This window comes from Allosphingosinicella sp. (genome assembly GCF_036570505.1).
Classification (GTDB): domain Bacteria; phylum Pseudomonadota; class Alphaproteobacteria; order Sphingomonadales; family Sphingomonadaceae; genus Allosphingosinicella.
Window position 1 is genome coordinate 1 of sequence record NZ_DATCYB010000062.1, and the last position, 56745, is coordinate 56745.

Below are 56745 nucleotides of genomic sequence, written 5' to 3' on the forward strand. Positions count from 1 at the left end.
GCCCAGTCGAGCTGCCGGCCGCCATGGTTGGAGAGGATGGCCCCGTCCGCGCCGGCCGTCCTGGCGCGCTCCACATCCTCCGGCGCGAGCAGACCCTTCACCAGCAGCTTGCGCGGCCAGCGATCGCGGATGCGGCCGAGATGGCCCCAGTCGAGCTCGACATCCATATGATCGCGGGTCCAGAAGGCGCCTTCGAAGAGGCTGCGCTTATCCGGAGGGAACCAGCGCTCCAGGTTCGCGAAGCGGGGAAGGCCGCGCGGCAGCAGGGTCGAAGTCCACCAACGGACGTGGAGGGCAGCATCCACGACCTCCCGAAGGGTTAGGATCGATGGTTTGATTCGCTCGCGAATGTCCCAGGATCGCTTGCCGAAGGTCTGGGCGTCTGTGGTGACGACCAGCGCGTCGCACCCGACGGCCTCGGCGCGGGCGATGAGGTCGTCGGTGATCTCGGGCGGGTCGATGACGTAGAGCTGAAACCAGTGACTGACGCCCGATGTAGCCGCGACCTCCTCGATGGAGTTGTTGGACATGGTGGACTGGACGAAGGGTATGCCCATCTTCGCCGCGCCCGCCGCGAGCAGGCGGTCGGCGTCCTTGCGGAACACCCCGTTCAGTCCTGTCGGCGCGACCAGCAGCGGCAGCGGGAGACGCTGGCCCAACAGGGAACGCGAGAGATCGCGCCGGCTGACATCGACCAGCGCGCGCGGCAGGAATCGCCAACGGTAGAAAGCCGAAAGATTGCCGGCGAGCGCGCCCTCGTCGCCTGCGCCCGCCTCAAGATATTCGAGCGCGAAGCGCGGCAGCCGGCGGTGGGCCATGGCGCGCAAATCCTCGATCGTCGCGGCGCGTTTAGGATTCCGGCCGCGATAGAGGTAGCGGCGGGGGCTGGTTCCAAGCTGGGCGACGGCGGTCGCTCGCTCGGCCGGGAAGTCCGGCCCTCCGCCCGGCATCATGATCATTTCGGGTTCGCGCGGATGCTGTCGCTCACCCGATCAGGAACCCTCGATGCCGGCATTGGTTCAGATGGGAAACGGTTAACCGAGCGAGCGGAGACAGCACATGGCCACCACCGCCGGCGACATTCTCGTCGAAAGCCTGATCGATTGGGGCGTGGAGGTGGTGTTCGGGCTCCCGGGCGACGGCATCAACGGCATCATCGAGGCCTTTCGCATCCGGCAGGACAAGATACGCTTCATCCAGACAAGGCACGAGGAAGTCGCCGCCTTCGCCGCCTGCGCCTATGCGAAGTGGACGGGGCGCCTCGGCGTCTGCATTGCGACCTCGGGGCCGGGCGGCATTCATCTGCTGAACGGCATTTACGACGCCAAGCTCGACGGCCAGCCGGTGCTGGCGATCACCGGGCTGCAGTTCCACGACCTCCTCCACACCCACACCCAGCAGGATGTTGAGCTCGACAAGCTGTTCATGGATTCCTGCGCCTACAGCGCGCGGATCATGGGGCCGACCCATGTCGAGAATGTCGTCGAGCTCGCCATCCGCACCGCGCTCGCCTATCGCCAGCCGACCCATGTCACCATGCCTGTCGACATCCAGTCGATGCCGGTCGACAAGGCGAAGCGCTCGAAGCGCAACATCGCCGATCACGTCTCCAGCTTGATGGCCAGGGGCGGGCAGCTTCCCGACCGGACGCAGCTGGAACGCGCCGCCGCCATCCTCAACCAGGCGGAAAAGCCCTTCATCCTCGTCGGCCAGGGCGCCCTCGGCGCCGGCCAGGAGCTGCTGGAGATGGCGGAGAAGCTAGGTGCGCCGATCGGCAAGGCGCTGCTGGGCAAGGGCGCAGTGCCTGACCTCAGCGACTATTCGACCGGCGGCGTGGGCTTGCTCGGCACGAGGCCGTCGCAGGACGCGCTGGAAGGTTGCGACACGCTGCTCATCGTCGGCTCGAGCTTCCCCTATATCGAATATTATCCGAAGCCCGGAGCGGCGCGAGCGGTTCAGATCGAGATCGATCCCAAGCGCATCGGCCTTCGCTATCCCGTCGAGGCGGGGCTGGTCGGCGACAGCCGTTCCGTGCTGCGCGAGCTTCTGCCTCTCGTCCGCCGCAACGAGAATCGCGATTTCCTGGCCGAGGCGCGACAGGGCGCCGGCGCCTGGCGCGACCTGATGGAGGAGCGCGGCACGCGGGCCGACCTGCCGATGAAGCCGCAGGTGGTAACGCACGAACTCAACAAGCTCCTCGACGACGACGCCATCATCGTCACCGACAGCGGCACGATCACCACCTGGGTCGCGCGCCACATCGACATGCGCGGGACCATGATGTTCAGCTGTTCGGGCAATCTCGCCACCATGGCCTGCGGCATCGGCTACGCGATCGCGGCCGCCATCGCCTATCCGGAGCGGCGGGTGGTGGCGGTGATCGGCGACGGTTCGACGTCGATGCTGATGGGGGATCTCGTCACGCTCCGTAAATACGGTCTCGACGTGAAGCTGATCGTCATCAAGAACGACAGCCTCGGTATGATCAAGTGGGAGCAGATGGTCTTCCTCGGCAATCCTGAGTTCGTCTGCGATTTGGAGCCCATTGATTTCACCAAGGTCGCCGAAGGTTGCGGCCTCCGCTCGCTCCGGATCGACGATCCGGCCCGATGCGCCGGTCAGCTCCGCGAGGCGCTCGCCACGCCCGGACCCTGCCTGATCGAGGCGGTCGTCGATCCACACGAGCCGCCGATGCCGCCGAAGATCGAGGCGAAGCAGGCGCTCCATCTCGCGGAATCTCTGGTGAAGGGCACGCCCAACGCCAGCAAGATCGCCCTCACCATCGCGTCCGACAAGGTGCGCGAGCTGGTGTGAGCGGCACGCAAGAGCGTGTAGAGATCAAGGCGCCGTCGGGCCGCGTCGCCGCCGAATTCACGCCTTACTCCGCCGAGGCCGCGCGGGCGCTTGAGGCGGATCTCAGGGCTTCGCTCGGCATGGCAGTGAATTTTGGTGCCCAGAGCCGAGCCCTCTTCGCCACCGACGCCTCCAACTACCGCCAAGTGCCGATCGGCGTCGTGACACCAAGGAGCCGCGACGAGGTGATTGAGACCGTCAGGCACTGCCGCAAGCATGATGCCCCAATCGTCGCGCGAGGCGGCGGCACGAGCCTCGCCGGGCAGGGCTGCAACGTAGCCGTCGTGATCGACTTCTCCCGCCATCTCGACCGGATCATGGCGCTCGACCCGGAGGAGCGGCTCGCTTGCGTGGAGCCGGGCTGCATCCTCGACACGCTGCGCGACGCGGCGGAGAAGCATCATCTGACCTTCGGCCCCGATCCTTCGACCCACAGCCGCAACACGCTCGGCGGCATGATCGGCAACAACAGCTGCGGTGTCCATTCGGTGATGGCGGGGCGCACCTCCGACAATGTCGAGCGGATGACGATCCTCACCTATGACGGCGAGATATGGGAGGCGGGGCCGACGCCGGGCGTCGAGCTCGAGCGCATCATCATCGAAAACGGGCGCCGCGGCGAAATCTACGGGCGCTTGCGCGGTCTGATAGACCGCTACGGCCCGCAGATCGAGGCCTGTTATCCAGATATCCCCCGGCTCGTCTCCGGCTTCGAGAATCTCGATGCGCTGCTTCCAGGGCGCGGCTTCAACATCGCACGGGCATTGGTTGGAACCGAGGGGACCTGCGCGCTTGTGCTCGACGCGACCTTGCGGCTGATGCCGAGCCCGCCTTGCCGGGCGCTGACGCTGCTCGGCTTCGATGACATCTTCCTCGCCGCCGATGCCGTGCCCGATGTGCTGGCGCTGGGTCCGATCGGCATCGAAGGCTTCGACGACCTCCTCTTCAAATATATCAGCGAAGGCCATGTCGCGAACGCGGGGCTGAAGCTCTTTCCCGAGGGCAAGGGCCGGCTGATCGTCGAGACTGGCGGCGATAGCCCGAGCGAGGCGCGGCGGCAGGCGGAGCGGATCGCGAACGCCATGGAAGGCCGGTGTCGCGCCAGCATCGTTTCCGATCCCGCCGACCAGCATCGGGTCTGGACGGCCCGTGAGGGCGGTCTCGGCGCCACGGCCATGGTGCCGGACAAGCCGGAAAGCTGGGAAGGGTGGGAGGACAGCGCCGTGCCGCGCGAGAAGCTCGGCGATTATCTGCGCGACCTCAAGGCGTTGATGCATCGCTACGGCTATGAATCCGCCGTCTACGGCCATTTCGGCGACGGTCTCGTCCACTGCCGGATCAATTTCGACCTCCGCACCGAAGCGGGGCTCGCCAATTGGCGCGATTTCATGGGGGAGGCCGCGCGGCTGGTCACCTCCTACGGCGGCTCGCTCTCCGGCGAGCATGGCGACGGCCAGGCGCGGGCCGAGCTTCTGGAGACGATGTACGGCCCCGAGCTCGTCCGCTGCTTCCGCGAGTTCAAGGCGATCTGGGACCCCACGAACCGCATGAACCCGGGCAAGGCGATCGATCCTTTCCCGCTCGACGCCAATCTCCGCCTCGGCCCCGGCTACAAGCCGCCGAAGCTCGACACCCATTTCGCCTATGCGGCTGATCACGGCTCCTTCGCCCACGCCACCATCCGCTGCGTCGGCGTCGGCGCTTGCCGCCGGCTCGACGCCGGCGACGAGGTCATGTGCCCCAGCTACATGGCGACGCGGGAGGAGAAGCACTCGACCCGCGGCCGCGCCCATCTGCTCCACGAAATGGTGCGCGGCGAGATCATCAAGGACGGCTGGGACAGCGCGGAAGTCGAGGACGCGCTGTCGCTCTGCCTGGCCTGCAAGGGCTGCCGCCGCGATTGCCCCGTCTCGGTCGACATGGCCACCTACAAGGCGGAATTCCGCTCGCACCATTACGAGCACCGCCGACGGCCGCGCTCGGCCTATTCGATGGGCTTCATCCACAAGGCGGCACGGCTCGCGGAGCACGCGCCCTGGCTCGCCAATTTCTTCACCCGTACGCCCGGCGTGTCGGCGCTGTCGAAATGGATTGGCGGCGTTCACCCGAACGCCGAAATGCCCGCCTTCGCCCGCCGCTCTTTCCGCCGCTGGTTCCAGGACCGAGCGGCGCCTTCCGCCGGCGGCGAGAGAGTCCTGCTCTGGCCCGACACCTTCAACAATCATTTCCGCCCAGACACCGCCATCGCCGCAACTCGCCTGCTGGAGAGCGCCGGCTACAGCGTCGCTATCCCCGACCGGCCGCTATGCTGCGGTCGACCGCTCTACGACTGGGGATTTCTCGATGAAGCCAAAGCCCTCTGGGAGGAGAGCTTCGCCGCGCTGAAGTCGGAGATAGAGCAAGGCACGCCGATCATCGGTCTGGAGCCTGCCTGCACCTCCGCCTTCAAGGACGAGTTGCCCGGCCTGTTTTCCAAGCGCCTCGAGGCGAAGCGGCTGTCGGAGCAGGTCGTCCATTTCACCGATTTCGTCGCGGGGCATTTCGAACGCTTCCCCGAGCCGCTCAAGGGCGGCCGCGCGCTCGTGCAGGCGCATTGCCACCATCATGCAGTGATCGGCTTCGAGCCGGAAATGGCGCTGCTCGAGCACCTGCACATAAAGGCCGAGCGCCCGCCCCAGGGCTGTTGCGGCATGGCCGGCGCGTTCGGCTTCGCCAAGGAGACGCATGATGTCGCCACCGCCATCGGTGAGCGAGTGCTGCTGCCCGCCGTGCGGGAAGCGCCGGAAGAAAGCCTGATCCTCGCCGACGGCTTCAGCTGCCGCGAGCAGATCGAGCGGACAGGCCGAAGGACGCGCCACATCGCGGAGCTTCTGGCCGAGCGAATGCTTGATGCCCCGGCTTGACCCGCCGCCGCCGCGCCTGATGGCTCGATGCTTATAATTGGATGAGATTGAGGCCGCTCTCGGGATCCTTGCGTCGGCAAAGATGCTCCGGGGAGTCGGTAAGGATGAGTTCCAGCGTCGGCCGGACATGCGCCTTGACGAGATGGCCCGCCACCGCGCTACCATCGCGCCGGCCGAGCACGATGTGAATGTGGATCGCCGGACTATTGTCCGGATTGACGCCGATATCGCCGGTGAGCGACGCGACCTCGACCTGATCGTCCACCGGGATTTCGCGATAATCCTTCTCGTCCCAGTCGAAATAGGCGAGGAGCGCGTCGCTGAAGGCACCAATTCCCGTAATCTGCGCTCCCCTGATCTTCTCCCGGCGACTGAGCTCCCGCAGACCGGACATCACCTCGTCTCCCGCCTCAAAGATAGCCGCGATCGTGCGCAATCCGCTGGTGTTGTGAATGATCTTGCTATGCATGCTCCCACTCCTGCTCCTCGGCATCGCATCGATAGGCGAGCGAGGTTCAACTCCGTGGACGTTCCTGCGTCAGGCGGGTTCCGAGCCGACGGCGCGCTGAGCAGAACGTTCATGGCGTTCTGCGCCGCTCTGACCGATCAGCCGCATTGCTCCTGGATGTGAGACCGACCCTCGCCGCTGTGATTGCGGATGGCGAACTCGGGGCGGATGTTTCGGCTGATTAGCGGTCGGCTAGCTTCTTGCTGAGGGCGGCGTTGGCTTCCTTCAATGGGTGCGCTACAGCACGGCCTCGCCATGGAGGTTCATCAGCGAATGCATGAGGCCTTCGTCGGCGCTCGAGCAGACGCCGAGGACTACGGCCTCGTCGCAACCCTCCGCCGCCAGATAGGCGTGGCCCATCGTCGAATCGATGTAGATCGATTCACCTTCCTCCAGCACGACCGGGTCGTAAAACTCGGTATGAACCTCAACCCTTCCCTGGAGCACGTAGATCAGCTCCTCGCCCTGGTGGCGGACGAGCTCGCCGAACTCCTCGGGCGTGCGCGCGCGGATCCGGGTGATGATCGGGATCATCCGCTTCCGGCGAAGCTCCGTGCACAGATAGTAATAATCGTAGTTCGGCGTGTTGACCCGAAACGCGTCCTCGATGCGGCCGATGCTGCGGCGTGCCGTGACCTGGGGCTCCTCGCTCGCACTCGTCTCGGCGAACAGATCCGACATACGAATGTTCAGCCGCTGGCTCAACTGCTGGAGCTTGTCGTACGTCAGCGTCAGCCGGTCATGCTCGACCTTTGACAGGGTCGAGACGGGAATCCCGCATTTCGCGCTCATCTCCTTGAGCGTCCATCCGAAACGCGCACGCAGGTCGCGCAGCACGGCGCCCAGTGTCGGCTGCTGGCCCTTCATCGCATAGACTCCTACCACAACTCGTTTGACAATTCTCTAATCAGGATCATTATGGCCCATTCAGGACGCGCAGCCACTGGAGATAGATAAAGGGGAGCGCGGCGGGACGCAATCGCGCGATGAAGACATCGGCGACGCAAGGAGGGATCATGCGGTCATTGAAGATTATCGCGGCGGCGCTGCTGGCGGCGCTGGCCGGTCCGGCGGCTCATACCCAGGGTCCGGCGCCCCAGGCGCCGGTGGCAACGCCCCTTTCGGCGAAGGCGGCTCCGCCTGCCGCTCCGGCGGCTCGGGCAGGCGGTGAGCCCTTGGAACGTGCGAACGTCGAGGCCTGGCTCGACGGCTTCATGTCCTATGCGCTCCCCCGTGGCGACGTAGCGGGCGCCGTCGTCTTGGTCGTCAAGGACGGCGAGACGCTATACCAGAAGGGCTATGGCTATGCCGACGTGGAGGCGCGCAAGCCCGTCGATCCCCAAGCCACGCTCTTCCGTCCCGGCTCGGTTTCGAAGCTCTTCACCTGGACGGCGGTGATGCAGCTCGTCGAGGAGGACAAGCTGGAGCTCGACCAGGACGTCAACGCCTATCTCGATTTCAAGATACCGCCGCGCGAGGGCGAGCCGATCACGCTTCGCGACATCATGACCCACACCGCCGGCTTCGAGGAAACGATTCGCGGCCTCATCACCGCCGAGCCGGAGGGCGTGCCGCCCCTGGGCGAGGTGATGAAGGCATGGGTCCCCGAGCGCATCTTCGCGGCGGGAACGACGCCCGCTTACTCCAATTACGCCACCGCGCTCGCCGGCTACATTGTCGAGCGGGCGTCCAGCATGTCGTTCGACGATTACGTCGATCGCAACATCTTCGAGCCGCTGGGCATGACCCGCTCCAGTTTTCGTCAGCCGCTTCCGGAGCGGCTGCGGCCGCTTATGTCGAAAGGCTATGCGCTCGGGTCGGGCGGCCCCAAGCCTTACGAGATGGTCGGGCCGGCGCCGGCGGGCAGCCTCGCATCGACGGGCGCCGACATGGCGAAGTTCATGATCGCCCATCTGAACCAGGGCGGCCCGCTCCTGGACCCGCAAACCGCGCGCATGATGCACGGCACGACGCTCGACATGATCCAGCCGCTCAACCGCATGGCGCTGGGCTTCTACGAGCAGGACATCAACGGCCATGATGTCATCGCCCATGGCGGCGACACGCAGTGGTTCCACAGCTATCTCTGGCTCTTCCCGGAGCAGGACGTCGGGCTCTACGTTTCGGTGAACAGCGCCGGTCGCGACGGCGCCGCGGGCGCGATCCGATCCGCGCTCTTCGATCAGTTCGCCGACCGCTATTTCCCGCCCGAGCAACCCGCCCAGGCCCAAAGGGTCGATGCGCAGACCGCGGCCGAGCATGCCCGGATGATGGTCGGCACCTACACCAACAGCCGGCGGGCGGATTCGAGCTTCTTCAAGGCACTCGGGCTGGTCGGACAGATGAAGATCGGCCTCAATGAGGACGGCGGCCTCGTCGTCGATTTCCTGCCTAGCCTCGGCGGAGCGCCGCGCGAATGGGTGGAGATCTCGCCTTTCGTCTGGCGTGATGCTCATAGTCATGAACTCATGGCGGCGGAGGTCGTCGACGGCGAGGTCGTCCGGCTGAGCTTCGGCTTCGTCTCGCCCTTCATGATGTTCGAGCCCGCGCCTTGGTATCTCTCCAGCGCCTGGCTCCTCCCCGCCTTGCTCCTGGGCCTCGGGGTCCTCGTGATCACCGCCTTGTCCTGGCCGATCGGCTGGGCCGCCCGGCGCCGCTACGGCGCGAAGCTGGCCTTCGCCGGCCATGATCTCAAGGCGTATCGGCTGGTCCGCGGCTTCTCAGCCCTGGTCGTCCTGGTGCTGATCGGCTGGGCGGTGGCGATCGGTGTCATGATGTCCGACATGAACCTGCTCTCCGGCTCGCTCGACTGGCTTGTCTGGCTGCTCCAGGTCGCGGGCTGGATAGCCTTCCTGGGCCTGTTCGGCATCGCCCTCTGGCATCTCTGGCTCGTCTGGAAGGGCAAGAGGGGCTGGTTCTCGAAGCTGTGGAGCATGTTGATCGTGCTCGCCGCCTTCGTGGCGCTCTGGGTCGCGGTCGGCTTCAACCTTCTCGATTTCGGCACCAGCTACTGAAGGTCGGGATCGTGACCGCTTCGCTGACGCTCCGCGTTCGACGGGAAAGCTTCGCCTACCTGAAGCCGTTTCGCATCTCCGGTCACGTGTTCACGGCGACGGAGCTGATGGTGGCGGAGCTTTCCGACGGCACGCATTGCGGTCGTGGCGAAGCGGCGGGCGTCTATTATCTGGGCGACGACGTGCCCGCGATGCTCGCGGCGGTCGAGCGGGTTCGTCCGGTCATCGAGGCGGGCGCGACGCGGAGCGACCTGCAATCGCTCCTGCCGCCCGGGGGCGCCCGCAACGCCATCGATTGCGCCTGGTGGGAGCTGGAAGCGAAGCAGTCACGCCGTCCTGTGTGGGAGATCGCCGGGGTGCCAGAGCCGCGCCCGCTCAGGACCACGCTGACGCTGGGCGCCGACGATCCGATCGCCATGGCGACCGCCGCGACGGCGCTGGGCGATGTCACCGCCATCAAGGTCAAGCTTACCGGCGAGGCCGCGCTGGATGCCATGCGCGTCGTCGCGGTGCGGGCGGCGCGGCCCGATTGCTGGCTGGGGGTGGACGCCAATCAGGGCTATGACCCCATCGACGTGCCGGCCCTGGCGAAGCTGCTGGCCACGCTCGACGTCGCGTTGCTCGAGCAGCCCGTCGCGCGCGGACGCGAGGCGGAGCTTGAGGGAATCGACCGCCCGCTGCCTTTCGCCGCCGACGAAAGCTGCGTGTCGCTCGCCGAGCTGGACTCGCTCGTCGGCCGGTTCGACACTGTCAATATCAAGCTCGACAAATGTGGCGGCTTGACGGAGGGACTGGCGATCGCCGCCCGTGCCCGCGAGCTTGGGCTGGGTATCATGGTCGGCAACATGATGGGCACCAGCCTGTCGATGGCGCCCTCCTTCATCCTCGGACAGCTCTGCGACATCGTCGATCTCGACGGTCCGACCTTTCTGGCGACGGACCGCACCCCTTCGGTCGAATATCGCGGCGGAGACATCTGGTGCCCGGATGCCGTCTGGGGCGCGAACGCCGTTTGCGAAACGACCTGTTGACAATTCTCTGATTGGGACCGTAGCATCCCAAACAGGACATAACGATAATCGAGGGGATGGCGGGTGAGCATATCGGCCCGATGGACGCGTCGCTCATTCGTGGCGGGCGCGGCAGGCGCTGCATTGGCTTTTCCAATAGTCAATCGCGGCTATTACCGTTTGGGCGCGGCGGCCCCGCGCGATTATTCCCGCCGGGCCATCGATCTGGTGCGCGAGGCGCTCGTCATCGACATGCTCGCGCCGTTGAAGATCGACATGCGCCCCGAATATTTTGCTCGTCCGCTCAGCGACGAGGATGCCGCGGATTTTCGCGCGAGCGGAATCACGGGCTTCCACAATGCGGTTGGCCTCGGCGGTCCGACCGCGCGGGCCGACGCCTTGGCTTTCCTGGCCGCATGGCAGGGCTTCGCCGGGCGCAATCCGCATGTCTTTTCACTGGTCGGCAGGGCCGAAGATCTCGACCGGGCGAAGAGCGAGGGCCGATGCGCGGTCATCATGGGTATCCAGAATTCCGAGCATTTCGAGAAGGTCGAGGATGTCGAGCTCTTCTACCAGCTCGGCCAGCGCTGCTCCCAGCTCACCTATAACGCCCAGAACCTGATCGGATCGGGCAGCACTGAGCGGGTGGACGGCGGCGTCACCGATTACGGGGCCGGGATCATCAAGGCGATGAACGACGTCGGCATGCTGATCGACGTGTCCCATTGCGGCGATCGGACGACGCTGGACGCGATCGAGCTGTCGCCGAGGCCGATCGCTATCACCCACAGCAACTGCCGCGCGCTCGTCGATCATCCACGGGTGAAGACCGACGAGGCGATCAAGGCGTTGGGCGCCAAGGGCGGTGTGATGGGCATAACGGGCGTTCGCATGTTCGTGCGCGGCAAGGAGCCGACGACCATCGCCCACATGGTCGACCATATCGATCATGTCGCGAGGCTGATCGGCATCGAGCATGTCGGCGTCGGATCGGACGCCGATCTCCAGGGCTATGACGACATGCCGCCCGACCAGTATGAGATGCTGAAGGCCGGGTACAAGGCGAGCTACGCCTTCCGCGACAAGATCGACACCGACGGCTTCGATCATCCGAAGAAGATCTACGACCTGGCGGAGGAACTGATCCGCCGCGGCTATTCCGACGCCAACATCCAGGCGGTGCTCGGAGGCAATTTCCGCAGGCTGCTCGGCGATACGTGGAAGCCGATCGCGCTGCCGGAGAAGTTTTCCATGGGGGGAGAAGTGAGATGAGGAAGTCCGGATTTTCGCTCCGCGCCATGCTGGCGTTGTCCGCCGCCGGGGCGGCGCTCGTGGTGCCGGGGGTCGCACATGCGCAGCAAGCGGAGGTGGAGGCGTCGGGCGACACGATAATCATCGTCACCGCCCAGAAGCGCGAGCAGAATCTGCAAGATGTCCCGGCATCGATCAGCGTCGTCGGGGGCGAAACCCTGATCGAATCCGGTGCGGCGCAGATCTCCGACCTCACCGGTTACGTGCCGGGCCTTCATATCAACAACCTCGGAACTCCGGGCCAGTCGCGGATCGCCCTGCGTGGCATTTCGCCGCTCGGTGCGAGCGCGAGCGTCGGCGTTTACATCGACGAGGCACCAGTAGGATCGAGCACGGCTTACACCGAAAGCGGGAGCTTCACCATCGACCTCCTGCCATATGACCTCGCCCGGATCGAGGTGCTGCGGGGCCCGCAGGGAACCCTCTACGGAGCGAGCACGATCGGCGGTCTCCTCAAATATGTGACGATCGCGCCGGATCTCGACGAATTTTCCGGCCGTGCCGGCGTCGAGGCCTTCACGATCAATCACGCTGGCGACATTGGCTATGCCGCACAAGGGCGGATCAATGTACCGCTGGTCGAAGACCGGCTCGCCATCACCGCAAGCCTGGCGCATCGCAGCACCTCAGGCTGGATCGACAATGTACAGACCGGCGCCAAGGACCAGAACGACTATCACCAGACCGGCGGCCGGGTGAGCCTGCTCTGGCAGCCGGTCGATCGACTGAATGTGCACCTCTCCGCAATCTACCAGGAGCTGAAAGCGGACAGCCTCAGTACGACAACTCAGGATTTGACCGGCACGCCGGTCGGAAACGGGCGCTCGAATTTCAACTTCGTTCCCGAGCGGTTCGAGTCCGAGTTCCAATATTATGCCGGCACCGTCGAATATGATCTCGACTTCGCCACTTTGTCGTCAACGACGACCTATACCGACGCCGAACGGTTCGAGACGGCGGATGCGAGCCGCATCTTCGGGACGTTGTTCCCGCTGCTGACGGGCGGCGCGATCGGGCCGGGCGTTTCGCCTTTCGACAACACGATCACGATGGAAAAGTGGACGGAGGAGGTCCGCCTGACATCGGCCGCGGGCGGCCGGTTCGAATGGCTGGCCGGCTTCTTCTACACGCACGAGGACGCGCTCAACGATCAGATCGTCTTCTCGTTCGATATGGACGGGAACGTGATCGCGCCGCTGAACCCGCTGGCGACGGTGCAATTGCCGTCGACCTATGAGGAATATGCCGGCTTCGGTAACGCGACCTGGCGGGTGACCGACCGATTCTGGGTCACCGGAGGCCTCCGTTGGGCTCATAACAACCAGACTTTCCGGCAGATCTCGGCGGGCGCGATCGTGCCGGCGGCCAACGATCCGGGCGAGTCGTCCGAAAGCGTCTGGACCTACAGCATCAGCCCGCAATACCACTTTACCGACGACACGATGGTCTACGCGCGAGTGGCGACCGGCTATCGGCCGGGCGGCCCGAACGTCATCCTGCCCGGCCTTCCTCCCACCTTCGACCCGGATACGGTTACAAATTACGAGCTCGGTCTGAAGACGCGCCTTTTCAATCCGGATATGTCGATTGATGTGGGCGTATTCCGGATGGACTGGGACGATATCCAGATTCCGATCGCGTTCGGCGGCACTTCCGGTCTTGGTAACGGTGCCACCGCGCGCAGCCAGGGAATCGAGGCCGCCCTGGTCTGGCAGCCCATACCGGCCCTGACGTTGGGCGCCAACGGCGCCTACACCGATTCGGAGCTGACCGAGGATGCCCCGGCCGTCTCCGGCCTGGCGGGAGATCGACTCACTCACATCCCGAAGTTCAGTGGCTCCTTCACGGCGAACTACGCGTTCGCGGTCGGTGCCAATGCAGACGCGGAAATTGGCGGGGGGTTGCGGCATGTCGGGCACCGCTTCTCTGCGGTGGAGAGCAATCCGTTCGCCCTCGACATCCCCTCCTACACGGCGCTCGACCTCAATGCTTCGGTAACACTGGATGAGCGGTACACGATCCGCGTCTACGCGCGGAACGTCACCGACGAGGACGGTCCAATCGCGCGTTCCCTGATCAACGACGGCTTGAACCAGCCCAGCTTTATCACCGTTGTCCCGCTCCAGCCCCGAACGATCGGGCTGGCGCTCGACGTCGCGTTCTAGCCTGGTGGGCCAAGCCAATATGAACGTTCCGTTCGTCCCGACCAGTGGCATGTTGTCGCTTCCGCAGCCTTACCTTCTCTTCCTCGGAGACACGAAGGAGCCGAGCTATGCCAAGACGGCCTTCGGCCTTCGCGACTGGGCCGGCGAGGCCTGTGTCGGGGAGATGGTGTGCGGCGAGGGCAGCGTCACGGCCGGGCTGCCGCGGCTGACGCCGGCCGAGGCACGGTCGCGGGGCGCGCGGTCGCTTGTCATCGGCGTTGCCAATGAAGGCGGCGTGATCGCGGAGAGCTGGCTGCCGTCGCTGGTGGGGGCACTGGAGGCGGGGCTCGATATCGTGAGCGGAATGCACGTTCGGCTTAGGGATATTCCGGCGCTGGCCGAGGCCGCCGATCGCCACGGGCGGCGGCTGATCGACGTCCGCACGCCGCCGGCGAAGTTGAGCGTCGCGACCGGCCGCAAGCGCGGCGGGAAGCGGCTGCTGACGGTCGGCACGGATTGCGCGCTCGGCAAGAAATATACGGCGCTTGCTCTCGCCCGCGCTTTCGCCAAGCGTGGCGTGGATGCCGACTTTCGCGCCACGGGGCAGACCGGCATCATGATCGCGGGCGGGGGAATGCCGATGGACGCCGTCATATCCGACTTCGAAGCTGGGGCCGCGGAGATGCTCAGCCCCGATGCCGCGCCCGATCACTGGGACGTGATCGAGGGACAGGGATCGCTGTTCCACCCCGCTTATGCCGCCGTGTCGCTGGGACTGCTGCACGGCAGCCAGCCCGACGTGTTCGTCGTCTGCCATCGGCCAGGGCGAACCCGGGTCATGGGGCTGGAGGATTTCGCGCTTCCATCGATCGAAGAAGTGATCGAGCTCACCATCCGGCTCGGCCATCGGACCAATCCCGCCATCCGGTGCGGGGGCGTATCGCTCAACACGTCGTCGTTCGACGATGTCGAAGCCGACCAGATCATCGCGCGCGAGGGCGAGAAGCTGGGAATCCCGGCCGCGGACCCGATCCGCGGCGGTCCGGCTTTTGACGCGCTCGTCACGGCCTGCCTGGGCTGAGACATGGCAAAGGGGGCGGATGGCACGCAATCGAGCTGGTTCCAGCGTTTCCTCCTGCCGGGACTCGCCTTCAAGGCGGTGGTGATCGGCGGCGGCTATGCGACGGGGCGGGAGCTCGCCGAATTCTTCCTCGGCAGCGGCCCGCGCGGAGGATTGGCGGGCATGGTACTCGCCATGGCCGTCTGGAGCCTTGTCTGCGCCGTCGCCTTCCTCTTCGCCCGCGCCACCGCTGCGTACGATTATCGCAGCTTCTTCAAGGCGCTGCTCGGACGCTTCTGGCTGCTCTTTGAAATCACCTATCTGCTCTTCCTGGTTCTCATCCTGGCCGTGGTCGCAGCCGCGGCCGGCACTATCGGGGCGGAGGTGTTCGGCCTGCCGCTGATCGTCGGAACCTTGCTGCTGATCGGCGCGATCGTCGGCGTGACCAGCTTCGGCAACCGGGGCGCGGAGCAGCTCTTCAAATATGCGTCGAGCTTCATCTATCTCACCTACGCGCTCTTCCTGGTGCTGGCCCTCACCAGCTTCGGTGACCGGATCGGGCCCGCCTTCGCGCTATACGTGCCGGCCGACGGCTGGGCGCTCGGCGGCGTCACCTATGCGAGCTACAATGTCGTCGCCGTGGTCGCGGTGCTGCCCTTCGTGCGGCACCTGACGAGCCGGCGCGACGCGATCGTGGCGGGGGTGCTGGCGGGGCCGCTCGCGATGCTTCCGGCGCTTCTCTTCTTCCTCTGCATGATCGCCTTTTACCCCGCCATCGGAGCTGAGGCGCTGCCGTCGGACTACCTGCTGGAGCGGATGAGCGTTCCCTCCTTCCAGTACATCTTCCAGTTGATGATCTTCTGCGCCCTGCTGGAAACCGGCGTCGGCGTCGTCAACGCGGTCAATGAAAGGATCGCCGAGGCCGTCCGCGACCGTGATTCCAGCCGCTTCCCCAGGATCGCCCGTTTCGCCATTTCCGCCTCGCTGCTGGTCAGCTCGGCCTTCGTGGCGGCGAGCGTCGGTCTCATCGATCTCATCGCCGCCGGCTATGGCGCCTTCGGCTACATCATGCTCGTGGTTTTCGTGGCGCCGCTGCTGCTCATCGGCACCGCGCGCCTCAGAACGGGCGCACCCGTTCGTCCTCAAGAAAATACCCGCGCCGCCTGAAATCAGGAAATCGTCATGGTTCGAACCTTCGCCACCGCCATAGCCGCCGCCGTCTGCCTTGCCCCGGTTCCGGCGCTCGCCGCCCCGCCCGAAGGATTCGACGCCCGGATCGAGGCGCTGCGAAAGGAAATGGGCGTTCCCGGCATGTCGATCGCCATCGTCGAGGATGGCAAGACGACGCTGGCCAAGGGCTATGGCGTTCGAAAGCTGGGAGGGAACGCGCCCGTCGACGCCGATACCATCTTCCCGACCGGATCGACGGGCAAGGCCGTTACCGTCGCAGCCCTCGCCATCCTGGTCGACCAAGGCAAGATCGCCTGGGACGACAAGGTGATCGACCATATCCCCTGGTTTCAGATGTACGATCCCTGGGTGACGCGCGAGATGACCGTGCGCGACCTGCTCGTCCATCGCAGCGGCCTGGGGCTTGGCGCCGGCGATCTCCTCTTCGTCCCCCGTTCGGACCGGAGCCGCCGCGAGACGGTGGAGCGGCTGCGCTACATCAAGCCCGCGACCAGCTTCCGCAGCAGCTATGCCTATGACAACGTCCTCTACATGGTCGCCGGCCAGTTGATCGAGGAGGTGACCGGCCAGACCTGGGAAGATTTCATCGCCGAGCATGTCTTCAAGGCCGCCGGCATGGAGGAATCGACGAGCCACGGCGGAGCGCGTTTCGCCACCGCCAACCGCGCCTTCCCGCATGCCCGCATGGACGGCGGCCTGCGCGGCGCCGGCCATCAGGAGCTGCTCGACGAGCGGGACGAGCTGGGTCGCAACGCGGCGCCGGCGGGCGGCCTCGCCATGAGCGCGAGCGACCTCGCCCGCTGGCTCGCCATCCAGCTCGCCCACGGCAAGTTGCCGGAAGGCGAGGGGCGGCTCTACAGCGAGGCGCAGGCCCGCGAGATGTGGACTCCGCTCGTCATCCAGCCGATCCGGGAGCTGCCCGAGCCGCTCAAACCCACCCAGCCCAATTTCGACACCTATGCGCTCGGCTGGACCGTGACCGATTATCAAGGCGAGAAGATCATCTGGCACGGCGGCGCCGTCTTCGGCTCCCTCACCGCCGTGGTGCTGATCCCGGAGGAAGACGTCGGCTTCTCGATCACGATCAATTCCGAAGATGGCGAGATGATTCGAGGGCTCATGTACGAGCTCCTCGACCATTATCTGGGCCGCCCGCCCGCCGACTGGCCGGAGAAATGGGCCGCCTTCAAGCAGCAGCGTGTCGCGGCGGGGCTGAAGGCTCTCGCGGCGCAGCAGTCCAGTCCGGCGGATATCGGTCCGTCGCTGCCGCTCGCCCGCTACGCCGGCGCCTACAAAGACGCTTGGTACGGCCGGATCGCCATCGGCCAAAAGAAGGACGGGCTCACCATCGACTTCACCGAAACGCCGCGCATGGCGGGACGGCTGGAGCACTATCAGTACGACACCTTCGTCACCCGCTTCGACGACGAGTCAATCGAGCCCGCCTATGTCACCTTTGGTCTCGATGCCGACGGCAAGGTGGAGCGGATCACGATGAAGGCGGTCTCGCCGCTGGCCGACTTCAGCTACGACTATCACGACCTGCTGTTCAGCCCGGTGGAGGCGGGCAAGTGAGCCGCCTCGCAAGCGATAGAAGGCGTATCATGAAGAAATCCATGCTCCTGGCCTTGATGCTCGCCGGCTGTTCCGGTGCGCCCGTGGCGGAACCCGTCCAGAATCCGCATGCGGCGATGCTTACCCTCGACACCCATCTCGACACGCCGATGCATTTCGGACGCGCCGGCTGGAGCTTCGCCGACCGCCACGAACTCACCACTGATCTTGTCCAAGTCGACATGCCGCGCATGGCCGACGGCAATCTCGATGGAGGATTCTTCGCCATCTATACCGCGCAGGGACCGCTGACGCCGGCAGGCTATGCCGCGGCCCGCAAATTCGCTTTGGGTCGCTCCGATCTCATCGATTCCACGATCACCCGTTTCCCCGACCGTATCGTGCCCGCGCGGACGGCCGCGGACGTCGAGCGCATCGCCGCTCAGGGCAAGCTGGTCGCCCTCAAGAGTATGGAAAACAGCTATCCGCTGGGCGAGGACCTGACGCTGCTCGCCGAATTCCATCGTCGCGGAGTGCGGCTGGCGGGGCCGGTCCATTCGTCCAACAACCAGTTCGCCGATTCCGCGACCGACACGCCGCGCTGGAACGGGCTTTCGCCGCTCGGCCGGCAATGGGTGGCGGAGATGAATCGGCTCGGCATGGTGATCGACGCCAGCCATGCGTCGGACGACGCGTTCGACCAGATGCTGGCCTTGTCGAAAACGCCGCTGCTCCTCTCCCATTCCGGCTCGCGCGACGTCTTCGATCACCCGCGCAACCTGGACGACGCCCGTATTCGCAAGCTCGCCGAGGCAGGCGGCGCTATCTGCGTCACCACCGTCTATCTCTCGGACATGAATCTCACCCCCGAGCGGGAGAAGCTGTTTGCCAGGCTGGAGCGGATCGGCGAGTTGAGCCCAGCCGAACAGGCTGACCTGACGGCACGCTGGCGCGCGCTCGACGCCAGCGAATCCATGTGGGCGGACGATTTCGAACGATTCATGGTCGCCCTCCTCCATGTGATCGAAGTCGCGGGGGTGGACCATGTCTGCTTCGGCGCCGACTGGGACGGTGGCGGCGGCATTGCGGGCCTCGAGGATATCACCGCACTGCCCAAGATCACCGCGCGCCTGAAGGCGGAAGGCTATTCCGACGCCGATATCGAGAAGATGTGGAGCGGCAATGTGCTGCGGATCCTGCAAGCCGCGGAACAGGAAGCCGATCGTTGAGCCAATTGCGCGACTGCGGCTATCGGCTCCTCCGCGCGCCCAGCACCTCCGGGGCCGGCCCTCATCGTTTCCACCGCCGCTGCGGCCCTAATACCCGCCGATAATCAAGAGGTGATATGGCCTCTCGAGCAGATTATCTGCAATGAAATCTACGGCGTGTAAGCGTTAAAAAGGGCTGCCGAGAGGAAGCGGTCACTCCGACGACTTGTCCTCTTCGGTCTCGGCCGCGTCCTGGAAATAGGGTTCGACCGGGCCGGAGAGCTTGATCGTCATAGGCTGGCCGTGGCGGTCGAGGCTGCGGCCGGCGGCGACGCGGATCCAGCCTTCGGAGACGCAATATTCCTCGACATTGGTCTTCTCGGCACCCTTGAAGCGAATGCCGACGCCGCGCTGGAGGAGGTCCGCGTCGAACCACGGGCTGCGCGGATTGAGCGAGAGGCGGTCGGGAGGGGTGTCGGTCACGATGGGTCTTTCACGGGGCTCGGCCGAAAGCTCAGCGCAGCTTGCTGATCTTCAGCCCGTCGATCTTCGCCCGCTCCTTCACCGACTCCTCGCTGCGGGTCAATGCCTTGGCGATGGCTTTGAGCGCCATGCCCTTGCCCGCCAGCGTGCGAAGCTTGGCGACTTCCTCGCTCTTCCACGGCTGGCGGTGGCGGACGAAATGCTCGGCCATCAATCCTTGGCCAGCACGCCCTTGGTGGAGGGCTTGGCGGCGATGGTCTTCTTCACTTCCTTCTTCGGTTTTCGGGCTTCCTTGTTGCTCTTCTTCTGACCCTTGGCCATGGCGTGCTCCTATCAGCTCTTCGACGCGATATAGGCATCGACCTGCGCTTCCAGCACGTCAAGCGGAAGCGAGCCGTTCTCCAACACGGCGGCGTGGAAATCGCGGACGTCGAACTTGTCGCCAAGTGCCTTCTCGGCCTTGGCGCGCAACTCCAATATCTTGAGCTGGCCGATCTTGTAGCTGGTCGCCTGGCCGGGATTGTTGATGTAGCGCTCCACCTCTTTCACGATGTCGCGTTCCGAGAGGAGCGAGTTGTCACGGAAATACTGGATCGCCTGCTCACGGCTCCAGCGCTTGTGGTGGAGTCCGGTGTCGGTGACGAGGCGGACGGCGCGCCAGAGTTCGAGGCTTAGCCGGCCGAAATCGGAATAGGGATCGTCATAGAAGCCCATCTCCTTGCCGAGCTTCTCGGAATAGAGTCCCCAGCCCTCTCCATAAGCACCGTAGCCGCCGAAGCGACGGAATTTGGGAACGTTCGGCAGCTCCTGCGCGAGCGCGGACTGGAAATGGTGGCCCGGAGCGCCTTCATGATAGCTGATCGCCTCGATCTGCGGCTTGAGCACCTGCGTCATGTCAGCGAGATTCACATAATAGATGCCGGGGCGGGAGCCGTCGGGCGACGGGCGGTTGTAGAAGGCGACCGAAGCGGTTTCCTCGCGCCACTTCTCGACCGCGCGAACCTCCAGCGGCGCCTTCGGCAGGCGGCGGAAATATTGCGGGGCGACCGCCATCACCTGGGTGATGAAGGCATTGGCGTCCTTCAGGTACTGGGCGCGGCCGGCTTCGGTGTTGGGGTAGTGGAATTGGTCGCCGGTTTTGAGGTGCTGGAAGAACTCCTGGAGCGTGCCCTCGAAGCCGACCTTGGCCTTGATCACCTCCATCTCGCCATGGATGCGCTCGACCTCGTCGAGGCCGATCTGGTGGATCTGGTCGGCGCTGAGGTCGGTGGTGGTCGAATAGCGCAGCTGGCTCGCATAATATTCGGCGCCGCGCGGCAGGTCCCAGGCACCGTTATTGTCGGTCGCCTGCGGCTCGATCGCGTCCAAGGCCGCGAACATGGTGTCGAAGCCGCGCTTGAACGGGCCGGTCAGCGCCGCGCTGGCGTCGGCGATCAGCCGTTCCTTTACCTCCGGCGGGGCGGTGAGCACGCTTACCTTTTTCTTGAAGTCGGCGAAGAGGGTGCTGTCGGGGCCGTCGGTGAACGGTGCGCCGGTGATCACCTTCTTCGCATCCTCGCGCACCGGCTCGAAATTGAGCTTGGGCGGGACGATGCCCATCTCGGCCTGACGGCGGATGTCGGCCGAGACTTCGCCCATCACCCGCTCGACCTCCTTCAGGCGCGAGATATAGGCTTCGGCGTCGGCGACGCTGTCGACCTTGTGCTGGTTGATGAGGAAGACCGGGATCTGCCCGGCAGGGCTGCCGTTGGTCGAGATCGGAAATTCGTGCCAGCGCCACTCGAACTGCTCGCGGTCTCGCGCGACCTCATTTTCGAACAGGCGGTAGCTCAATTGGCCGGCCGGGCTCAGCGCGTCATAATCGAACGCGGCCTTCATCTCGGCGAGCTGGGCTTCTTCCATCGCCAGCACCCGCTGGTTCTGCGCGTCGGTATAATCGTTGAGCTTGTCGTAATCGGTCTTGATACCGAGCGCGGTCATGAACTGCGGGCTGGTCGCCACGATCGCGTCGAAGCCTTCGTCGAGGAAAGAGAGGAGCCGGGCGTCTTCCTCGGCCGGCGTAGAGGCCGCCGCTTCCGTCGTCGGCGCGGAGGCGAGCGGCGCGGGCGCGCTCGCCTCCATCTGCGGCGCACACGCTGCGGTAGCGAGGAGCAGGGCGGTGAGCGGGAGCTGAAGCTTCATGGGGAACCCCTGTTCTTGCATGACTATGCCTTCTTCTCGGCGATCCAGGCGTCGACCTGCGCCTCGAGCACGTCGAGAGGCAGAGCGCCTTTGGCGAGAATGACGGTGTGGAATTCGCGGATGTCGAACTTGTCGCCGAGCGCCGCCTTCGCCTTGTCGCGCAGCTCCATGATGCGGATCTGGCCGATCATGTAGCTGGTCGCCTGGCCGGGATTGTTGATGTAGCGCTCGACCTCCTTGACGATGTCGCGCTCGCTCACCAGCGAGTTTTCCTTGAAATAGTCGATCGCCTGCTCGCGGCTCCAGCGCTTGGCGTGGAGGCCGGTGTCGACCACCAGCCGCACCGCCCGCCAGAGTTGCGAGGAGAGCATGCCGAACTCCGACATGGGATCGTCGTAGAAGCCCATCTCCTTGCCGAACCGCTCGGCATAAAGGCCCCAGCCCTCGCCATAGGCGCTGTTGCCGCCGAAGCGCCGGAATTTGGGAAGGCCGGGAAGCTCCTGCGCCAGCGTGCCCTGGAAATGATGGCCCGGCGCGCCTTCATGATAGGCGATGGTCTCGACCTGGGGCTTCAGCACCTGGGTCATGTCGGCTAAGTTGACGTAATAGATGCCGGGGCGCGAGCCGTCCGGCGCCGGTCGGTTGTAGAAGGCGACCGGCGCGGTGTCCTGCCGCCATTCCTCGACCGCTTTCACCTCCAGTCCGGCCTTGGGGAGACGGCTGAAATATCGGGGCGCGGCCGCCATCACCTGGTCGATATAGGCGGTGGCGTCCTTCAAATATTGCTGCCGCCCAGCGTCGGTGTTCGGATATTTGAACTCCGGGCTCGTCTTGATGTGCGCGAAGAACTCCTGAAGCGTACCGTCGAAGCCCACCTTCTCCTTGATCGCCTCCATCTCGCCATGGATGCGCTTCACCTGATCGAGGCCGGTCTGGTGGATGCGATCGGCGCTGAGGTCGGTGGTCGTGAAGAGCCGAAGCTGGTCGGCATAATAAGCCTCGCCTTCGGGCAGGCTCCAGGCGCCGTCATTGTCGGTCGCCTGGGGCTCGATCTCGTCGAGCACGGCGAACATCGCATCGAAGCCGCGCTTGAAGGGACCGCTCAGCGCCGCGCTCGCATCGGCGATGAGCTTCGCCTTCATCTCGGCCGGAGCATCGAGCTTTCCCACTTTTTCCTTGAAGTCGGCGAGAATCGTATTGTCGGGGCCGCTGTCGAACGGCGCGCCGGTAAGCACCTTCTTCGCGTCGGCCCGCACCGGCTCGAAATTGAACCTGGGCGGCAGAATGCCCATGCCGGCCTGAGTGCGAACGTTGGCGGCGACATCGTTCATCACCCGCTCGACTTCCTTCAGGCGCGAGACATAGGCTTCGGCATCCGCGACCGTGTCGATCCGGTGCTGGTTGATCAGCAAGACGGGAATGTCGCCGGCCGGGCTGCCGTTGGTCGAGATCGGGAAATCGTGCCAGCGCCATTTGAAGCGCGCGCGCCCGCGCTCGACATCGTTCTCGAACAAGCGGTAGCTGAGCTGCCCGGCGGGGCTCAGCTTTTCATAGTCGAACCTCGCCTTCATCCCGGTAAGCTGCCGCTCCGCCAGGTCGCGATATTCCCGGTTCTGCGCGTCGGTATAATCGTCGAGCTTGTCATAATCCGTCTTGAGGCCGAGGCTGGTCATCGCCTCGGGGCTCATCGCGACCTGAGCATCGAAGGCGGCGTCGAGGAACTCGAGGAGGCGGGCATCCTCCGTCTTGGCCGCCGCGACAGCTTCGGCTGCGGGCGCCGCGGGCTGGGCCCCGTAGGCGCTGGGCGAAGTGGCGGCGAGGAAAAGGGCGGCGAGCGCGAGCTTGAGCGTCACGGAACATCCTGGCTGATCGGAACGGAGGCGTTATCTAGACCATGATCCGACCAGCTTGGGAATACCGTCATTCCCGCGATGGGCTGTGTTTGGCGGCACAACGAACGCCGAGCCTCGTCAGTGCCTCGATCAGGTCGCCATTCGCCACCTCGCCGAGGACGGCGGTGCAGCGGTCTGTGGCGAACAAGGCCTTCAATGGCGTCTCGTCCTTTCCGGCCCTGAGCAACAGGGGGAGGTCGTGGTGCAGCGCGCGAAGCGCCGCGGCGAGCTTCGTGCCGGCCTTGCCGGTCGCCCCGTCGACGACGATGGCGTCATAATGGGTGTCGCCGGCCCGGATCCGGCTCAGCGCCTCCGCCGTGTCCGGCGTCGTATCGACGAGATAGCCGCCTTCCTCCAGCGCAGCGGACATGGCTGACGCCGTGTCGATCTCGACCACCAGCAATCGACCGCTGCGGCCGGTGTCGAGCATGTCGCGGACCTTGCGGGCGAGCGCCTGGTAGGTGAACGGCTTGACGATGAGGTCGACGCCCGGATCGAGCCGTCCGCCATGGACGATGGCGTCGCGGGTGTAGCCGCTGGTGTAGAGTATCCGAAGGCCGGGCTGGATCGCACGAGCGTGCTCGGCCAGTTCCCGGCCCGACATGCCGGGCATCACGACGTCGGTGAAGAGGAGCTGGATCGGCGCGTCCTGCCGCTCCAGCAGCCGGAGCGCCGAGGGGCCGTCATGCGCCTCCAATACCCGATAGCCGATCTCGCGCAGCAGCTCGACCGTATAGCCACGCACGTCGTCGTCATCCTCGACGACCAGCAGGCATTCCTCGGATCGGCCATGTTCCAGCGCCGGCTTCGCGCTTTCCTCCTCATCCAGCGGTCCGTCACCCATCAGGCGGGGGAGGTAGATTTTGACGGTCGTTCCTTCTCCCTCCTCGGAATGGATGCCCACGTGGCCGCCCGATTGTTTGACGAAGCCATAGACCTGGCTGAGGCCGAGCCCGGTCCCCTTGCCGACTTCCTTGGTCGTGAAGAAAGGCTCGAAGGCGCGGGCGGCCATCTCCTTGGACATGCCGTTGCCGGTGTCGGTGACGGAGATGACGACGTAGCTGCCGGGCGCGATCTCCGCGTGGAGAGCCGAATAGGCTTCGCCGATCAAGGCATTCGCCGTCTCTATGGTAAGACTGCCGCCGGTCGGCATGGCGTCGCGCGCATTGACGGCGAGGTTGAGGATCGCCGCCTCCAGCTCGTTGGGGTCGACCTCGATCCGCCAAAGGCTGGGCGAGGTGACGACGTCCAGCACGACCATCTCGCCCAGCGCGCGGCCGAGCAGGTCCGACATGCCCAGCACCAGCTTGTTGGCATCGAGTGCCTTCGGCGAGAGCGGCTGGCGGCGCGAGAAGGCGAGCAGGCGCTGGGTGAGCGCCGCCGCCCGCTCGGCGCCGCGCTGGGCATTGTCGAGGGCGCGCCGCAAACGTGTGTCCCCTCCTCCGGCGTCGAGGATGCGGCGGCCCATATCGATATTGCCGATGACCACGGTCAGGAGGTTGTTGAAGTCGTGGGCGATGCCGCCGGTCAACTGGCCGACCGCCTCCATCTTCTGAGCCTGACGCAGCGCCTCCTGAACCTTCTCCCGCTCGGCGATCGCTTCGGCAATCCTGGCCTCCAGCGTCTCGTTGAGATCCCGCAGCGCCTCCTCGGTCTCATGGCGATCGGTGATGTCGATCGTCACGGCGAGCACCGTCCCGGGGCGGTCCTCGGCGGCGCGAATGTAGCTGACGCTGTTATTGACCCAGACGAGCGACCCGTCGGGACGGATGTAGCGTTTCTCTATCTCATAGGGAGCCGAGGTTTCGACGAGACGGTGAAACTTCTGAAGGTTGCCGGGAAGGTCGTCCGGATGCGTGATGTCCTGCATCTTGAGGTCGAACAGTTCCTCTCGGCTGCGGCCGACGATCTCGCAATAGCGATCGTTGACGCTGACGAAGCGGCCCGACAGGTCGACCTCGCCGAGGCCGGCGGTCGTCTGGTTGACCAGGGCCGCCAGATGCGCCTCGCTTTCCCTCAGCGTCTCCTCGGCGCGCTTTCGCTCGGCGATCTCGCGCTGCGCCGCCTGGTAGAGGCGGGCATTGTCGATGCCGATGGCGGCCTGGGCGGCGATGCCGGCCAGCAGGCGCTCATGCCTTTCGAGGAAGCGGCCGGGCTTCGGATGTCCGAAGAAAAGGCCGCCGATCACCTCCCCGGACCGGCTGAGGACGGGAACCGCCAGATAGCTTTTCACGGGCAGATGCCCTTCCGGCATACCCTTGCGCAGCTTGTTCTTTCCGTAGCGCGGGTCACGGGTGATGTCGTCGGAACGAACGACCCCTTCGCCGCGGAACGTCGGCCCGAACACCGCCGTGTTGCGAGGCATCGGAAATTTGTCGAAGTGCGCGCGCTCGGCGCCTGAGAGCGCGTAGAGCATAAAGCTCTCGCCCGCGTCGTTCAGGACATTGTAGAAGAAGGCGCCGAACGCAGCGCCCGTCAGCTCGACGCCGGCGTCGGTCACCATCTGGACGAGCCGATCCTGATCGAGCTCCGCCGCCAGTGCCGCACCAGTGACATTGAGCGTTTCGAGTGCGCACGTTTCCCCGCGCAGCGCCTCCTCGGCATGCTTGGCGTCGGTGATGTCGTGGGCGACGCCAATGAAACCGTTGAGCTGCCCATCCGGATCGACGCGCGGCTGTGAGATCGACCGTAGCCATCGCCATTCGCCGTCCTTTCGGCGATAGCGGCCCTCGAGTTCGAACGCCTTCAGCGACGCTTCGCCAGCAACGGATTCAGCGACGATCCGGTCATGGTCGTCGGGATGAATGATTGCCCGCCAGTCGAAGTCGACGGCTTCCTCGTACGAAATGCCGAGGAAATCGACATAGGCGCGGTTGACGAAGTCGCGCTTTCGGTCGGGGCGAGTGACCCACATGGGTGTCGGCGCGCTGTCGGCGATCCGGCGGAACCGCATCTCGCTTTCGCGCAGCGCCTCCTCCACGCGTTTGCGCTCGTCGATATCCTGTATCAGCGCGTAATAGCCGGCTACCTTTCCCGTCTCGTCCACGTCCGGAACATAATCGACATGGACATGGCGCTCGCCGCCGCTCTTATGGGGAATGGCCATTTCCGTGCTGAGCCGTTCGCCGGCGAGCACGCGATCTATGTGGCCCTTGATGGTGGCATAGCCTTCCTCGCCCATCACCTCGCTGAGATGCTTGCCGGCGAGCTCTCCGGGCGCCAGCCCGAACCAGTCCCGATAGGCCTTGTTGTTGAACCCGTAGCGCCGTTCCGAGTCGATATACGAGATGAGCGCGGGAAGCGCGTCGGCCACCTGCCGCAGCTTCTCGACCCCTCCGGCCAGAAAATCCAGCGCCCCTGTCCCGCCCGTCCTGTTCACATCTGTCCCCGCGGCACCCGTTGCGTCGGCGGTGCCCGCGGGTCCAGGGCTAGCCGATCAGACGGCGACTGTTAAGTGCCCGCCTGATCGAGTTTTTCCGGTCCTGGGCTCAAGAGTGCCGCGCCCCGCTCCAGCAGGGGTCCCAGGCCGGCTCCGGCCCGAAGCGGGAGGCCAAGAAGTCGACCAGAGCCCTGACCCGTGCCGTTGTCGCCCGTCCCGGCGGCATCACGACATGGAGTCCGCTCTCCTCCAGCGGATAGTCGGTCAGAATTACCTCGAGCTGGCCCGACGCGATGGCGGGCGAGGCGATGAAGGTCGGAAGGATGACCACGCCGAGGCCGGCACAGGCGGCTTCGCGCAAGAGCTCGCCATTGTCGGCTCTCAGCCGCGCCGAGCCGCGCACATATTCCCAGCGCCCGCCGACCTTGAACCGCCACTGATTGCCTCGGCCCGGATTGGCATAGAAGAGGAGGTCGTGGTCGCCCAGGTCACGTGGATGCTCCGGCCGGCCGCGCTCGGCGAGATAATCGGGGCTCGCCAGAACGGCCGCCCGCACCGGCGCGATCCGGCGGGCGATCAGCGATGAATCCGCGAGCGTGCCGATGCGCACGGCGAGGTCGAAGCCGCCGCCGACGAGGTCGACCGTGCGGTCGTCGAGGGAGATGTCGAGCTCGACCTTCGGATGCATCCTCGCGAAGTCGGCGATCGCCGGCCCCAGATATTCGGTTCCGAAGGAGAGGGGAGCGGCGAGGCGGATGCTCCCCGCCACCTGCGTCACGGCGTCGGCGACGACCTCCCGTGCCGCGTCGAGATCGGCGAGGATGTTGGAGGCGCGCGCGAAATAGGCGTCGCCGATGTCGGTCGGATGGGCACCCTGGGCGGTGCGGGTGAGGAGCTTCGCGCCCAGCTGCTCCTCGAGCCGCGCCACGCGCCGGCTGAGGATCGACTTGGACATGCCCATCCGCTCGGCGGCGCGGGCGAAGGCGCCCGTCTCCACCACCCGCACGAAGGCGAGCACATCCATCAGATCGACCGAAGAGCGTTCCATAATTCGCAACCTCATAATGCAGACATGGCGGCTACGCGCAACGCCGCTACGGCCCTAAATTTAGGACTGCAATCGAAATCGGAGGTAAGTTCAAATGACCAAGGTTCTAGTCCTGAAGAGCGCCGTTACCGGCGCGGCGTCCGTTTCCAACAAGCTGGTCGGCGAGTTCGTGCGGCAGCTGCGGGAACGCGATCCGTCGGCCGCGATCGTGACCCGCGATCTCGGCGCCGATCCGGTTCCGCATCTCCTTCCCGAGACCGTCGCCGGTATCCGCGCCACCGCCCAAACCGAGACGGAGAAGGCCGCACTGGCCCAGTCCGACGCGCTGGTGGACGAGCTGCGCGAGACGGAGCTGCTGGTGATCGGCGCGCCGATGTACAATTTCGGCATCGCGTCCGCTCTCAAGACGTGGTTCGATTACATCCTGCGTGCCGGCGTGACCTTCCGTTATACGGAGAACGGGCCCGAGGGCCTGCTGCCCGTCAGGAAAGCGGTGGTGATCGAAACGCGCGGCGGGCTCTACAGTGAGGGACCGGGCGTCGCCAGCGACAGCCAGGAGCCGCACCTTCGGACCCTGCTCGGCTTCATGGGGATCACCGACGTCACCTTCGTCCGGGCGGAGAAGCTCGGCTTCGGGCCGGACGCGGTCGCCGAGGCGGTCGAGAGCGCCGTCGCCGAGCTCAACGGATTCGCCGACCGCGAACTGGCGCTGGTCGCATAACCGGTTTCCCTGTCGGGATGGAGATGTAATCCCCTTTTCAACTCGTCGCCCATCACTCCCGGGGCGACGGCCAGAGGCTCGCCGGACCCCTCCACCGGCGGGCCTCATATGGAGACATGCAATGATCGATGTTCGACCTTTCGACAGTCTCGGCCATGCCGATCACGGCTGGCTGAACGCCCGTCACCACTTCTCGTTCGCCGGTTATCACGATCCCGCCCGCATGGGCTGGGGCGCGATCCGCGTCTGGAACGACGACGAGATCGGGCCCAAGTCCGGTTTTCCGCCGCATCCCCATGCCGACATGGAGATCATCACCTATGTTCGCTCGGGCGCGATCAGCCACCAGGATTCGATGGGCAATCAAGGCCGCACCGCCGCCGGCGACGTCCAGGTGATGAGCGCCGGCACCGGCGTCCGCCACGCCGAATATAATCTGGAGGACGAGGCGACGACGCTGTTCCAGATCTGGGTGATGACCGACAAAACGGGCGCCGAGCCCAACTGGGGTGCCAGGCGGTTTCCGAAGGATGATCGCGCCGGAAACTTCGTCACCCTCGCCAGCGGCTTCGCCGAGGATCAGGAAGCGTTGAAAATCAATGCTGCGGCCCGCGTGATGGGCGCGACCCTGAGGGCGGGCGAGACGGCGGAACTCGACCTCGATCCGTCGCGTCACGCCTATCTGGTCGCCGTCGGTGGCGCCATCGAGGTCAACGGCGCCCGCGCCGAGCCCCGCGACGGCATCGCGATCACCGGTGAGGAGCGCGTCTCGATCAAGGCCCTGGCCGATGCGGAGGTCGTGCTGGTCGACGCTCGCTAGCGAAATATTCCCCTCCCGATCATCCGGGAAGGGACGGTCGAGGCCGTTTCAGGAAGCTTCGTGTATCGCCCGCAGACCGGACAGGTCGGGGGCGATCGCGCGCGGCAGGGTGAAGCGGAAGACGGCCCCGCAGTCCTTGCCGCCCGTCGCCCAGATCTTGCCGCCATGGGCTTCGACGATCGTGCGGCTGATCGACAGCCCGATGCCGAGCCCTTCCGATTTGGTGCTGCTGAAGGGGGTGAAGAGGGCGCCGTCCGGTCCGCCGCCGATGCCGGGTCCGGTGTCGGCGACGCTTATCTCGATGAAGTCTCCGGCGGCGCGGGAGACGACCTCGATCTCGCGGACGGGCGAACCCTGCATGGCCTCGACGGCGTTGCGGATGATGTTGATCAGTACCTGCTGCACCTGGACGTGATCGACATTGGCCCATCGCGCGTCGGGCGCCAGGTCAAGTTTGTGGACGATCCCCAGCGGCTTCGCGTCGACCAGGGCGAGGTCGCAGGCCGCGCGGATGAGTTCCTCCAGGTTTTCGGGCCGCGTCTCGGCGTTGCCGCGGTAGACGAGGCCGCGGAGCCGGCGGATGATCTGGCCGGCGCGCAGGGCGCCGCCTTCGGCCGCCTCCATCGCTTTGTCGATCTGGTCGAGCGCGGCGGAGGTGGGATTTTCCAGCAGGCGCCGGCTGCCGCGCACATAGTTGGTGACGGCGGTCAGCGGCTGGTTGAGCTCATGGGCGAGGGTCGACGCCATCGCGCCCATGGCGCTCAGCCGCGACACATGGGTGAGCTCGGCGCGCAGTCCCGTCACCGCCGCCTCCGTCTCGCGCCGCTCCGCCTCCCGCCTTTCGAGACCGGCATTGGCGGCTTCCAGATCGGCGGCAAGCCGCTCCTTCTCGTCGATCGTCGTCAAGAGCGCCAGGCAGCCGCGGTAGAGCTGTCGACAGATGTCGAGCGAAAGCTTGGTGGCCGCCAGGGCAGCGACACCGAGGGCAAGATAATAGGGATTTCCGGTCAGCATGACGGCCGCGATCAACGGCCCATTGATCGCGACGGTCCGGCCGAACGCAATGCGAGGTCGGGCGTGATAGCGTAGGTTCGTGCTGCCCGCGCCCAAAGCGAGCGAGATCAGCATCAAGTGCACAAGCGCGTCGTCGGTCGCCAGCACCGCGCGCGCGGCCATCAGGCCGATCCCGCCGCCGACTATCCAGGAGAGACGCTCGAACCACCGTTCGAAGATCCGGACACGCGGTGCCGGCCCATCGAGGATGCGGCGCGCCTCGAAATGGCGCCGGAGCGGAATGACCGTGAGGACGGCCGCGCAGGTTGCGAGGGTGAGGCCGGCAAGCCAGGGGTCGCCCGAACGTAAGGATGCCATTCCCCCGATCGTGGCGATGAGCAGCACTTCGAGGAGGTTGATGAAGGCGGGGGTTCCGAACAGCTGGCCGACGAGCGCGACGTAGATGCGCGGTGGCAGGTCTTGCCACGACCGGGCGCGCAATAGATCGGGCCATTTGTCAGCCATGGGTCGTGATCCCCTCTTCCCCGGGGCGAGGCTAGTCCAGTCGCGGGCCGCTTGGCAAATGGCGGGTTATCAACCTTCGATCATGGAAATCGGCGGCCCCGGCGCGCCCTCCGAAGCCGCCGATCGACGACGCCCATCAGGCGACGCGGTGCGATTGCGCCGCCTGAGCCGGCTGAGCGCTGAAGACGGCGATCGTGCCACCGAGCGAGGCCGAGCTGCAGCCGAAGGCCAGGGCGGTAAGTATGAGCAGTCGCATTCGTTCTTTTCTGGTCCGTTCCATGAGGTCTCTCCTTCCGAGGCCGCCGGGTCCGATGAGGCGGCGACGGTCCCGGTATGGCACGGGGCCGTGAGAAGGAGCGTGGTAATCAGCGTTGAAATTGGGGATCAAGCATCCTTTCGGACCCGGCGCGATTCTGCTACAAGGGTAGTGTCGACGCGTGGGGAGTCGCTGGGGGCCGGTGTCGGGCTGCCGCCGGTCCGCGACCCCATGCAATCAGATCACGGAGGTTCGATAGTGATGCCAGGTGAAGATCGCCAGAGCACCCCGGTGCGGGCGCCACGCCTCGGCAAGCTCGCGCACCCGCCGCTCGCCGGGTTTTTCGGGGAGGTTCAAGAGACGCCCCACCTGGATCTGGACCACAAGGTCGCCCGCGGGCCAAACATCCTCTCGTCCCTCCGCAAAGAGAAGGTAGACCTCGGCGGACCAGCGGCCGATCCCCTTGACCCGGACGAGCTCGGCGATCGCGGCTTCGTCGGATTCAGCTAGATTGTGAAGATCGAGCCGGCCGCAGATGACTTCTTCGGCGAGGCTTCGCGCATAGCTCATCTTCTGGCGTGAAAGGCCCGCGCCGCGCAGCGTCTCGTCGCTGGCGGCGAGGACTTTGGCCGGGTCCGAGCAGTCGCCGACCGCCGCCTGGAGCTTGTTCCACATCGACTGGGCCGCCTTGATGCTGACCTGCTGGCCGACGATGGTGCGCAGGAGGGTGATATAGCCGCGGTCGCTGATCCTGGGCTCGGGATAGCCAGCCTCGGCCAGCGCCGCGGCGAACAGGGGTTCGCGCTTCGCCAGTTCGTCCAGTGACTCTCTTACCCGTTCGGCCGGTATTCCCACCCGCGATCCCTCCGCCTTGATTGACGGGCTGCGCCTAGCATAGGAGGCGGCCGACGCCTTCCCCTTTTCCGCTTTCAAGGACAGTTTCCAGACATGCCCCAGCTCACGATCGTCGCACGCGACGGAAGCGAAACCACGATCGAAGGGCAGGCTGGCCTCAGCGTCATGGAGGTGATCCGCGACAACGGCTTCGACGAGCTGCTGGCGCTGTGCGGAGGGTGCTGCTCCTGCGCCACCTGCCATGTCCATGTCGACGAGGATTGGCTCGACGCGCTACCTCCAATGGACCGCGACGAGGATCATTTGCTCGACAGCTCCGATTACAAGCAGGCGAACAGCCGCCTGTCCTGCCAGATTCCCTTCAGCGAGGCGCTGGCAGGGCTGCGCGTGGCGATCGCCCCGGAAGATTAATCGGCGAATCCCACGACGGCCGTGGGGACGGTCTTGCTGGTGGGCGTGACGCGCCAGACGACCTTGCTGCCTTCCGCGCCGTCCTCATTATTGTGCATGACGAGTCTGGCGTCGGTGGTGAGGGTGAAGGTGCCCTCCCGTTCCAGGCTGGCCTTGTCGGGACGGTCCCCGGGCCGCGGCGGACCAGGCTCGCCGCCGAAAGCGAGCGCCTTCACGCGCGCCGTTCCGTCCTTTCGGACTTCGACCGCTATCCAGGGGATGACGGCCTCGGCATCGACATTGACCGGATAGACGAAGCCGCGATCGAGGCGTCCCGAAATCGCGTAGTCGACGCGGAACTTGCCGTCGCCGAGATATTCGGCCGAGCGGTAGCCGACTTCGTTGGAAAGCGCCTCGGCGATCGCTCGGCGCTCGGCGACCGTCGCTTCGGTCTCTTCGGAAGGCGCCGTCTCCTGTTCGTCGACCCCGTCGCCTTCCGTCTCGCTCCGCATAGCCTCGGCGAAGCCGCCGGTGACGGCGTTGCCCGGGTCGGCGATGATCACTTCGCCGGCGTAGGTGAAGGTGAACGCGCGGTCGCGCTTGATGTCGAGCGTCGAAACGAACTTGCCCGGCGTCAGCAGGCAGGAGGCGAACAGCAACGGCGCCGCCAGTATCAATAGAAGCCGCGCCGCGCCCATGCTCTTGCCCCCGTTATTTCGCCCCGATCGTTACGGCGGCGTATAGCGCGATTGCGGCGGCATTGGAAACATTGAGACTCTCGATGCGGTCGCTGATGGGAAGGCGCGCGAGGGCATCGCAGTGACTCTCGGTGTTCTGGCGCATGCCTTCGCCCTCGGCGCCCAGCACCAGCGCGATGCGCGGCGGACCCATCGCTTCGGCTAGGGTCATGTCGGCCTCGCCGCCGAGGCCGACGCGCCAGAAACCGGCCTCGGCGATCTCGTCGAGCGCGCGGGCGAGGTTGACGACGCGGACCCACGGCACCGTCTCCAGCGCGCCGCTGGCGGCCTTGGCGAGCGCGCCGGACTCGGGCGGAGCGTGGCGGTCCTGGGTGACGATACCGAGTGCGTCGAAGGCGGCGGCGGAGCGGAGGATGGCGCCGACATTGTGCGGGTCGGTCACTTGGTCGAGGACGAGCAGCGGCCGGCCTTCCGGCGCGCCTTCGACGAGGTCGCCGAGCCAGATGTCCGGCAGCTTTTCCACTTCGGCGACGATGCCCTGGTGCGGCGCGTCGCGGGGCACGAGGCGGCCGAGATCGGCGGCGTCGGCGTAGGAGATGGGGATCGAGGTGTCGAAATCGTAAGCCGACGCCGCTTCCCGCGTCGTCCAGAGGCGGACGATCGTCCGCTCGGGATTGGCGAGCGCGGCGGCGACCGCGTGGCGTCCCCAGAAGCGGGGACGGTTCTCGGGCTTGGCGGCCTGGCGGGCTTTGCGGCGCATGGCCGCCTAACTAGCCGCAAATCCCGCTTATGCCAGCGCTATTGAGCGAGATCCCTCAGCAGCGAGCGCCAATGCTCCAGTGAAGGTCCGATCCCCGCCACCGGCACGCGCTCGTTGAGGCCGTGGGCGAAGCTGTCCTCGGCGCGGATGAACAGGCTGGACACGCCGTAGCTCGACACGCCGGCGGCGCGGAAATGATAGCTGTCGGTGGCGCCCGCCGACATGCTCGGCACGACGGCAACATCGGGATAGCGGGCGTGCACCGCCTTGGTTACGGCCGCCATTACGTCGGGTCGAAGCGGCGAGGCGTCGCTGCCGGTGGGGTCGCCTAGCACGGTGATTTGCGCCTCTTTGTCGGCGACCAGCTCGGTGAGCTTCGCCTTCACCGATTCCACCGACACGCCGGGAAAGATGCGGCAGTTGACGTTGGCGGTGGCGCGCTGGGGCAGGGCGTTGGGCGCGTGCCCAGCATCCACCATCGTCGCAACGCAAGTGGTGCGGACTTGGCCGATGAATTCGGGCCGAGTGGAGATGAGGTCGGCCGCAGCGGTGTCGGCCGGGTCCTTGGCGAAGCGCGCCATCGCCGCGCCCATCTCGCCGCCGACCTGCTCGCTCGCCGCCATGAGCGAGGCGCGGGTCAGCTCGTTCGAGCGAGGCGGGAAATCATAGGCGCCGACACGCTGAAGCGCGGCGGCGAGGTGCTGGATGGCGTTGTCGCCGGTCGGCGCGCTGGAATGGCCGCCGGGGCTGGTGAAGGCGATCTCGAAATCGGCATAGGTCTTCTCTCCGCCCTGGAGGCCGTAGAAGACTGGCTGGCCGTCCGGGCCGAGCAGCCCGCCGCCGCCGTCGCCGTTCAGCACCATCTCTGCGCCCTTTAGCTGCTGGGCGAGGGCGCGGGTGGTCGCCATCTCGGTTTCCTCGTCACCGGTGAGGGCGAGGATGAGGGTGCGCTCCGGCTTGAAGCCGTCCCGCCGCATCTGGGCGAGCGTCGCCACCATCATGCTGACGTCGTATTTATTGTCCTCGGCGCCGCGGCCGAAGACGTAGCCATTCTCTTCGACCGCCGTGAAGGGATCGCGCTCCCAATCCTCCGCCTTGGCTGCGACGACGTCCATATGGCCGAGCAGCACGATCGGCTTGGCATTGCCCGTCCCGGGCCAGCGGGCGACGAGGGTCGCAGTTTCACCCATCGGCGTGATCGTGATCTCGCTGTCGGCGAAGCCTCCCTCCTTCAGCACCGAGGCGAGATAGGCGGCATAGGCTGGCACCTGACCTTGTCCCTCGACCGTCCGGAAGCCGACGGAGCGTTTCAGGATCTCCTTGACCTGGGCGACATCCGCCGTTTCGACCTTTTGCGCCGAGGCCGGCACCGCGATGACCAGGCACAGGCTGAACAAGACGGAGCGCAGATACATGAAACCCTCCCTGTCGTGGTGGGCACATGGTTGCGCGCTTTGCGACGACGCGCAACAGGGGTGCGATAAAATAGTATTGCATAAATATGCATAACTATACATATGCATCCGCATGATTCAGGTGGCCATCTTCGGGGCGTCCGGTTTTGTGGGCGGGGAGTTGCTGCGGCTTTGCGCGTCGCATCCACGGCTTCAGCCTGCGCGCCTATTCGGCGATAGCCAGGCCGGGCAGGCACTCGGCGAAGTGCATCCGCATCTCGCTCTGGCCTATCCACGCGCAATGATCGAGCGTTATGAGAAATCGGCGCTCGATGGTGTCGATCTCGTCTTCGCGGCGCTCCCGCATGGTCAGTCGCAGGACCTTGCGCCTGCCATTCTCGATCGGGGCATCCCATTAGTCGATCTCGGCGCCGATTTCCGGCTCCGCGACCCGGCCGCCTATAAGCAATGGTATGGCGAGCGGCATCGGGCGCCAGAGCTGCTCGGCTCTTTCGTCTATGGAATACCAGAGCTCGACAGGGACGCCATCAGGGGCGCCAGGGCGGTGGCGGCCGCCGGCTGCTACCCGACCGCGACTATCCTGGCGCTGAAGCCGTTGGTGGATGCGGAGCTGATCGATCCGGCAAGCGTCGTTGTCGATGCCGTTTCGGGCGTTAGCGGGGCGGGGAAGGGGCTCAAGGAATCGACTCACTTCAACAGCGTTTCGGAATCGCTCTCCGCCTATGGTCTGATCTCGCACCGGCATACCGCCGAGATGGAAGCGGCGCTGGGCGCCACGGTGCTGTTCACGCCGCATCTGGCGCCGATGAACCGGGGCATTCTTGCCACTTGCTATGGCACGGCGACCGGGTCGATGGCGGCCGGCGCCCCGCTGGAGACCATGCGGGCCGCCTATGCCGACGAGCCCTTCGTCCATGTGACGGAGCGGTCGCCTTCGACCAAATGGACGCTGGGCTCCAACGCGGTCCAGCTGACCGCCCGCTATGACGAGCGGACCGGGCGGGTGCTCGCCATCGCCGCGCTCGACAATCTGGTGAAGGGCGCGGCCGGGCAGATGGTCCAGTGCGCCAACCTCATGCTCGGCCTCGACGAAGGCGCGGGGCTCTCAACCTGTGGAGTCTACCCATGAGCGTCACCGCCGCCCCCGGCTTCGTCGCGTCCGGCCTTCATGCGGGCATCAAGCGGCGGCGCCACGACATGACGATGATCGCGACCGACGACGGCCGGCCCATCACCGCGACCGCCGTCTTCACGCAGAACAAGTTCTTCGCGCCACCGGTGGGCGTGAGCCGCAAGAAGCTCGCCGAGAATGGCGGCCGCGCGGCGGCGATCATCGTCAATTCCGGTAATGCCAATGCCGGCACGGGGCCCGAGGGTTATGCCGATGCCGACGCGATGTGCGAGGCGACGGCGGAGGCGATAGGCTGCGCGAGCGGCGACGTGCTCGTCTGCTCGACGGGAATCATCGGGACACCGCTGCCGATGGACAAGGTGTTGCCGGCCGTGCCCAAGCTGGCGAAGAAGCTTTCCGTCCAGGGCTCGGAAGACGCCGCCAAAGGCATCCTCACCACCGATCACGTGCCGAAGGAAGCGGTGATGAAGGGCTCGACCTTCACATTGGGCGGCATGGCCAAGGGCTGCGGCATGATCGCGCCCAACATGGCAACGATGCTCGCTTTCCTGACGACCGACGCCGACGTGCCGGTGGACGAGCTTCAGGCGATCCTCCGCGATGCCGCCGACCGGACCTTCAACACGCTGAACGTCGACGGCGCGACCTCGACCAACGACACGGTGATCCTGCTCGCCAATGGCCGAGCGGGGCGGCCGGACAGGGCGGAGTTCGCAGGCGCCGTGCACAAGGTCTGCGAGGACCTCACCTGGCAGATGGCGCGCGATGCCGAAGGCGTGACCAAGATGGTGACGCTGCGCGTCACCGGCGCGTTGAGCGACGCCGAGGCGCGGACGGCCGCCAAGTCAATCGCCGAGAATAATCTCGTCAAATGCTCCTGGTACGGCTCCGATCCCTATTGGGGCCGGCTCCTCGCCGTCGCCGGCTCGGCGGGGATCGACTTCGACCCGGACAAGGCGGCCGTCTCCTATGGCGGCATCATGGTATCGAGGGCCGGCGCGCCGCTCGCGCATGACGAGGCCGCCGTCGCCGCGCACATGAAGGAGGAGCGGATCGACATCGAAGTGGCGCTCGGCCTCGGCACGGGCGCGGCGCAGGTCATCGGGATCGATCTCGGTCCCGGCTACATCAAAGAGAATTCGGTGACTTCATGATGGTCACCGACGGTCAAAAGCCGGGAACAGACGCGGCTCACGAGCTCACGCCTTCGCAGACCGCCCGCATCCTCGTCGAGGCGCTGCCCTATATCCGCCGCTTCGCCGGCAAGTCCGTCATCGTGAAGCTGGGCGGCGCGGCGATCGACAAGGCCCTGGACCGGGCGCTGGCGCAGGACGTGCTGCTGCTGAGGAGCGTGGGCGTGCGCTGCGTCGTCGTCCATGGCGGCGGTCCGCAGGTGAATGGGGTGATGGAGAGGATGGGCAAGGCACCCGAATTCCGCGACGGCCTCCGCGTCACCGACGAGGAGACGCTTGAGATCGTCCGCATGGTGCTGGTCGGCAAGGTCAATCGCGACCTCGTCGCCACCATCAACCGCGAGGCGCTGGACGAGCCGGTGGCGGTCGGCGTGTCGGGCGAGGATGGCGGTCTCCTCACCACTCGCCCGCGCGATCCGGCGCTCGGCTTCGTCGGCGACGTCGCGAGCGTGCGGGCGGGCCTCCTCCACAAGCTGCTCGACGACGGCCTGACGCCGGTCGTCTCGACGGTCGGCGCCGATGCCTCGGGTCAGCCCTACAATATCAACGCCGACGAGGCCGCGATGGCGATCGCGGTGGCGATGAAGGCGGAGAAGATCATCTACCTCACCGCCGCCGCCGGTCTGCTCGAGGACGTGAACGATCCTTCCAGTCTCGTGCCGCGTCTCACCTCCGCCGAACTTCGCGACAGGATCGCGCATGACAGCGTCAGCGCGGGCATGATCCCCAAGCTTCGCGCCTGCGCCGACGCGGTGGAGGGCGGCGTCGGCTATGCCCACATCATCGACGGGCGGGTGGCGCACGCGCTGCTGATCGAGCTCCTGACCGACGAGGGCATCGGCACCATGATCAGGAAGGAGGCCGACTGGTGACCCGCGACATCCTCACCATCGCCGATCTCGACTCCGGGGGGCTGAACGCGATCCTCGATCTGTCGACGCGTGCCGATCCTGGCCGTCCGCTCGCCGGCAAGGGCGTCGCGCTGGTTTTCCAGAAACCGAGCGCCCGCACCCGCAATTCGATGGAGATGGCGACCGTGCAATTAGGCGGGCACCCCGTTTACATCCAGAAGGAGGAGGTCGGCCTCGGCACTCGCGAGAGCGCCGAGGACGTCGCGCGCACGCTCGCTTGCTATCATTCGATCATCGCCGCGCGGGTTGCCGATCATGAGCTGCTGGAGCGGATGGCGGCGGCGGTCGAGACCCCCGTTCTCAACATGCTGTCGGACAGCGACCACCCGCTCCAGGCCCTGGCCGATTTGCTCACGGTGCGGCAGCTCGCCGGGACGCTCGACGGTGTGAAGGTCGCCTGGATTGGGGATGCGAACAATGTCTGCCGCTCGCTGGCCGAAGGCTGCGCGACGCTGGGCGTGGAGCTCGCCGTGGCGAGTCCGGAAGGCTATGGCTTCGCGTCAGTGGAGGCCGATCGGCTCGGCATCGGGCAGACCGCCGATCCCGCCGAAGCGGCGAAGGGCGCCCGCTTCATCTACACCGATGTGTGGGTATCGATGGGACAGGATGCCGAGACCGAGGCGCGGCGCACGGCGCTCGCGGATTATCAGGTGAATGCGAGCCTGATGGCCCTGACCGACGACGCCTGGTTCCTCCATTGCCTTCCCGCGCGCCGCGGGGAAGAAGTCACCGACGCCGTCATGGACGGACCGAAGAGTGCCGTCTGGCGGCAGGCGGAAAATCGCATGCACACCGCGCGCGGCGCCATGGCCTGGATGATGGGAGAAGGCATATGACGGACACTCGCGCGCGTCGGCAGAAGCTGATCGCGGAGATGATCCGCTCGGGCACCGTCTCTAGCCAGGAAGATGTGACGGCGAAGCTCGCGGAACAGGGCATAGCCGTCACCCAGGCGACCGTCTCGCGCGACCTCGACCAGATGGGCGCCGTCAAGGTCAAGCGCGGCGGCGTGCTCGGCTATGCGCTGCCCGACCAGATGGCCGACAATGACTGGGCCGCCTCGCGGCTACAGCGCATCCTCGCCGACTGGGTGCAGTCGGTCGAGGCGGCCGGGAACCTCATCGTCATGAAGACGCCGCCCGGCTCCGCCCATCTCGTCGGCCTCGCCCTCGACCAGGCGAACTTGCCCGAGGTCGTCGGCACGATCTGCGGCGACGACACGCTCTTCCTCGCGCTCCGGAACGGCGCCAATCCGGACGCCGTCGCCCGTCGCTTCCGCACCCTCTCGCTCTCGCAGGAACCCAAATGACCTCCAAGCCGAAGAAGGTCGTGCTCGCTTATTCGGGCGGGCTCGACACCTCGATCATATTGAAATGGCTTCAGACCGAATATGGCGCGGAGGTCGTCACCTTCACCGCCGACCTCGGCCAGGGCGAGGAGGTGGAGCCCGCGCGCCGCAAGGCCGAATTGCTCGGCATCAGGCCCGGGAACATCTTCATCGAGGACCTGCGCGAGGAGTTCGTGCGCGACTATGTTTTCCCGATGTTCCGAGCGAACACGATCTATGAGGGCCAGTATCTGCTCGGCACGTCGATCGCGCGGCCGCTGATCGCCAAAAAGCAGATCGAGATCGCCCGCAAAGTTGGGGCGGACGCCGTCTGTCATGGCGCGACGGGCAAGGGCAACGACCAGGTCCGCTTCGAGCTCGGCTATTATGCGCTGGAGCCCGATATCCGCGTCGTCGCCCCGTGGCGCGAATGGGATTTCGCCAGCCGCGAGCAGCTCCTGGCCTTCGCCGAGGCGCACCAGATCCCCATCGCCAAGGACAAGCGTGGCGACGCGCCCTTTTCGGTCGATGCGAACCTTCTGCATTCGTCGTCCGAAGGAAAGGTGCTGGAGGACCCGGCTGTCGAGGCGCCCGAATATGTCCATCAGCGGACGATCGCGCCCGAGGACGCGCCTGACAAACCTACGGTGATCGAGATTGCGTTCGAGCGGGGCGATCCCGTCGCCATCGACGGCAAAAAGATGTCACCGGCGAGCCTGCTTGCCCGGCTCAACCAGCTCGGCCACGACAACGGCATCGGCCGCCTCGACCTGGTCGAGAACCGCTTCGTCGGCATGAAGTCGCGCGGTGTTTACGAGACGCCGGGCGGCACGATTCTGCTCGCGGCCCATCGCGGTATCGAATCGATCACGCTCGACGGCGGGGCGATGCATTTGAAGGACGAGATCATGCCGCGTTATGCGAAGCTGATCTACAACGGCTTCTGGTTCTCGCCGGAGCGCGAGATGCTGCAGGCGCTGATCGACAAGAGCCAGGAGCATGTGAGCGGCACCGTCCGAATGAAGCTTTACAAGGGCAACGCCGCGGTGATCGGCCGGGAGAGTCCGCTGTCGCTCTATGACCAGGATCTCGTCACCTTCGAGGAAGGGACGGGCGGCTACGACCAGCGCGACGCCGCCGGCTTCATCCGCCTCAACGCGCTGCGGCTGCGGATCGAGGCCCGGCGCCGGAAGCTTGACACTGACATCGCGTAAGGGCCGATGAAGAGCGGCGATGGATAGCTTCGTCCTTTTCTTCTATGGACTTGCCGATGGGATCGTCGCCTCGAAATTCGTCGCTGCACGCTGAAGCCGCCACCGAGCAATGGCACCAGCACATCTATCTGGGCGCCTCGCACCAGGCCAATGAGCGGCGGACGCGCTGGGTGGTCGCGCTCACCGCTATCATGATGGTGGGCGAGATCGCCGCCGGCTACCTCACCGGATCGATGGCGCTGCTCGCCGACGGGTTCCACATGGCGACGCATGCCGGTGCACTGGCGGTGGCCGCCGGCGCCTATGCCTTTGCGAGGCGGCGGGCGCACGATCCGGCCTTTGCCTTCGGGACCGGAAAGGTCGGCGATCTCGCCGGCTTCGGATCGGCGCTGCTGCTCGCCGTCTTTGCCGTCGGCATCGCCGTCGAATCGATCCAGCGGCTGATCGAACCGCGCGGCGTCGCCTTTGCCGAGGCCACCGTGGTGGCCGTGCTGGGCCTGATGGTCAATCTCGTCTCGGCCTGGCTGCTGTCCGACGGCCATCACCATGGCCATGGCGACGACGAGCACCATCATCATGACCACAATCTGCGATCCGCCTATTTCCATGTGCTCGCTGATGCGCTGACGTCCGTCCTTGCCATCGTCGCCCTGCTGGCGGGCCGTCATCTCGGCTGGGTCTGGATGGATGCGGCGGTCGGGATCATCGGGGCGTTGGTGATCCTGCGCTGGTCATGGGGACTGATGCGCGACACGGGCGCCATCCTTCTCGACCGCTCTGACCTCCGCCTCGCCGACGAAGCGCGGCGGCGGATCGAGGCGGACGGCGACGCGCGGGTCACGGACCTGCACGTCTGGCGCATCGCCCCCGGCGCTCATGCCGGCATCATCTGCCTGGTCGCCGACAAACCGCTCGAGGTCGCCGAATATCATCGGCGCCTCGCCGATCTCGAGACCGTCGTCCACCTGTCGATCGAGGTCCATCGCTGCGCCGGCCGCGACTGCCGCTGAGGCCCATGTCGAGCGTCGCCCAGGCCGCGCGCGCAGTGCTTCTCGCCGGCGATCCCTATACCAAGGTGCGGCTGGCTCGCGGCGTCGCGCGTGCCTGGCGCCGGGGTGGTCTGGCGCATGGTTTCGACGTCGCAATGCCCGATCGGCCTGCCCGTCCGCCACGGCCTGAGCTGCTGCCGGCCTCCCGGATGCCGAAGCGCGGGAAGGGCGGCTCGGAGCGGGGTCGGATCGCGATGCTTCACGCCCTGGCCCACATCGAGTTCGGAGCCATCGACCTCGCCTTCGACATGGCGGGCCGTTTCGGCGCGGACTTTCCGGCGGAGTTCGTCGACGACTGGCTCGGCGTAGGCGCCGACGAGGCGATGCATTTCGCGCTGCTCGATCGGCGGTTGAAGAGCCTCGGCGCCTCCTATGGCGCGCTTCCCGCCCATGACGGCCTCTGGGAGGCGGCCGAGGCGACGGCGCATGACGCGCTCGCCCGCCTCGCCGTCGTGCCGATGGTGCTGGAGGCCCGGGGGCTGGACGTGACCCCGGCGACGGTCGAGCGATTCGTAGCGGCGGGAGACAGTCGCTCGGCGGCGATCCTGTGGCGCATCTATCGCGACGAAATCCGCCATGTCGGCGCCGGAACGAGATGGTTCAAACAGGCCTGCGAATCCCGCGGATTTGAGCCGATCGGGCATTGGCGATGGTTAACGAAAACCTACTTCCGGGGGGTGCTGAAGCCTCCGTTCAACGACTCGGCGCGGGGCCAAGCCGGTCTGTCCCGCGATTTCTACATAGGACTTGCCGAGGCAAGAGATGTTTAACAGTCTCCGCTCACACGTCACGGGGTGGGCAACTTCCTGACGCGAAAGCCGGGCAGAAATGTCCAATGTTTGAGTTTTCATGGTCGCGACAATGCGTGGCCGTGCCGACCGCTTTTTTGGTCGCGGGGATTGTGATGACAAATTTGGTTCAGGCGAAGAACGGCGTAGTGGTTCTGAAGTTCCGCAACGTTTTCAAACCGCGTGATATTTTCTTCCATGACGGCAAAAGCCTGCGCCGCGTCAGCGTTGGCGTTCCGGTTCAGATGGTGGCGGCGTTGGCCGCCCTTTTCTTGATCGGCTGGTCCGCTTTCGCCGCCGCGCAATTCGCCACCGCCAGGACGGTCGATCCGGCCGAGGTGGCTCGGATGGAGCAGCAGGTCCAGTCGATGCAGGCCGACGTGCAGGCGATCAAGGCGATGGCCGACAAGCGCTACCAGATGACGGAGCAGGCGCTTCGCGACCTCGGTCTCGATCCGCAGCGCTTCCAGGGCACCGGTGGTCCATTCGAGGCGGTCGAGCCGCTCGGCACCGCGTCCGATCCCAAGTTCAAACAGCTCTTTACCACCTGGAAGAGGCTCGACCAGGTCGAACAGAGCACCCTCGCCATCCCATCCGTCGAGCCCGTCAAGGGCACCGCCTTCACCAGCGGCTTCGGCGTCCGCTCCGACCCCTTCCGCGGCCGCGCCGCCATGCATGCCGGCATCGATCTCGCCGGCCCGGTCGGCACCAAGATCTACGCCACGGCCGACGGCATCGTGGCCCGCTCCGAGTATAATGGCGGCGGCTACGGCAACCTCGTCGAGTTGAGCCACGGCCGCGGCATAGAGACCCGCTACGGCCATATGTCGAAGCGGCTCGTCGCGGAAGGCCAGCGCGTGAAGCGCGGCGACGTGATCGGCCTGATGGGCTCGACCGGGCGCTCGACCGGCAGCCATCTCCACTATGAGGTTCGCATCGACGGCAAGGCCGTGAACCCGATCCCCTTCATGCAGTCGAACGACTATCTCCTCGCCGTCCAGCGCCGCGCCGCCGCGGCCACCCGGGTCGCCATGGGCGGCCCGCAGGAAGGCGCCACCAAGTAAGTCTCTTCAAGTTTGGAGAGGACGGGCCCGTCGGTCGAAAGGCCGGCGGGCCTTTTCTATTAGACGTCGTCGATTATTTCCCGCCGCATATGGATGCTGGGGAACGTCATGCCGTTGCTCATCGGCACATCGATCTCGCCGATCGTGTGGAAGCCGAGCGAGGCATAGAAGGGCTCGGCATTGCGGCTGGAGAAGCACTCCAGGATTGAAACACCCGCCGCCCGCGCCTGCGACTCGCAGCGGTCGTAGATCAGCCGGCCGATGCCGCGGCCGGTCCAGCCTGCGCGGGTCGCGAAATGGCGGAGATGGCCGATGCCGGGCTCGACCTTCAGGCTGCCCGGCATTTCGCGGGCCCAGCCGCCGCAGGCGACCGGCTCTCCCTCCGCCTCGGCGAGATAATAGGTTCCGGACGCCAACAGCGCCGGATTCGCCCGAGTTATAGTCGGCAGCATCAGCGCCAAAAGCTCGGGATCATAGGCCTCCGCCATCAGGTCCGGATAGCTTGCCCGCAAAACCGCCGTGACCGCCGCCGCGTCGTCCGGCAACGCGAGGCGTATCAAGACGTCATGTTCGCTCATGTCGGGGTTACTTCCCCCGTTTTTGCCGGTGCTTTTCGAGATCGAGCACGCTGTTGGCCTCGCCTTCCGGCAGCAGACCGAGTCGCCGCGCCACTTCCTGATAGGCTTCGGCCTCGCCGCCGAGGTCGCGGCGGAAGCGGTCCTTGTCGAGCTTCTCGTTCGTCGTCATGTCCCACAGGCGGCAGCCGTCGGGGCTGATCTCGTCCGCCAGGATGACGCGGCTATACTCGTTTTCCCAGATGCGGCCGAATTCGAGCTTGAAGTCGACGAGGCGGATGCCGATCGCCGCGAACAGGCCGCACATGAAATCGTTCACGCGCACCGCCATGTCGGCGATGTCGTTCATCTCTTCCTGGGTGGCCCAGCCGAAGCAGGCGATGTGCTCGTCGGCGATCAGCGGATCGCCCAGCGCATCGTCCTTGTAATAATATTCGATGATCGTGCGGGGGAGCTGCGTGCCCTCTTCGATGCCGAGCCGCTTGGAGAGCGTCCCCGCCGCCACGTTGCGGACCACCACCTCGATCGGCACGATCTCGACCTGGCGGATCAGCTGCTCGCGCATGTTGAGGCGGCGGATGAAGTGGGTCGGAATGCCGATCCCGGCGAGCAGGGTGAAGATATGCTCGGAAATGCGGTTGTTGAGCACCCCCTTGCCGGCGATCGTGCCCTTTTTCTGGGCGTTGAAGGCGGTCGCGTCGTCCTTGAAATACTGGATGAGCGTGCCGGGCTCCGGACCCTCATAGAGGATCTTGGCCTTGCCTTCGTAGATCTGGCGGCGGCGGGACATGGACTTGATGCTCCGGAAAAGACAAAGGCCCCGGTGGCGCGGTCATGGGCGCGGCCGAGGCGGATGGGGGAACCTATAGAGTATGCCGCCTAGCGGCGCAATCAGGTGACCTTGCCCCTGACGGCGAACCGGGGCTCGCGCCAGCGGCCGCTTTCGAGGATGTCCACTAGGCGATCGACGGCTGTCCAGATATCCTCACAGCCGAGATAGAGCGGCGTCAGGCCGAAGCGGACCACGTCGGGGGCGCGGAAGTCGCCGATAACCTCCGCCTCGATCAGCGCCTGGCAGATTTCGAAGGCATGGGGGTGACGGTAGGAGATGTGGCTGCCCCGCTTCTCGGGGTCCGTGGGGCTGATGCATTCGAGGCCATGACCGGCGCAGCGCTCCTCGACTAGCGCGGCGAAGAGATCGAATAGGGCGACCGACTTGGCCCAGATCGCGTCCATGCCGACCCCATCGAAGCTCTCGACTCCACTCTCCAGCGCCAGCAGGCTCAGCATCGGCGGGGTGCCGGCAAGGAAGCGGGAGATGCCGGGGGCGGGCTGGTAATCGTCGGTGAAGGCAAAGGGGGCGGCATGGCCCATCCAGCCGCGCAGATAGGGGATGAGCCGTTCCTGCAGATGCTCGGCGACATAGAGGAAGGCTGGCGCGCCGGGTCCGCCGTTCAGATATTTATAGCCGCAGCCGACCGCCAGCTCGGCTCCGGCCCCATTGAGGTCGACCGGCACGGCGCCGACGCTGTGGCTGAGGTCCCAGAGGGTCGGCGCGCCCGCCGCCTTGGCTCGTCGGGTGACGGCGGCCATGTCGAAGCGGTCACCGCTCTTATAGTGGACATGCGTCAGCAGGAGGAGGTTCGTGTTGGGCCCGAGCGCCTCGTCGATGCGGGTCCGATCGACCGTCTCCAGCCTGAGGTTCGGCATCAGCTCGGCCGCGCCGCTGGCGACGTGGAGGTCGGTGTGGAAATTGCCCCGCTCCGACAGCAGCACCGGCCGTTCCGGCGAGAGCGCCGCGGCGGCCGTGATCAGCTTGAACAGGTTCACCGAAACGGAATCGGCGACGATCACCTCGTGCGGCTTCGCCCCGATCAGCGGCGCGATCCTGGCGCCGACCCGCTGCGGCGCGTCGATCCAGCCATGGTCGTTCCAGCTCCGGATGAGCGAAGCGCCCCATTCCCGCTCGATCACCTCGCGCTTGCGCCCGATAGCCGCCTTGGGAAGCGCGCCGAGCGAGTTGCCGTCGAGGTAGATGAGGCCTTCGGGTAGGACGAAGCGCTCGTGGCATGCGCGCAGGGGGTCGGCGGCGTCCATCGCGCGGGCCTGTTCGAGGGAAATCATCGCGTCCGCCCCTTCCCGTCATCCCGGCGAAAGCCGGGACCCAGGAACTCGGCCATGGAGCGAGTAACCCGGTGCATCAATCCGAGCCCCGTGTGCCTGGATCCCGGCTTTCGCGGGAATGACGATGGAGCAGCGCCTTCTCGATCTCCTCGACCGCGACTGCCCAGGCCTGCGTCTCCGGCGCAACCAGCTCGACATGGCCGGTGTCGTCGATCATCCGCACTTTCACGTCGTCGCCCGCGGCCCGCATCGGCGCTGCATAGCCTTCGGCATAAGCGGTGGGAATGATCCGGTCCTTGAGTCCGTTGATCAACACCTGATCCACCCCCAGTGGCGCGAGGTTGGGCACGGACGTATCCTCGAAACGGCCCCCCGTCAGCTGTTCGACTACTTCGGTGCCGCAGCCGCTCCCCGGAGGCCGCGCGGCTTCCACGAGATCAGGAAGGCCGCCGAGGCTCACCACCGCGTCGATCTTGATGGGACTGCCGTTGCGAAGGGGGCTGTCCTCGGGAAGGCGGGGCCGTCCGGCCAGCCACAGCGCCAGGTGCCCGCCGGCCGAATGACCGGTGGCGACGAGCGGCGAGGTGTCCAGATTGTAGCGACTGGCGTTCGCGGCCAGCGCATCGGCCGCGGCGGCGGCGTCGAGGAAAGTGCCGGGATAACCGCCACCCGGCCGGTCCACGCCGCGATAGTCGATATTCCAGACGGCGATGCCGCGCTTCCTCAAATCGTCGGCGATCCAGTTCATGATCGTCCGGTCGGCGACCTCGGTCGTCCAGCATCCGCCATGGACCATCAGCACCGTCGGATGCGGGCCCTTGCCCTCGGGCAGCCACAGGTCAACCACCTGATAGGGATCGTCGCCATAGTGGATCGTCGCGTCCTCTTTCGGCTGGGGGCGCTCGAGAAGGTCGGGCCATTCCATCAGGGAGTGGGAGGACGTCTGGCTCATCGAGCAGGCGGCTAGCGCCAGCGTGGCGCCAAGCGCAAGCGAATAGGCGAATGGCGGCACGGCGTTCCTCCCCGCCGAGGCGATAACCGGCGCGCGCGCCGCCCGCAAATCGGTTATGGCTGCGGGTCAATCATGCGAGGGGAGCGAAGCCTTGGATTTTCACGACATCGATCAGCTTATCGCGGCATTTTACGCCACCATCTCCGGCCCCGCCGGCGGGCAGGATTGGGAGGGGGCGAAGCCGCTGTTCCATCCCGACGCGCGGCTGGTCCGCACCCGGCTCGACGAGGAGGGGCGACCGGTCGCCTTTTCCTTCTCGGTCGATGGCTATCGCGAGGCGACGGCGCCGCTGCTGGCCGCTATGGATTTCTACGAATATGAAATTGCCCGGCGCACCGTGCGCTTCGGCAACATCGCGCAGTTATTCTCCGCGTACGAAGCCTATGACCGGCCTGAGGGCGGGCGGCTGCTGAAGCGCGGCATGAACATGATCCACATGTTCGACGACGGCAGCCGCTGGTGGATCATGCACGTCATCTGGGACGACGAGCGCGAAGGCGTGCGCCTGCCTCAAGACCTGTTTGCCGGAGAGGCTGAATAAGGGAGCGAGCGCCGTTGGGGGGGCGGAACGGCGCTCGCTCGGCGGTTGGTCGACCTTGGCCTCGCGGGTTCCACGTCAGGACAATCCGTAGCGGACCTTGAGGGTGTCGGCGCCCTGGGGCGTGGACGCCGTGTAGCCGACCTCCGTTTGGAAGGTGGTGGCGTAGAGCGGAGCCCCCGTCGAAGCGACGGTGCCCGCCACGCTGAGGATCGCGGCCAGGAGAGCGAGGCCGGCGAACTCGGCATTGATCCTGTTCATCTCGATTCTCCTTGATTCAGAGCAGAGACTATCCGGCGATCGGCCTCAACGGCCGGTCGACGACGACTTCTGCCAGGGCGCATCGAATTCGATGTCGCTCAGTTTCCGAAACGGCTCTCCGATCTTTACGAAGAGCTGGTGCAGGGCGGCGCTGAGCTCATGGCCATGATCGGCCCAGGCTTGGGTATCGAACGGCTCGTGCATTGTCTGGCTCCTTCCTGGTCCGTGCCGGTAGTTCCGGGCACGCTGGTTAGATGGAGGAACCGCGCCTCCAGCGCCAACTAAAGGCTCGACAGATTTGATAAGGAGAGCTTATTAGTCTCGGCATGCGTCACATCCCTTCCCTGCCGGCCGTTCGGGTGTTCGAGGCCGCCGCGCGCCACGAGAATTTCACCAGGGCGGCCGCCGAGCTCGGCATGACCCAGGCGGCGGTCAGTTATCAAATTCGCTTGTTGGAAGAACGACTTGGCGTCGGTCTCTTCCGGCGCGAGAAGAAGAAGGTGATGCTGACCGACGCCGGCCGCCGCGCCTCGGGCGACGTGTCGCGCGCCTTCGACGTGCTCGACGCCGCCTTCTCGGCGCTCAGGGCGGAGGACGAGGGGACGCTGACCATCACCACCTCCTACACTTTCGCCAACACCTGGTTCGCCTGGCGGCTGGGCGCCTTCCAGATGACCAATCCGGAAATGGCGGTCCGGATGCTGACTGACGATGCGGTCGTGGATTTCGCCGGCTCCGAAGTGGATGTCGGCGTGCGCACGGGGCAGGGCGACTGGCCTGGCCTGGCCTCCGAGCTGCTGTTCCGGGTCGACTTCACCCCCATGTGCAGCCCGGAATTCCTCGAACGCCATGGCGACTCGCTAAAGCCGAAGGATCTGCTCGACATCCCCCAGATCGGGCCGCAGGATCCGTGGTGGGCGCACTGGCTGCGTGAGGCCGGGGTGGACGTGCCGGAGCGGCCGCCCAAGCCGGGCGTGCGCCTGGGCTATCAGGCGCATGAGGGTTTCGCCGCCATGGCGGGACAAGGGATGGCGATGCTGACCCCCTTCTTCTGGCGCAACGACATCGCGGAAGGGCGGCTGGTGCGTCCATTCGGCCAGGTCTCGTCACGCGGCTGGGGTTATTGGCTGGTCTATGCCGAGCATCGCCGGCTGGTCCCCAAGATCAAGCATTTCCGCGACTGGCTGCTGGCCGAGGTGGCGCGCGACCTCAAGCAACTCGCCGCCAATGCGCCGCCGCCCGATCAGGGGATGTCTTGACCAGGTCTCTGGAGAGCAAGTCGAGAAGCCTTCGTTCGTCCCGAGCGTTGTCGAGGGGCGAACGGGCTTGGCGGGCTTGTTCGAACCTCCTCGTCCGCTTCCTCGCTCGCGCGAACAGTGCCTTCAACGTCGCGGCCGCGAAAAGCATTTTCCTACAACCGGTCGAATGTGCAACGTTTGTTCGGGACCGACGAATCTCGCGCTTACTACAATTCGCCGTCTCACTGAAAACAAAGGATTTTCTAGGCTGTTTCGCATGACTTTCGTAAACTTTGCAGAGCCTCGGCCGGCTGCTATCGCGCTCCTATGCCTGACCTAGAAGACCCCTTCGATCAGATCGTCGACGCCCCTTTCGATGATGCCCTTTCCCAGCGCTATCTCGTCTATGCGCTCTCCACGATCACCGCGCGCTCGCTGCCCGATGTGCGCGACGGGCTGAAGCCGGTCCATCGGCGGCTGCTGTGGGGAATGCGGCTGCTGAGGCTTGATCCGGCGGCGGGGTACAAGAAGTGCGCGCGCGTGGTCGGCGACGTGATGGGCAAATATCACCCGCATGGCGACCAGTCGATTTACGACGCAATGGTCCGCCTCGCCCAGCCCTTTTCCCTCCGCTATCCGCTGGTCGACGGGCAGGGTAATTTCGGCAATGTCGATGGCGATAACGCCGCGGCCATGCGCTATACCGAGGCGCGGCTGACGGCGGCGGCGAACGATCTGATGGCCGGGCTCGACGAAGGCACGGTCGATTACCGCCCCACTTATAATGGCGAGGAGGAGGAGCCGGAGGTCTTTCCGGGCCTGTTCCCGAACCTGCTTGCCAACGGCGCCAGCGGCATCGCGGTGGGCATGGCGACCTCCATCCCGCCGCACAATGTCGCCGAGGTGATCGACGCGGCGACGCATCTCATCGACAATCCCAAGGCCGAGGATTCGGCGCTGATGGACTTTGTCGCCGGGCCGGATTTCCCCACCGGCGGCGTCATCGTCGACGGGCCGGAGGCGATCGCCCATGCCTATGCGACCGGCAAGGGCGCCTTTCGGGTCCGCGCGAAATGGGAGACCGAGGATCAGGGGCGCGGCACCTGGACGGCCGTCATCTTCGAAATCCCGTTCCAGGTGCAGAAGGGCAAGCTGATCGAGCAGATCGCGGCGCTGATCGCCGAGAAGAAATTGCCGATCCTCGCCGACGTCCGCGACGAATCGGACGAGGCGATCCGCATCGTGCTGGAGCCGAGGAGCCGCACGGTCGAGCCGCAAATGCTGATGGACAGCCTGTTCCGGCTGACGGACCTCGAGACGCGCGTGTCGCTCAACCTGAACGTGCTCGACGCCAGCCGCACGCCGCGCGTGATGAGCCTCAAGGAAGTGCTGACGGCTTGGCTCGCCCATCAGATCGAGGTGCTGGTGCGGCGCTCCACGCACCGCGTCGAGAAGATCACCGACCGGGTCGAACTGCTCGACGGCTATCTGGTCGCCTTCCTCAACCTCGACCGCGTCATCCGTATCATCCGTGAGGAGGACGAGCCGAAGCCGGTCATGATGGTGGAATTCAACCTTTCCGACCGCCAGGCCGAAGCGATCCTCAACATGCGGCTGCGTAGCTTGCGCAAGCTGGAGGAAATGCAGATCAGGAGCGAGCGGGACAAGCTCCTCAAGGAACGGGCCGAGCTTGAGAAGCTGATCGAGTCGCCTTCCCGCCAGCGCAACCGCCTCAAGAAGGACCTGGCGGCGCTTCGCGACCGCTACGGACCGGAAACCGAGCTTGGCCGCCGCCGCACGCGAATCGAGGAAGCCGGCCCGGCGCGCGAAATCCCCCTGGAAGCGATGATCGAGCGCGAGCCGATCACCGTCATCATGTCGCAGCGCGGCTGGATCCGGGCTATGAAAGGCCATGTCGATCTCGCCAATCCCGAGGCGATGAAGTTCAAGGAAGGAGACGGTCCCCGTTTCTTCTTCCATGCCCAGACAACCGACAAGCTGCTGCTCGCGGCGCAGAACGGTCGCTTCTACACCCTGGCGGCGGACAAGCTTCCCGGCGGGCGTGGCTTCGGTGAGCCGGTACGCCTGATGATCGATCTGGAGGGCGAGGGAGACATCGTCGCCCTGCTCCCGGCGACGTCCGCCTCCAAGCTGCTGCTCGCCTCTTCGGACGGGCGCGGCTTCATCACCTCGACCGCCGGTGCCGTCGCCGAGACTCGCAAGGGCAAGCAGGTGGTGAACGTGCGCGCAGGCGCCCGCCTCGCCGTCGTGCGCCCGGTCGCGACAGGGGACGATTACGTCGTGGCGATCGGCGAGAATCGCAAGATGGTCGTCTTTCCCCTTTCCGAGCTTCCCGAAATGGCGCGCGGACAGGGGGTCCAGCTGCAACGCTATCGCGACGGCGGTCTCTCGGACGCGATCACCTTCGTCTTTGCCGAGGGCCTGAGCTGGGGCATGGGCGGCGCCAGCGGCCGTACGCGCACGGAAGGCGACCTGTCGGCATGGCGCGCGGCGCGGGGTGCGGCTGGGCGTATGCCGCCGGTCGGTTTCCCCCGCGATAACCGGTTCGGTTAGGGCTCGCCTTCGTGGATACGGCACCTGCGGGCTGGTGCCGGTCGCTCATAAAGCAATGCGCAATCAAGAATTAACGGCTCTCGCCTATGGCGGCCGGATGCATGCTGCATCGTCGCGAGGGCGGAACAGACTGAAGGTCGTAGCGTCCCCTGCCCGGGAGGCGCCCGCGGAGCCGCGCCTGTCGGTCGCGGAGGAAGTGATAGAGCGAGCGCGGCAGGATTATCTCGACGCCCTGCCCATCGCCGCCGCCGTCATCTGCATCAGCGCGGGCGGCGATCCTTATATCGACATGGCCAACGAGAATTTCCGCCAGCTCACCGACTGGAACGGCCATGAGGGCAAATGGGTGAGCCAGGTCGCCTTCCTGGAATCTGGAACGATCGGCAAGGCGCTGAACGCTTTTCTCAAGGGTGAGGAGAAAGCGCGCCAGTTCGAGGGACATGATGGCCAAGCGATCGGAGGTCGACATTTCACCGTCCGGCTGGCGCGGCTGAAGCCGACCCCGCTGTCGACGAAGCGCTGCCTCGTCTCGCTGATCGACAAGACCGCCCAGGTCGAAACGGAAAAGAGCCTGCGCGCGGAGATGCTGCGCGACAGCCTGACCGGCCTGCCCAATCGCCTCGGCTTCAACGAGAAGGTCGAGGCGATACTGGAGGCGCCGGGTTTCCGGGAGGCGAGCCACGCCGTCCTCGTCATCGACATGACCCGCTTCAGCCGGATCAACGAATGCATGGGTGCGATCGCCGGCGACGAGCTCTTGATCACCTTCGCTCGACGCCTCTTTTCGGCGCTCAGGGCCGGCGACATCCTCGCCCGGACCGGGGGCGACGAGTTCGCGATCCTGATGCGGCTCGGCAAGAGCCTCGACGACGCCCTCCAGCTCGCCGACCGCATCCGCGCCGTGCTCGCCTCGCCCTTCCGGCTCTCGGAGCTGGAAATCCGGGTCGACTGCTCGATCGGGGTCGCGCTCCTCGCCGGTGGAGTCGAGGTCGCCGAAGAGGTGCTTCGCAACGCCCAGTTCGCGCTGAAGCGCGCGAAGCAGGTGATGGGCACGCAGGTTTACGAACCCAATCAGGCCAGGGCCGCGCGCCGTCGCTTCAGCATCGAAACGGAACTCCGGCGGGCGATCGAGGGTGACGAGCTGAGGCTCGATTTCCAGCCGCTGATCGATCTCGCTTCGGGCAAGGTAGCGGGCTTCGAGGCGCTCGCCCGCTGGGACCATGAAGAGCGCGGATCGATCTCTCCCACCGAATTCATTCCCGTCGCCGAGGAATCGGGGCTGATCGTCTCGCTCGGCCGCTGGGCGCTGAACGCCGCGGCGCAGACGCTCGGCGGATGGGATCGCAAGATCGGAAAGGCGCTGCCGCTCTCCATCGGGGTCAATCTTTCCGCGATCCAGATCGCCCGCGACGACGTGCCATCGGCCGTCGAAAGCGCGCTGAGGAACAGCGGCCTTCGCGGCGACAGGCTGACGCTCGAGCTGACCGAAAGCGCCATCGTCCAGGATCCGCAGCGCGCGACGAAGGTTCTGGAGGCGCTGAAGGCGCTCGACGCCAAGGTGGCGATGGACGATTTCGGGACCGGCTACACGTCTCTTTCCTATCTCCAGCGCCTGCCGATCGACGTGCTCAAGATCGACCGGAGCTTCGTCACCGAGATGCTGAAGGACCGGGATTCGGTGGCGATCATCCGTGCCGTCCTGTCGCTCGCCGATGCCCTCGGCCTCAAGACGACCGCCGAAGGGGTCGAGACCGAAGAGCTGGCGGAGGCGCTGACCGAGCTCGGCTGCACCTTCGGCCAAGGTTTCTTCTTCGCTCGGCCGCTAGGCCCCGACGCGGCGCTCGATTACTGGCTGTCGCGGGACGCCTGACCCACGTGCTTCCAGGCGACGCGTCGAATCGCGTCGGCATCGGAGGGGAACCCGTCCTCGATCCACTGGCGCTCGATCGCTTGCAGCGTCTTCGCCACGACCGGCCCCGGCCGCAATCCCATGGCGATGAGGTCGCCTCCCGTGAGCGGGAAATGTGGCCGCTGCCATTCTCTCAGGATATCCAGGCGGGTGGCCGGATCGTCCGTGTCATCCTGCAGCAGAAGGCGATCCGTCGCCTCGGCGCGCCCGATCCGATAGGCGAGCGCCCTGGGGTCGCCGCTCTCCTTCGGTTCTCGTGCCGCCGCCGAGACCAGCCGTCTGGTGGCGCGTTTCGACAGCCGCAGCCGGGCCGCCACCGCAGCCGCCAGGTCGGGGTCGGCGGGGAGCAGGGCGGCGAGGCGGCGGATCGGCTCGGGCGCGGCGTTCGCCGCCTGCTCCCTGACGATGAGATCACCCAGCCGTCGGACCCCTTCGTCTCCGATTTCGGGAAGGACCGCACGAAGGATGCCGCGCTCGACCATCAGCGCCACGGTCGGATGCGGCGAGGAGAGGGCGAGCAGCTTCAGAAGCTCGTCAGCGATGCGCTCTCGCGACAGCGCCATCAGGTCGTTCGCGCGATCGGCGCAGGCCTCCAGCGCGGCGGCGTCGGGATCGCCCCTGCCGAACCGCGCGTGGAAGCGGAAGAAGCGGAGAATCCGCAGATGGTCCTCGGCTATCCGCACCAGCGGATCGCCGATGAACCGCACCTTTCGGTCGGCGAGATCGGCTTCCCCGCCGAAATAGTCGTAGATGGCAAGGGTTTCCGGGTCGGCCGACAGGGCGTTGATCGTAAAGTCGCGGCGGGCGGCATCCTCAAGCCAGTCGTCGGTATAGGCGATGGTCGCACGGCGGCCGTCGGTGGAGACGTCGCGGCGAAGCGTGGTCACCTCGACGGGGCCGCCCTGCAGGACGGCCGTGACCGTGCCATGCGCGATTCCGGTCGGCACGGCCTTGATATGCGCGCGCTTCAGGCGTTCAATCACCGCGCCGGGCTCGAGACGGGTGGCGAGGTCGATATCGCTGACATCGATGCCCAGGAGCGTGTCGCGCACGCACCCGCCGACGAAGCGTGTCTCGCCTTCGGCCGCGCCGAGCGCGCGGAGCAGCGGCACCATCCCCTGTCGCTTCTGCCAGTCCGCTCGTGGAAGCTTCACGCGATCACCGCGAGCCGACGGCTGAGGTTCACGATCATCGCCGCCGTCGCCCCCCATATACGGCGCCCCTCCCATTCGATCTCGAAATAGCTTCGCTCCCGTCCCTGATACTGGGCGGTGCGGACCAGCTGATGCTCCGGGCGGAGCAGATAGTCCAGCGGCGCCTCGAAGATCGCGGCGACCTCCGACGGCTGGGGCACAAGGTGGAGGCCGGGCGGCACGATGCCGACCACCGGGGTCACCTGATAGCCCGTGATGGTGCGGTAGCGGTCGGTCGTGCCGATCACCTCCACTTCCGACGGCGCGAGCCCGATCTCCTCCTTCGCCTCCCGCAGGGCGGCCGCCACCGCGTCGGCGTCGTCAGGGTCGATGCGGCCGCCGGGGAAGGCGATCTGGCCGGCATGGCGTGTGACCGTATCGGCGCGAACGGTCAGGATCACGGTCGGCTCGGATCGATCAACGACCGGCATCAGCACCGCGGCCGGTGTCGTCCTGGCGTGGGGGGCGACGAGCGGGTCGTGCGGGTCGCCCTCGATCAGTACCGGTGTGCGGCGGTGCCCCAGCTCCAGTGCTTCGCGCAGCCTGTGGGTGAGATTCATGACCGCGCATCCATAGGAAAGAACAGACCCCCGCTCCACAGGCCAGGAGGGTCGGCGCCTTCGTCGAGCGCGAGGTTGGCGAGCTCGTAATAAACAGGGCGCACCACCAGCGCATCTAGCCCGCCGCGCACCTCCAGATAGGGATGGGGGCCGTCCTCCTGACTCTCGAAGCGAAGACGGTGGCCAGGTCCCGCCAGCAACACCTCGTCCGTGTTGAGACGGAAAGCGAGGCTGCGTTCCCGTCCCGCGCCTCCCGATTTCAGTTCCACAGCGAGGAAAGGCGCGTCTTCGACATCTATGTCCAGCTTCTCGACCGGCGTCACAAGGACATGGCCACCGCCGGCCTCGCGCCTCAATATGGTCGAGAAAAGCTGAACCATCGCCGGGCGGCCGATCGGCCGGCCTTCGTGGAACCAGGTGCCGTCGCGGGCGATCCGCATGCCGCTATGGCCGCAATGGCCCGGGTTCCAGCTTTCCACGGGGGGCAGCCTCCGCTCCTCCGCCAGCCGGGCGATATCGGCGAGCGACAGCGCGGCGAGATCGGTGGTGACACGTGCGGACATGGCAGGGGATTAGGCGATCGACGGGTCGAGCGCAAAGCTTGCCGCGCGCCGCCTGCCGCCTTATCGCGCGCCCATGATCGCGGGATTCGAGGGGCCGCGCACGGCCATCGTCACGGGGGGCGCGAAGCGCATCGGCGCAGCGATCGCGCGCGCCCTTTCCGACGACGGCTGGCATATCCTTATTCATTGCCACCGATCGGGTGCAGAGGCGCGAGCGCTGGCGGCCGAGCTCGGCCATGCTGCGGTCGTCATCGCCGATCTGGCGGACCCGGCCGCCGCGGACGAAATCATGGCGGGGCTGGACGGGCTGCCCCCGACGAGACTGCTCGTCAACAACGCCTCGCGCTT

At 66.0% G+C, this 56745-nt stretch carries 51 protein-coding genes (1 of these 51 only partly in view); 27 read left to right on the forward strand and 24 right to left on the reverse strand.

The annotated features are described in order from the left end of the window. Nucleotides 1-959, reverse strand: a 959-nt coding sequence (locus VIR62_RS07250; RefSeq protein ID WP_431869963.1) for an alpha-hydroxy acid oxidase, incomplete at its 3' end; no start/stop codon positions are given. A gap of 100 nt (nt 960-1059) precedes the next feature. On the opposite strand from VIR62_RS07250, the gene VIR62_RS07255 reads away from it, so the two are divergent. Together VIR62_RS07255 and VIR62_RS07260 are read left to right on the forward strand one after the other, a co-directional pair. Next, nucleotides 1060-2814, forward strand: coding sequence for a thiamine pyrophosphate-dependent enzyme (locus tag VIR62_RS07255; protein WP_431869965.1), 1755 nt, complete (start codon nt 1060-1062; stop codon nt 2812-2814). Then, a complete protein-coding gene (locus tag VIR62_RS07260) occupies nt 2811-5756 on the forward strand; it encodes an FAD-binding and (Fe-S)-binding domain-containing protein (RefSeq protein WP_431869967.1) in 2946 nt (981 codons plus the stop codon). Before VIR62_RS07255 ends, VIR62_RS07260 begins: the two co-directional genes overlap by 4 nt. Nucleotides 5757-5787: 31 nt before the next feature. Here VIR62_RS07260 and VIR62_RS07265 read toward each other — a convergent pair whose 3' ends face one another. Together VIR62_RS07265 and VIR62_RS07270 are read right to left on the reverse strand one after the other, a co-directional pair. Continuing rightward, on the reverse strand, nt 5788-6225 hold the full coding sequence (locus VIR62_RS07265) for a PPC domain-containing DNA-binding protein (protein ID WP_431869969.1): 438 nt from the start codon (nt 6223-6225) through the stop codon (nt 5788-5790). Between the two features lie 276 nt (nt 6226-6501). Further along, the gene (locus tag VIR62_RS07270) at nt 6502-7131 is read right to left on the reverse strand and encodes a helix-turn-helix domain-containing protein (RefSeq protein ID WP_431869971.1); all 630 of its coding nucleotides are present in this window, start codon (nt 7129-7131) and stop codon (nt 6502-6504) included. A gap of 149 nt (nt 7132-7280) precedes the next feature. Between VIR62_RS07270 and VIR62_RS07275 the strand changes: the two genes are divergently transcribed. The 8 genes from VIR62_RS07275 to VIR62_RS07310 all read left to right on the forward strand — a co-directional run bounded on the left by VIR62_RS07275 (nt 7281) and on the right by VIR62_RS07310 (nt 18777). Continuing rightward, nucleotides 7281-9278, forward strand: coding sequence for a serine hydrolase domain-containing protein (locus VIR62_RS07275; RefSeq protein ID WP_431869973.1), 1998 nt, complete (start codon nt 7281-7283; stop codon nt 9276-9278). An 11-nt stretch (nt 9279-9289) separates the two neighbouring features. Then, nucleotides 9290-10309, forward strand: coding sequence for a dipeptide epimerase (locus VIR62_RS07280; protein WP_431869975.1), 1020 nt, complete (start codon nt 9290-9292; stop codon nt 10307-10309). Nucleotides 10310-10432: 123 nt separating this feature from the next. Further along, nucleotides 10433-11560 carry a dipeptidase gene (locus VIR62_RS07285; protein WP_431869977.1) on the forward strand — a complete coding sequence of 376 codons (1128 nt, stop codon included), beginning with the start codon at nt 10433-10435 and terminating at the stop codon, nt 11558-11560. Continuing rightward, on the forward strand, nt 11557-13764 hold the full coding sequence (locus tag VIR62_RS07290) for a TonB-dependent receptor (RefSeq protein WP_431869979.1): 2208 nt from the start codon (nt 11557-11559) through the stop codon (nt 13762-13764). Before VIR62_RS07285 ends, VIR62_RS07290 begins: the two co-directional genes overlap by 4 nt. 19 nt (nt 13765-13783) lie before the next feature. Beyond that, complete coding sequence (locus tag VIR62_RS07295; RefSeq protein ID WP_431869981.1) at nt 13784-14824, forward strand: DUF1611 domain-containing protein; 1041 nt, start codon at nt 13784-13786, stop codon at nt 14822-14824. A gap of 3 nt (nt 14825-14827) precedes the next feature. Continuing rightward, a complete protein-coding gene (locus tag VIR62_RS07300; protein ID WP_431869983.1) occupies nt 14828-15970 on the forward strand; it encodes a YkvI family membrane protein in 1143 nt (380 codons plus the stop codon). 15 nt (nt 15971-15985) lie between these two features. Beyond that, complete coding sequence (locus tag VIR62_RS07305) at nt 15986-17569, forward strand: serine hydrolase (protein WP_431869985.1); 1584 nt, start codon at nt 15986-15988, stop codon at nt 17567-17569. A gap of 29 nt (nt 17570-17598) precedes the next feature. After that, complete coding sequence (locus tag VIR62_RS07310; RefSeq protein ID WP_431869986.1) at nt 17599-18777, forward strand: dipeptidase; 1179 nt, start codon at nt 17599-17601, stop codon at nt 18775-18777. Between the two features lie 192 nt (nt 18778-18969). Here VIR62_RS07310 and VIR62_RS07315 read toward each other — a convergent pair whose 3' ends face one another. The 6 genes from VIR62_RS07315 to VIR62_RS07340 all read right to left on the reverse strand — a co-directional run bounded on the left by VIR62_RS07315 (nt 18970) and on the right by VIR62_RS07340 (nt 27739). Beyond that, complete coding sequence (locus tag VIR62_RS07315) at nt 18970-19239, reverse strand: DUF3297 family protein (RefSeq protein ID WP_431869988.1); 270 nt, start codon at nt 19237-19239, stop codon at nt 18970-18972. A 31-nt stretch (nt 19240-19270) separates the two neighbouring features. Beyond that, nucleotides 19271-19450, reverse strand: a complete 180-nt coding sequence (locus VIR62_RS07320; protein ID WP_431869990.1) for a hypothetical protein — start codon at nt 19448-19450, stop codon at nt 19271-19273. A gap of 122 nt (nt 19451-19572) precedes the next feature. After that, a complete protein-coding gene (locus VIR62_RS07325) occupies nt 19573-21420 on the reverse strand; it encodes a DUF885 domain-containing protein (RefSeq protein WP_431869991.1) in 1848 nt (615 codons plus the stop codon). A gap of 23 nt (nt 21421-21443) precedes the next feature. Then, nucleotides 21444-23273: a DUF885 domain-containing protein gene (locus VIR62_RS07330; protein WP_431869993.1), complete on the reverse strand. Its 1830-nt coding sequence runs from the start codon at nt 23271-23273 to the stop codon at nt 21444-21446. Between the two features lie 67 nt (nt 23274-23340). Then, on the reverse strand, nt 23341-26691 hold the full coding sequence (locus VIR62_RS07335) for a PAS domain S-box protein (RefSeq protein WP_431869995.1): 3351 nt from the start codon (nt 26689-26691) through the stop codon (nt 23341-23343). A gap of 109 nt (nt 26692-26800) precedes the next feature. Then, on the reverse strand, nt 26801-27739 hold the full coding sequence (locus VIR62_RS07340; protein ID WP_431869996.1) for a LysR substrate-binding domain-containing protein: 939 nt from the start codon (nt 27737-27739) through the stop codon (nt 26801-26803). A 94-nt stretch (nt 27740-27833) separates the two neighbouring features. Here VIR62_RS07340 and VIR62_RS07345 point away from each other — a divergent pair, with 94 nt between their 5' ends. Next, complete coding sequence (locus VIR62_RS07345; protein ID WP_431869998.1) at nt 27834-28460, forward strand: FMN-dependent NADH-azoreductase; 627 nt, start codon at nt 27834-27836, stop codon at nt 28458-28460. Nucleotides 28461-28581: 121 nt separating this feature from the next. Further along, nucleotides 28582-29280 carry a pirin family protein gene (locus VIR62_RS07350; RefSeq protein ID WP_431870000.1) on the forward strand — a complete coding sequence of 233 codons (699 nt, stop codon included), beginning with the start codon at nt 28582-28584 and terminating at the stop codon, nt 29278-29280. A 48-nt stretch (nt 29281-29328) separates the two neighbouring features. Here the strand turns inward: VIR62_RS07350 and VIR62_RS07355 are convergent, their stop codons facing one another. The 3 genes from VIR62_RS07355 to VIR62_RS07365 form a co-directional block, all read right to left on the reverse strand. After that, a complete protein-coding gene (locus tag VIR62_RS07355) occupies nt 29329-30798 on the reverse strand; it encodes a sensor histidine kinase (protein WP_431870001.1) in 1470 nt (489 codons plus the stop codon). 136 nt (nt 30799-30934) lie between these two features. Then, nucleotides 30935-31078, reverse strand: coding sequence for a hypothetical protein (locus VIR62_RS07360; protein WP_431870004.1), 144 nt, complete (start codon nt 31076-31078; stop codon nt 30935-30937). A gap of 213 nt (nt 31079-31291) precedes the next feature. After that, on the reverse strand, nt 31292-31909 hold the full coding sequence (locus tag VIR62_RS07365; protein WP_431870005.1) for a DNA-3-methyladenine glycosylase family protein: 618 nt from the start codon (nt 31907-31909) through the stop codon (nt 31292-31294). Between the two features lie 93 nt (nt 31910-32002). On the opposite strand from VIR62_RS07365, the gene VIR62_RS07370 reads away from it, so the two are divergent. Beyond that, nucleotides 32003-32320 (forward strand): 2Fe-2S iron-sulfur cluster-binding protein, encoded by a 318-nt coding sequence (locus tag VIR62_RS07370; protein ID WP_431870007.1) that lies wholly within the window; start codon nt 32003-32005, stop codon nt 32318-32320. On the opposite strand, the gene VIR62_RS07375 is transcribed toward VIR62_RS07370, so the two are convergent. From VIR62_RS07375 to VIR62_RS07385, 3 genes are read right to left on the reverse strand one after another with little or no spacing between them, the layout of a single operon-like run. Then, the gene (locus VIR62_RS07375) at nt 32317-32997 is read right to left on the reverse strand and encodes a hypothetical protein (protein WP_431870009.1); all 681 of its coding nucleotides are present in this window, start codon (nt 32995-32997) and stop codon (nt 32317-32319) included. The two genes, VIR62_RS07370 and VIR62_RS07375, sit on opposite strands and share 4 nt — an antisense overlap. Before the next feature lie 13 nt (nt 32998-33010). After that, complete coding sequence (rlmB, locus tag VIR62_RS07380; RefSeq protein ID WP_431870010.1) at nt 33011-33757, reverse strand: 23S rRNA (guanosine(2251)-2'-O)-methyltransferase RlmB; 747 nt, start codon at nt 33755-33757, stop codon at nt 33011-33013. 38 nt (nt 33758-33795) lie between these two features. Beyond that, entirely contained in the window at nt 33796-35172 is a 1377-nt protein-coding gene (locus VIR62_RS07385) for a M20/M25/M40 family metallo-hydrolase (protein WP_431870012.1), read from the reverse strand. A gap of 112 nt (nt 35173-35284) precedes the next feature. Here VIR62_RS07385 and argC point away from each other — a divergent pair, with 112 nt between their 5' ends. The 9 genes from argC to VIR62_RS07430 all read left to right on the forward strand — a co-directional run bounded on the left by argC (nt 35285) and on the right by VIR62_RS07430 (nt 43850). Beyond that, nucleotides 35285-36301 carry an N-acetyl-gamma-glutamyl-phosphate reductase gene (gene argC / locus VIR62_RS07390; protein WP_431870014.1) on the forward strand — a complete coding sequence of 339 codons (1017 nt, stop codon included), beginning with the start codon at nt 35285-35287 and terminating at the stop codon, nt 36299-36301. Beyond that, a complete protein-coding gene (argJ, locus tag VIR62_RS07395; protein WP_431870016.1) occupies nt 36298-37458 on the forward strand; it encodes a bifunctional glutamate N-acetyltransferase/amino-acid acetyltransferase ArgJ in 1161 nt (386 codons plus the stop codon). Before argC ends, argJ begins: the two co-directional genes overlap by 4 nt. After that, nucleotides 37455-38369, forward strand: a complete 915-nt coding sequence (gene argB / locus VIR62_RS07400) for an acetylglutamate kinase (RefSeq protein ID WP_431870018.1) — start codon at nt 37455-37457, stop codon at nt 38367-38369. Before argJ ends, argB begins: the two co-directional genes overlap by 4 nt. Continuing rightward, the gene (argF, locus tag VIR62_RS07405) at nt 38366-39244 is read left to right on the forward strand and encodes an ornithine carbamoyltransferase (RefSeq protein WP_431870019.1); all 879 of its coding nucleotides are present in this window, start codon (nt 38366-38368) and stop codon (nt 39242-39244) included. Before argB ends, argF begins: the two co-directional genes overlap by 4 nt. Further along, nucleotides 39241-39717, forward strand: coding sequence for an arginine repressor (gene argR / locus VIR62_RS07410; protein WP_431870021.1), 477 nt, complete (start codon nt 39241-39243; stop codon nt 39715-39717). The genes argF and argR overlap by 4 nt, the downstream gene beginning before the upstream one ends. Continuing rightward, entirely contained in the window at nt 39714-40949 is a 1236-nt protein-coding gene (locus VIR62_RS07415; protein ID WP_431870023.1) for an argininosuccinate synthase, read from the forward strand. Before argR ends, VIR62_RS07415 begins: the two co-directional genes overlap by 4 nt. Before the next feature lie 56 nt (nt 40950-41005). Beyond that, the gene (dmeF, locus tag VIR62_RS07420) at nt 41006-41959 is read left to right on the forward strand and encodes a CDF family Co(II)/Ni(II) efflux transporter DmeF (RefSeq protein ID WP_431870025.1); all 954 of its coding nucleotides are present in this window, start codon (nt 41006-41008) and stop codon (nt 41957-41959) included. Nucleotides 41960-41964: 5 nt separating this feature from the next. After that, on the forward strand, nt 41965-42768 hold the full coding sequence (locus VIR62_RS07425) for a ferritin-like domain-containing protein (RefSeq protein WP_431870027.1): 804 nt from the start codon (nt 41965-41967) through the stop codon (nt 42766-42768). 134 nt (nt 42769-42902) lie between these two features. Next, nucleotides 42903-43850 (forward strand): M23 family metallopeptidase, encoded by a 948-nt coding sequence (locus tag VIR62_RS07430; RefSeq protein WP_431870029.1) that lies wholly within the window; start codon nt 42903-42905, stop codon nt 43848-43850. Between the two features lie 59 nt (nt 43851-43909). Here VIR62_RS07430 and VIR62_RS07435 read toward each other — a convergent pair whose 3' ends face one another. From VIR62_RS07435 to VIR62_RS07450, 4 genes are all read right to left on the reverse strand, one after another. Beyond that, nucleotides 43910-44428 carry a GNAT family N-acetyltransferase gene (locus VIR62_RS07435; protein WP_431870031.1) on the reverse strand — a complete coding sequence of 173 codons (519 nt, stop codon included), beginning with the start codon at nt 44426-44428 and terminating at the stop codon, nt 43910-43912. A 7-nt stretch (nt 44429-44435) separates the two neighbouring features. Beyond that, nucleotides 44436-45215, reverse strand: coding sequence for a phosphoribosylaminoimidazolesuccinocarboxamide synthase (gene purC, locus VIR62_RS07440; RefSeq protein WP_431870033.1), 780 nt, complete (start codon nt 45213-45215; stop codon nt 44436-44438). Nucleotides 45216-45316: 101 nt separating this feature from the next. Beyond that, the gene (kynU, locus tag VIR62_RS07445; protein ID WP_431870035.1) at nt 45317-46549 is read right to left on the reverse strand and encodes a kynureninase; all 1233 of its coding nucleotides are present in this window, start codon (nt 46547-46549) and stop codon (nt 45317-45319) included. A 76-nt stretch (nt 46550-46625) separates the two neighbouring features. After that, the gene (locus VIR62_RS07450; RefSeq protein WP_431870037.1) at nt 46626-47561 is read right to left on the reverse strand and encodes an alpha/beta hydrolase; all 936 of its coding nucleotides are present in this window, start codon (nt 47559-47561) and stop codon (nt 46626-46628) included. Between the two features lie 91 nt (nt 47562-47652). Between VIR62_RS07450 and VIR62_RS07455 the strand changes: the two genes are divergently transcribed. Then, complete coding sequence (locus VIR62_RS07455) at nt 47653-48102, forward strand: hypothetical protein (protein WP_431870039.1); 450 nt, start codon at nt 47653-47655, stop codon at nt 48100-48102. Between the two features lie 75 nt (nt 48103-48177). Here VIR62_RS07455 and VIR62_RS07460 read toward each other — a convergent pair whose 3' ends face one another. Beyond that, nucleotides 48178-48360: a hypothetical protein gene (locus VIR62_RS07460; RefSeq protein WP_431870041.1), complete on the reverse strand. Its 183-nt coding sequence runs from the start codon at nt 48358-48360 to the stop codon at nt 48178-48180. Nucleotides 48361-48405: 45 nt separating this feature from the next. Continuing rightward, nucleotides 48406-48564, reverse strand: a complete 159-nt coding sequence (locus VIR62_RS07465) for a hypothetical protein (protein ID WP_431870042.1) — start codon at nt 48562-48564, stop codon at nt 48406-48408. Nucleotides 48565-48686: 122 nt separating this feature from the next. Here VIR62_RS07465 and VIR62_RS07470 point away from each other — a divergent pair, with 122 nt between their 5' ends. The 3 genes from VIR62_RS07470 (at nt 48687) to VIR62_RS07480 (ending at nt 54042) form a co-directional block, all read left to right on the forward strand. Further along, nucleotides 48687-49619 (forward strand): LysR substrate-binding domain-containing protein, encoded by a 933-nt coding sequence (locus tag VIR62_RS07470; RefSeq protein ID WP_431870044.1) that lies wholly within the window; start codon nt 48687-48689, stop codon nt 49617-49619. Between the two features lie 306 nt (nt 49620-49925). Further along, on the forward strand, nt 49926-52172 hold the full coding sequence (gene parC, locus VIR62_RS07475) for a DNA topoisomerase IV subunit A (protein ID WP_431870046.1): 2247 nt from the start codon (nt 49926-49928) through the stop codon (nt 52170-52172). A 97-nt stretch (nt 52173-52269) separates the two neighbouring features. Continuing rightward, the gene (locus tag VIR62_RS07480) at nt 52270-54042 is read left to right on the forward strand and encodes a putative bifunctional diguanylate cyclase/phosphodiesterase (RefSeq protein ID WP_431870047.1); all 1773 of its coding nucleotides are present in this window, start codon (nt 52270-52272) and stop codon (nt 54040-54042) included. Here the strand turns inward: VIR62_RS07480 and VIR62_RS07485 are convergent. From VIR62_RS07485 to VIR62_RS07495, 3 genes are read right to left on the reverse strand one after another with little or no spacing between them, the layout of a single operon-like run. After that, nucleotides 54018-55196 (reverse strand): CCA tRNA nucleotidyltransferase, encoded by a 1179-nt coding sequence (locus VIR62_RS07485; RefSeq protein ID WP_431870130.1) that lies wholly within the window; start codon nt 55194-55196, stop codon nt 54018-54020. The genes VIR62_RS07480 and VIR62_RS07485 overlap by 25 nt on opposite strands. A 35-nt stretch (nt 55197-55231) precedes the next feature. Then, a complete protein-coding gene (locus VIR62_RS07490; protein WP_431870049.1) occupies nt 55232-55834 on the reverse strand; it encodes a CoA pyrophosphatase in 603 nt (200 codons plus the stop codon). Then, nucleotides 55831-56397: a DUF1285 domain-containing protein gene (locus tag VIR62_RS07495; RefSeq protein ID WP_431870051.1), complete on the reverse strand. Its 567-nt coding sequence runs from the start codon at nt 56395-56397 to the stop codon at nt 55831-55833. The genes VIR62_RS07490 and VIR62_RS07495 overlap by 4 nt, the downstream gene beginning before the upstream one ends. A gap of 73 nt (nt 56398-56470) precedes the next feature. On the opposite strand from VIR62_RS07495, the gene VIR62_RS07500 reads away from it, so the two are divergent. After that, nucleotides 56471-56745, forward strand: partial view of an SDR family NAD(P)-dependent oxidoreductase gene (locus VIR62_RS07500; protein ID WP_431870053.1) — the beginning only. It continues 487 nt past the right edge of the window; only the first 275 of its 762 coding nucleotides appear in the window; its start codon is at nt 56471-56473; the stop codon falls past the right edge of the window.

What these genes read in the sequence shown, in the direction of transcription:
- parC (WP_431870046.1), top strand. Translation starts at nt 49,926, where the DNA reads ATGCCTGACCTAGAAGACCCCTTCGATCAGATCGTCGACGCCCCTTTC.
- VIR62_RS07290 (WP_431869979.1), top strand. Translation starts at nt 11,557, where the DNA reads ATGAGGAAGTCCGGATTTTCGCTCCGCGCCATGCTGGCGTTGTCCGCC.
- VIR62_RS07320 (WP_431869990.1), bottom strand. Translation starts at nt 19,450, where the DNA reads ATGGCCGAGCATTTCGTCCGCCACCGCCAGCCGTGGAAGAGCGAGGAA.
- VIR62_RS07310 (WP_431869986.1), top strand. Translation starts at nt 17,599, where the DNA reads ATGAAGAAATCCATGCTCCTGGCCTTGATGCTCGCCGGCTGTTCCGGT.
- VIR62_RS07465 (WP_431870042.1), bottom strand. Translation starts at nt 48,564, where the DNA reads ATGCACGAGCCGTTCGATACCCAAGCCTGGGCCGATCATGGCCATGAG.
- VIR62_RS07265 (WP_431869969.1), bottom strand. Translation starts at nt 6,225, where the DNA reads ATGCATAGCAAGATCATTCACAACACCAGCGGATTGCGCACGATCGCG.
- VIR62_RS07300 (WP_431869983.1), top strand. Translation starts at nt 14,828, where the DNA reads ATGGCAAAGGGGGCGGATGGCACGCAATCGAGCTGGTTCCAGCGTTTC.
- argB (WP_431870018.1), top strand. Translation starts at nt 37,455, where the DNA reads ATGATGGTCACCGACGGTCAAAAGCCGGGAACAGACGCGGCTCACGAG.
- argR (WP_431870021.1), top strand. Translation starts at nt 39,241, where the DNA reads ATGACGGACACTCGCGCGCGTCGGCAGAAGCTGATCGCGGAGATGATC.
- VIR62_RS07350 (WP_431870000.1), top strand. Translation starts at nt 28,582, where the DNA reads ATGATCGATGTTCGACCTTTCGACAGTCTCGGCCATGCCGATCACGGC.
- VIR62_RS07305 (WP_431869985.1), top strand. Translation starts at nt 15,986, where the DNA reads ATGGTTCGAACCTTCGCCACCGCCATAGCCGCCGCCGTCTGCCTTGCC.
- VIR62_RS07345 (WP_431869998.1), top strand. Translation starts at nt 27,834, where the DNA reads ATGACCAAGGTTCTAGTCCTGAAGAGCGCCGTTACCGGCGCGGCGTCC.
- VIR62_RS07340 (WP_431869996.1), bottom strand. Translation starts at nt 27,739, where the DNA reads ATGGAACGCTCTTCGGTCGATCTGATGGATGTGCTCGCCTTCGTGCGG.
- VIR62_RS07415 (WP_431870023.1), top strand. Translation starts at nt 39,714, where the DNA reads ATGACCTCCAAGCCGAAGAAGGTCGTGCTCGCTTATTCGGGCGGGCTC.
- VIR62_RS07270 (WP_431869971.1), bottom strand. Translation starts at nt 7,131, where the DNA reads ATGAAGGGCCAGCAGCCGACACTGGGCGCCGTGCTGCGCGACCTGCGT.
- VIR62_RS07490 (WP_431870049.1), bottom strand. Translation starts at nt 55,834, where the DNA reads ATGAATCTCACCCACAGGCTGCGCGAAGCACTGGAGCTGGGGCACCGC.
- purC (WP_431870033.1), bottom strand. Translation starts at nt 45,215, where the DNA reads ATGTCCCGCCGCCGCCAGATCTACGAAGGCAAGGCCAAGATCCTCTAT.
- VIR62_RS07255 (WP_431869965.1), top strand. Translation starts at nt 1,060, where the DNA reads ATGGCCACCACCGCCGGCGACATTCTCGTCGAAAGCCTGATCGATTGG.
- VIR62_RS07460 (WP_431870041.1), bottom strand. Translation starts at nt 48,360, where the DNA reads ATGAACAGGATCAATGCCGAGTTCGCCGGCCTCGCTCTCCTGGCCGCG.
- VIR62_RS07480 (WP_431870047.1), top strand. Translation starts at nt 52,270, where the DNA reads ATGCATGCTGCATCGTCGCGAGGGCGGAACAGACTGAAGGTCGTAGCG.
- VIR62_RS07355 (WP_431870001.1), bottom strand. Translation starts at nt 30,798, where the DNA reads ATGGCTGACAAATGGCCCGATCTATTGCGCGCCCGGTCGTGGCAAGAC.
- VIR62_RS07485 (WP_431870130.1), bottom strand. Translation starts at nt 55,196, where the DNA reads ATGGTGCCGCTGCTCCGCGCGCTCGGCGCGGCCGAAGGCGAGACACGC.
- VIR62_RS07495 (WP_431870051.1), bottom strand. Translation starts at nt 56,397, where the DNA reads ATGTCCGCACGTGTCACCACCGATCTCGCCGCGCTGTCGCTCGCCGAT.
- VIR62_RS07470 (WP_431870044.1), top strand. Translation starts at nt 48,687, where the DNA reads ATGCGTCACATCCCTTCCCTGCCGGCCGTTCGGGTGTTCGAGGCCGCC.
- VIR62_RS07425 (WP_431870027.1), top strand. Translation starts at nt 41,965, where the DNA reads ATGTCGAGCGTCGCCCAGGCCGCGCGCGCAGTGCTTCTCGCCGGCGAT.
- VIR62_RS07325 (WP_431869991.1), bottom strand. Translation starts at nt 21,420, where the DNA reads ATGAAGCTTCAGCTCCCGCTCACCGCCCTGCTCCTCGCTACCGCAGCG.
- argC (WP_431870014.1), top strand. Translation starts at nt 35,285, where the DNA reads ATGATTCAGGTGGCCATCTTCGGGGCGTCCGGTTTTGTGGGCGGGGAG.
- kynU (WP_431870035.1), bottom strand. Translation starts at nt 46,549, where the DNA reads ATGATTTCCCTCGAACAGGCCCGCGCGATGGACGCCGCCGACCCCCTG.
- VIR62_RS07275 (WP_431869973.1), top strand. Translation starts at nt 7,281, where the DNA reads ATGCGGTCATTGAAGATTATCGCGGCGGCGCTGCTGGCGGCGCTGGCC.
- argJ (WP_431870016.1), top strand. Translation starts at nt 36,298, where the DNA reads ATGAGCGTCACCGCCGCCCCCGGCTTCGTCGCGTCCGGCCTTCATGCG.
- VIR62_RS07430 (WP_431870029.1), top strand. Translation starts at nt 42,903, where the DNA reads ATGACAAATTTGGTTCAGGCGAAGAACGGCGTAGTGGTTCTGAAGTTC.
- VIR62_RS07435 (WP_431870031.1), bottom strand. Translation starts at nt 44,428, where the DNA reads ATGAGCGAACATGACGTCTTGATACGCCTCGCGTTGCCGGACGACGCG.
- VIR62_RS07295 (WP_431869981.1), top strand. Translation starts at nt 13,784, where the DNA reads ATGAACGTTCCGTTCGTCCCGACCAGTGGCATGTTGTCGCTTCCGCAG.
- VIR62_RS07370 (WP_431870007.1), top strand. Translation starts at nt 32,003, where the DNA reads ATGCCCCAGCTCACGATCGTCGCACGCGACGGAAGCGAAACCACGATC.
- VIR62_RS07360 (WP_431870004.1), bottom strand. Translation starts at nt 31,078, where the DNA reads ATGGAACGGACCAGAAAAGAACGAATGCGACTGCTCATACTTACCGCC.
- dmeF (WP_431870025.1), top strand. Translation starts at nt 41,006, where the DNA reads ATGGGATCGTCGCCTCGAAATTCGTCGCTGCACGCTGAAGCCGCCACC.
- VIR62_RS07375 (WP_431870009.1), bottom strand. Translation starts at nt 32,997, where the DNA reads ATGGGCGCGGCGCGGCTTCTATTGATACTGGCGGCGCCGTTGCTGTTC.
- VIR62_RS07385 (WP_431870012.1), bottom strand. Translation starts at nt 35,172, where the DNA reads ATGTATCTGCGCTCCGTCTTGTTCAGCCTGTGCCTGGTCATCGCGGTG.
- rlmB (WP_431870010.1), bottom strand. Translation starts at nt 33,757, where the DNA reads ATGCGCCGCAAAGCCCGCCAGGCCGCCAAGCCCGAGAACCGTCCCCGC.